Source organism: Nostoc sp. (assembly GCF_036917575.1).
Taxonomy (GTDB): domain Bacteria; phylum Cyanobacteriota; class Cyanobacteriia; order Cyanobacteriales; family Nostocaceae; genus Nostoc.
In genome coordinates this window covers 1-57,671 of sequence record NZ_JBALDC010000074.1, presented here as the reverse complement: position 1 = coordinate 57,671, position 57,671 = coordinate 1, and the positions used below count along the sequence as shown (strand labels likewise).

Here is a 57,671-nt window from a genome sequence, read left to right as displayed (position 1 = left end):
CTCATGGAACTGGAACTGCTCTAGGCGATCCCGTTGAAATTGCAGCCTTGACACAAGCTTTTTCCAGCAAAACTCCCAAAAAGGACTTTTGTGCCATTGGTTCTGTGAAAACCAACATTGGACATTTGGACGAAGCTGCTGGAGTTGCAGGTTTAATCAAAACCGTCTTAGCCCTGAAACATCAACAGATACCGCCTAGCTTGAATTTTGAAGAACCGAATCCTCAGATAGATTTTACTAACAGTCCTTTTTATGTCAACAACACACTGTCTGAGTGGAAAACTAACGGCACTCCTCGCCGTGCGGGTGTTAGTTCCTTTGGTTTTGGCGGCACAAATGCCCATGTAATTCTGGAAGAAGCACCGATAATTCAACCTTCTAGTCCTTCTCGACCTTGGCAGTTATTATTACTTTCAACCAAGACAAGTACAGCATTAGAAACTGCTACAGAAAATTTAGCTAATTATTTCCAGGAACACCCAGATTTAAATCTTGCTGATGTTGCTCATACTTTGCAAGTGGGTCGCTGGACTTTAAATCATCGCCGCATGCTAGTTTGTCAAGACCAAGAAGATGCTATAGAAGCACTGCAAAATCTTCAAAGAACTTTTACCCATTATCAAGAACCTTGTAATCGCCCGATTGTCTTTATGTTTCCTGGGGAAGGTACGCAGTATGTAAATATGGGTCGAGAATTATACGAGAGTGAACCCGTATTTAAACAGCAAGTTGATTCCTGCTGCGAATTGCTCAAACCTTACTTAGAAGTAGACTTGCGTACAGTCCTTTATCCCAGAGAAGAGAAAGCGTTAATAGCAACGCAAAAGTTGCAGCAAACAGCAATTACTCAACCAGCACTGTTTGTGATTGAATACGCTCTAGCCAAATTATGGATGGCGTGGGGCGTGTGCCCACAGATGATGATTGGTCACGGTCTCGGAGAGTATGTAGCTGCTACTGTAGCTGGAGTTTTTTCTTTGGAAGATGCTTTGGCAATAGTGGCAAATCGAGGAAAACTGATGCAGCAGTTACTTAGTGGTGCTATGCTCTCGGTTCAACTGCCAGAACAAGAAGTACAACAACTGCTAGAAAAGGAAATTTCTCTAGCTGCAAGCAATGCACCTTCGGAATGTGTAGTATCCGGTTCAAAAGCAGCAATAGACCAACTGCAACAAAAGTTACAACAACTAGGTATCAGCTGTCAGCGTTTGCATACGAACCACGCCTTTCATTCTCAAATGATGTCACCCATCATTGAGACTTTTACCCGGACGTTACAACTGATAAAACTCAATCCTCCAAAAATTCCGTTTGTGTCCAATGTCAGTGGCACTTGGATTACCGCAGCCGAAGCAGTAGATCCTAACTATTGGGCAAAGCATTTGAAGCAACCAGTACGCTTTAGTCAAGGGATAAGTGAATTACTCCTCCAGCCACGAATATTGTTGGAAGTTGGGCCGGGACGGACGCTAAGTAGTTTGGTTAAACAACATCAAACAGATGAAGCGATCGCTGCGGCGGGCTACGCCTACACACTCACTTCCATACGACATCCTCAAGAGCAACAATCAGATGTCGCGTTTTTACTTAACACCTTGGGTCAGCTGTGGTTAGTAGGAGTTAAAATTGATTGGTTAGGTTTTTACGCAAACCAAAAACGTCATCGCATACCTTTACCTACCTATCCTTTTGAGCGTAAGCGTTATTGGCTTAAAGTAAATCGAAATGCACCTTTAGTACTGAAGCCGCAAAAAACCTTAGACGACTTAGACAAAAAACCAGATATTGCTGACTGGTTCTACATTCCTCGCTGGAAACAATCTACACCATTTCAGCTTTTACAAAAGGAAAAATTAGTAGAACAAAAGTCACGTTGGTTAGTATTTGTCGATACTTATGGAGTAGGAGCTAAAATTGCTGAAAGACTCAAGCAACAAGGTCAAGATGTAATTGTCGTCAAAGTTGCAGATAAATTTGCCAAACTTAGCGACTGTACGTATGTAATGAATCCCCAACAAAGGGATGATTACGATCGCTTGCTGCAAGCACTCCAACAACAGAATTGGATTCCCCAAGCGATCGCTCATTTTTGGAGCGTTACTCCCGACAATATTTTATCCAATCAAGAGCTAAACGAACAAACGCAACATCAATTTTTTGAAGATTGCCAATATCTTGGCTTCTGGAGCCTGCTTTTTTTAGCACAAGCATTAGGAAAACAAGATATTAAGAATTCTCTCAATTTAATAGTCGTAACCAGTAACTTATATGATGTAACTGGTGAGGATAAATTATGCCCTTCTAAAGCAACCTTATTAGGACCATGTAAGGTAATCCCCAAAGAATATTCTCAAATAAATTGTTGTACTATCGATATCAAAATTCCTGATTCAGAAAACCTAATTGAACAAAAACTTTTAGACAATATCATTACAGAATTTAGATCGCAGCAAACCGACGATATAGTTGCTTACCGTGGATATCATCGTTGGACTCAATCCTTCGAGTCTGTGCGTTTGGAAGAAAGTATAACCGATAGAAGTAAGCTAAAAGAAAGAGGAGTTTATTTAATTACTGGTGGTCTAGGCGGCATTGGTTTAGTATTAGCAGAACATCTGGCTGGTACTGTACAGGCTAGATTAGTTTTAGTTGGAAGAAAGAGTATTCCTGAAAAAGATAATTGGCAAGAATGGTTGACGACCCACGATCAAGAAGATAAGGTTAGCCGTATAATTCGCCAAGTGCAACTGTTGGAAGAAATTGGTGCAGAGGTTTTGATATTCAGCGCCGATGTCACTAATTCCCAACAAATGCAGACTGTCATTGCTCAGTCAATAGAAAAATTTGGTCAGATTAATGGTGTTATCCATTCAGCTGGTATTGCTGGTGGTGGTCTTATTCAATTTAAAACGCAGGATATAGCACGTGAAGTACTAGCAGCAAAAATTAGAGGAACGATATTACTAGAGCAAGCTTTTCAGAATATTAATCTAGATTTCTTTGTACTTTGTTCATCCCAAAGCTCTATATTGGGTGAATTTGGACAGGTAGATTATTGCGCAGCTAATGCATTTCTTGATGTATATGCATATAATCAAACTTCTAAATCTGAACGATTAACAATATCAATTGACTGGGGCGCTTGGCAAGAAATAGGGATGTCAGTAGATACGGAAAGTATTTTACCAGGCAAAATCCAAGATGTACTTCAAAAACATCTAAAACAAGGAATAATGCCTCAAGAAGGCATTGATGCTTTTGAGCGCGTCTTGGGAAGTGCTTTACCTCATGTTATTGTTTCATCACAAAATTTCCAAGCTTTAATTGAGCGTAGTAATTCTTTAAACTATTTAGAAGAAGGATTAAAAATTTTGGAAGATAACTCAGCTTCAGCTAGTATCTCCAAAGCAAACCATCCTCGTCCCAATCTTGGCAATGATTATGTTGCTCCTTGTAATCAAATTGAAGCAAATATTGCTCGAATTTGGCAAGATATCCTTGGAATTAATTTAATAGGTATTCATGATAGCTTTTTTGATTTAGGAGGACAGTCTTTATTAGCAACTCAACTTCTATCTCGATTGCGTGAAGAGTTTAAAGTAGACCTGTCACTACAAAGTTTTTTTGAAGCACCTACTATTAGTGAGCAAGCATTGATTGTTGAACAGAGCCAAAATTCTGGAGAAAAGTATAACATCAATATAATTAAAAGAATAGAGCGAAATAATGAGCAAGAGGTATTGGCAAATCTCGATAAAATTTCTGACCAAGAAGTTGAATTAATGCTTAATAATATGTTGAAGTAAAAGAGGCTGACCAATGACCAATACTCCCGATAATATTAATGAGCTTTCACCAGAAAAAAAGCGTGAGATTTTGGCAAAACTACTTCAACAAAAGGTTAGTCAGATTCACACTTTTCCAATGTCCTTTGGTCAACAGCGACTTTGGTTTATAGACCAATTGCAACCTGGTAATTTCGCTAATCATATATGGGCAGCTTTGCGTCTTACTGGTTTACTTAATCAAGATGCATTATTACAAACTCTTAATGAAATTGTCCAACGCCATGAAATTTTACGAACAACTTTCGCAACGATAGAAGAAAAACCTGTTCAAGTAATTATTCCTAATTTAAAGTTGTGTTTACCTACAATCAGTCTGGAGGAATTATCTAAGGTTGAGCAAGAATCTGAAATTAAAAAGTTAGTTATACAAGAAATCCAGCAACCCTTCAATTTGAGCCAAGCTCCATTGCTACGAGCTACTTTGTTGCGAGTGAATGAGCTAGAACATATTCTGATATTCACAATGCATCATGTGATTTCCGATGGCTGGTCAATGGGAGTACTGATTAAAGAAGTCGCAGCACTTTATGAAGCTTTCTCAACAGGGAAACTGTATCCACTTTCGGAACTACCAATACAGTATGTAGACTTTGCAGCATGGCAACAGCAATTACTACAGGGAGATATACTGCAATCACAAATATCTTATTGGAAAAATCAGTTAGAGGACGCACCACAATTATTAGAATTACCCACTGACTACCCACGACCTGCTGTTGGAAGTTTTCGGGGTGCCACTTATTCATTTGAGTTATCCTATGATTTATCTGTAGCCTTAAATAAATTGAGTCAGCAGTGTGGAAGCACCTTATTTATGACTCTGCTGGCAGCTTTTCAAATACTTCTATGGCGTTATACAGGTAGTGAAGATATTATAATCGGTTCGCCTGTTGCTAATCGCAATCGCACAGAGTTAGAAGGATTAATTGGTTTTTTTGTTAATACAATTGTACTGCGAACCGATTTAGCAGACAATCCTAGCTTCGAGGAATTACTAAATCGTGTGCGGAAAGTAGCATTAGCAGCTTACGCCCATCAAGATTTACCTTTTGAGCAGCTAGTAGAAGAACTACAATTACAACGAAGTTTAAGCCACACACCACTTTTTCAAGTGATGTTTGTGCTTCAAAATTCACCAATGCCTGCATTAGAGTTATCTGGTTTGATTCTAAATCTTCTAGATATTGACAATGGCACAGCAAAGTTTGATTTGACTCTAGAGATAACAGAAAAAGCGCAAAAAATCTTTGCCAATCTGGAGTTTAATACAGATTTATTCAAGGAAAGCACTATCAAGCGGATGGCTGGACATTTCCAGACCTTGCTGGAAGAAATTACTGTAAATCCGAAGCTACAACTTTCAAAATTATCATTACTGACAGAACCAGAAAAACATCAATTACTCCTGGAATGGAATAATACAAAAGTTGAGTATCCTCAAGTTCAATGTATTCATCAATTGTTTGAAGCGCAAGTAGAATGCACGCCTGATGCAGTCGCTGTAGTATTTGAAGACCAACAGTTAACCTATTGGGAACTCAACACCAGAGCAAATCAACTAGCAAATTATTTGCGTTCATTAGGAGTAAAACCAGAAGTATTAGTGGGGATTTGTGTAGAGCGATCGCTTAATATGGTCATCGGACTGTTAGGTATCCTCAAAGCAGGTGGCGCATATGTACCGCTCGATCCTAGCTATCCTAAAGAACGATTAGCATTTATATTAGAAGACACCCAAGCGCCAGTATTGCTCACTCAAGCGTCGCTTGTGGAAGTAATGCCTCAACACAAAGCTCAAGTCGTTTGTTTAGATACTGATTGGCATTTGATAGCCCGACAAAGCCAGGAAAATTTCTTCTCCCAACTAACTACTGACAACCTAGCTTACGTCATATATACCTCTGGTTCCACAGGCACACCCAAAGGTGTAATGATAAAACACGCTAGCACAGTAGCAATGTTGGACTGGGCAAACAAAACCTTTGAGATTGAAGCCAGATATGGAGTTTTGGCATCAACCTCGATTTGCTTTGACCTTTCAGTATTTGAAGTATTTGTTCCTCTGTGTTGCGGTGGTAAGGTGATTCTAATTGAGAATGCACTCTATTTAGCAACTTTGCCAGCAGCCTTTGGTGTCACCTTAATTAACACAGTTCCGAGTGTGCTTTCACAGTTACTCACCAATGATTGCATTCCAACTTCGGTAAAAATTGTGAATGTTGCAGGTGAACCGCTTCATAATCAACTCGTACAAGAACTTTATAAGCAAGATAATATACAACAGGTATTTAACCTGTATGGACCTTCTGAAGATACAACTTATTCCACCTATGCTTGGATACACAAAGGTGCTAGCAATATCCCACCAATAGGTCGCCCGATTCACAACACGCAGACTTATTTGTTAGATAAAAATTTACAACTGGTTCCTGTAGGTGTACCAGGAATGTTGTATATTGGTGGTGCAGGTTTAGCCCGTGGTTATTTAAACAAAGCAGAATTAACTGCGGATAAATTTATTCCCAATCCTTATGCAAACTTGCCAGGGGAGCGGTTATATCAAACTGGGGATCAGGCACGCTATTTGCCGAATGGAGAGATAGAATACATTGGTCGCATTGATAACCAAGTAAAAATACGTGGTTTCCGCATTGAACTCGGAGAAATTGAAGCACTGATTAGCCAATACCCAACCGTGCGAGAAGTTGTAGTTAAGGTTCATTCTTCGCAAGTAGATTCTCAACAATTAGTCGCCTATCTAGTCCCCACAAAAGATCAAACGCTAACGATTTCTAAACTACGCAGTTTTTTAGAAATAAAGTTGCCAAACTACATGATCCCAGCAACTTTTGTCATCTTGGAGGCACTACCACTAACACCTAATGGCAAAGTTGACCGCAAAGCATTAAAAGCGCCTGATACAGCAAGTCCTGAAGATAAAAAATTAGTAGCACCTCGTAATTACGTCGAAACCAAGTTGACTGAAATTTGGGCAGATGTGTTAGGTGTAGAACAAGTAGGTATTTTCGATAACTTTTTTGAGTTAGGTGGGGATTCTATCCTTGCTATTGTAGTTATTACAAGAGCTAATAAGGCTAACCTACAACTAGCTGTTAAACAATTATTTCAACATCAGACAATTGCTGAGTTGGCATCTGTAGCAGTTACAAAAAAAGTAAATCAAGCTGAACAAGGACTTATTACAGGTTTAGCTTCTCTTACACCAATACAACACTGGTTTTTTGAACAGAATCTATTTGAACCCCACCACTGGAACCAAGCAGTCTTACTAGAAGTTAAACAAGTTCTTGACCTCGCTTTATTAGAAAAATGCATACAGCAACTGTTGTTACACCATGATGCTCTGCGCTTAAGATTTGAGCATACGAAGTCAGGTTGGCAGCAGGTTATAGCCAGTTCTGATATAGAAGTCCCCTTGACACACTTAGATTTCTCTGCCCTACCAGAAAGCGAACAAAAACCAGCCATCGAAGCAGCTGCTACCAAATTACAAGCTAGCCTTAATCTCTCAGCAGGTCCGTTGATGCAAGTTGCTTTGTTCGACTTAGGTCAACAACCAAGCCGTTTGCTGATAGTCATTCACCATTTAGCCATAGATGGCGTTTCTTGGCGGATTTTCTTAGAGGACTTAGAGGCTGTATATGAGCAGTTAAGTCAAGGCAAGAAAGTGCAACTGCCAGCAAAAACAACTTCATTTAAAGACTGGTCGAAATGCTTAGAAAAATATGCACAATCAGCTACCCTTCAACAAGAATGGGACTATTGGCTAAGAAAGGAATGGCAGCAAATTGCTCCTTTACCAGTCGATTTTTCTGACGGCGACAATACAGGAGCTTCAGTTGGAAACATCTCAATTTTTCTGACTGTGGAACAAACTCAAGCCTTGCTAAAAGAAGTACCAAAAGCTTATAATACACACATTAATGATGTCTTGCTCACGTCACTAGTACAAGCTTTTTCTCAATGGACTGGCAATAATTCTCTATTAGTAGCTTTGGAAGGTCATGGGCGAGAAGAAATTTTCAATGATGTAGATTTATCTCGCACAGTAGGTTGGTTTACATCTATTTTTCCAGTACTGTTAGATTTAGGAAAAATCTCTCATCCCATAGAAGCCTTGAAGTTGATAAAAGAGCAGTTGCGGGGCATTCCAAATAAAGGAATGGGCTATGGTGTTCTACGTTACTTGAATCAAGATATTGCGAAAGTTGAGTTATTGCGATCGCTTTCAAAAGCTGAGGTGGTTTTCAATTACTTAGGTCAGTTCGATCAAACATTTTTAGACTCATCAATATTTAAAATCTCTCAGGACTCGCAAGGAGCAACGCGCAGTTCGTTAAACCGTGAGACTTATATGCTAAGTATCGACGCTTTGGTAATTAATAACCAGTTGAGAGTAAATTTGACTTACAGCAAAAAAATACATCGACAAAGCACTATTGAACAATTAGCACAAAGGTTTGTAGAAGCATTGCAACTACTTGTTACTCATTGTCAATCTTCTGAAGAACGAGGATATACACCTTCTGACTTTCCAGAAACAGACTTGAGCCAACAAGACCTCGAACGGTTTTTAAGGAAAATCAAAACGGCATGAAAGAAGATATCCAAGACATATACCCACTATCTCCAATACAGCATGGTATTCTCTTTCACGGTTTACACGCTCCGGAAATGGGACTATACCATATACAACTTGTTCACACTTTTAGTGGCAATCTGAATTTTGCAGCTTTTGAATACGCTTGGCAGCAAGTAGCAACCCGGCACACAATCTTGCGTACCAGCTTCTATTGGGAAGAATTGGATAAACCATTACAAGTTGTGCATCAGCAAGTAAAGGTACCTGTAGAGTACCAAGATTGGCGGGGAGTGAAGCCATTAGAACAGCAAGAGCGTTTCAAGTCTTTTCTTGAGTGCGATCGCCTTCGACATTTTGATTTTTCCCAAGCACCTCTAATGCGTGTGGCTATAATCCAAATTCAAGAAGACACTTATTATCTTGTTTGGAGTAACAATCTGATCATTCTCGATGGTTGGTCATATCCATTGGTATTAAAGGATGTGATTGAAATTTATGAAGCGTATTGTCGTGGTCAAGATACACCCTTATTAATTGGCAGTTGCTTTAAAAACTATATCAAATGGTTAAAACAGCAAGATTCGGCCAAAGCAGAGAAGTTCTGGCGACAACAACTTAGTGGAGTAAAAGAGCCTACTTCTTTAATCAATCTATGCTCAAACAACTTGTCCAATATAGAAAAACGCTACGAGGATATAAAAATCACTCTATCAGAAGTAACTACAAGGAATCTAGATTCATTAGCCAAGCAGCATCGCCTGACTATGAGTACACTAGTTCAGGGAGCTTGGGCTATACTTCTGAGTCACTACAGTAGTAAAAATGATGTAGTTTATGGCTGTACTACTTCTGGTCGTCCAGTAGATTTAGAAGGTTCGGAGTCAATGGTCGGGGAGATGGTTAATACTTTGCCAGTACATGTCAAGATAGATATGGACGAGTATTTACTTCCTTGGCTTCAGCAATTGCAAACTCAATTGATAGATATTCGTGAGTATGAGTATTATCCATTGGTAAATATTCAAAAATGCAGCCAAGTGCTGGGTAATGTACCCTTATTTGAAAGCTTTGTGGTGTTTGAGAACCAAAAAACAGGTAAATTTTTGGAAGAATGGGGAAGTCTAAACATCTCTGAGAAAACTGACTATTATAAAACTAACTATCCTCTCAATATAGTTGGCTATCCTGGTTCAGAGTTGACCATTGGAATCAATTACGATTTCCAACTTTTTGATCCTGCAACTATTATTAATATTTTAGAACATATCAAGATATTACTTGAAGCCATAGTGATGAATCCGAAAATGCGTCTTCGGGAGTTATTACGGCTGACAGAGCAAAAACCCCATACGAAATTATTAATGTTAGAAAAAGAGATGTCGCTTGATTTTAATTTGGTTTAAAGCAGTATAAATCAGAATTTAAATAAGCTTTTTGTTTAGGTAACAGACCTAGATGCTGTAATTCACACTTATTGAAATCTACTGTAACTAGCTAGTGTAACCTTAAAATAATACTTAAATTTCAAGTTTTATATGTGCATATTGCTAAATAATTTTTCAATGTTATTAGGAGTAAAATATGAATCAAAATTCACAATATAACAACGACTTATTATCTCAAAAAATTTATTGGATAAATAAACTATCGGGAGAATTACCAGAAGCAAATCTGTTACTGGATTATGTAAGACCTTTATCTTCGGTTGGCAAAAATAAATCTCTTAACTTTAATTTATCAAAAGATTTATCTCAGGCAATTATTAAGCTAGCTAAAGGTTCTTACTTTTCAATGTACTTAATACTTGTATCTACATTAAAGATATTGCTACAAAAATATACCCGAAACAATGATGTTATTGTCGGTATACCAGTATATAAAGAAATTTTGACAAATGAGATAAATAACAAAGTTATTCCTTTATATACTCAAGTACAGCCCCAGCTTTCATTTAAAGATTTTCTTTTTCAAGTCAAGGATGCAATCATCGGTGCTTACAACAATCAAAGCTTTAATTTTGATGAATTAATTCAGCTATTAAATATACCGACAACTCCGAATCGTTGTCCAATTTTTGACATAGTAGTTTTATTAGAAAACATTCATAATCAAAATGAGTTTAATAACTTAAATAATGACATAACAATTTATTTTTCATTTAATGGTGAAAACATTAGTGCAAATATAGATTATAATGAGTATTTATTTCAAGATGAAAATATAAAATTGATGAGTCAATGTTATATAAATGTTCTAGAAGATTGTATTAATCAAGTTAATATTAAAATTTCAGATATTCTGTTTATTAAAGAAGATAATGAATATAAACTACTGAAAAACTTTAATAACAATACTCAAGAATATCAAGTTGATCAGACAATAAACAAATTGTTGGAAAAGCAAGTATTACAAACTCCTAACAATATAGCTGTAATTCATCAACAAACTAAGCTAACTTATCAACAACTCAACCAAAAAGCTAATCAGCTAGCAGAATTATTGCGGAAATTAGGAGTTGGCAAGGGAGAATTTGTAGGTATATTTAAAGACCGTGATATCAATTTTCTCATTGCTATCCTTGCTATTTATAAAGCAGGTGGAGCTTATGTACCTATTGATAGTACTTACCCACCAAACCGAATTAAGTATATGCTATCTAATAGCGAAGTCAGATTTTTATTCACAGATGATTCGTTATTAAATGTTTTATCAGACTTAGCAGAAGATTGTTCGCAATTATCATCTATTATTTGTTTAGATAGTTTGATTTCTGGTCAGACAACGCTTGGCGATCGCGCTGAAATAAAAATATATAATAAATTAGACTTTGAACAGTTGCCGAATGATAATATAGAACCGATTAATGATGCTGCTGACCCAGCTTATATGCTTTATACTTCCGGGTCTACAGGATTACCAAAAGGGGCAATTGTCAGACATGATGGTGCAATTAATCATATTTATGCCCAATTTGATGAGTTGCAGTTAACAGAAGAATTTTGTTTTCTCCAAAGCGCTCCTTCTTCGACAGATATTTCTGTCTGGCAGTTTTTGGCACCGCTTTTAATCGGTGGCAAGACAGTAATAGTAGATGTAGAAACTGTTGCGATTCCTGATAAACTATTTAAGACACTCAAATCAGAAAAAATTACAGTCGTTGAATTAGTCCCGGCATTATTTGGCGGCTTACTTGAATATACTTCAAAGCTAGGAATTCACCAAAGAGAATTACCCAATTTAAAATGGATGATGGTTGTAGGAGAACCAGTATCCGTAAGTTGGGTAAATAAGTGGCTAGAAATATATCCAGAAATCAAAATTGTTAACGCTTATGGTCCCACAGAGGCTGCTGATGATATTACTCAATTTATCGTTGACAAGCCTTTTGCTGAAAATCAGCGAACAGTGCCAATTGGTAAACCATTAGCCAATTTAAATCTCTACATTCTAGATGAGCAAATGCAACTATTACCAATTGGCGTTCCTGGAGAGATATGTGTATCGGGAATTGGTGTAGGTGCGGGGTATTGGAAAAATGAAGAAAAAACTAATTTAAGTTTTGTTCATAACCCATTTCCGGATGCAAGGAAAAAGTTACCAGCAAATCGCCAAGATTTAATTTATAAAACTGGAGATTTAGGAAGGTGGCTTCCTGATGGAAATATTGAATTTCTGGGACGTATTGACCATCAAGTAAAGATTCGTGGTTTCCGGGTTGAACTTGGAGAAATTGAGGCTTTTTTGGGTCAGCATCCAGGTGTTAGGGAAGTTGTAGTTGTAGTTAGAGAAGAGAATCCTGATGATAAACGCTTAGTTGCTTATGTTGTACCTAGCCCTGAGTTTCATCAGGATGATCGCAACAGTAGCGAACTAATCCAACAGTTACGCGATTTCTTAAAAGAAAAGCTACCAGGGTATATGATACCCTCTGCGATTGTATCTCTCGAAGCACTGCCTCTAAGCCCTAGTGGTAAAGTAGATCGTCGCGCATTACCCGTACCAAATTTTAAGAATGAATCTGAATTTGGCTTTATTGCACCCCGTACTCCCGCAGAGGAGATAGTTATTGACATCTGGAGTCAGATATTAAAGCAAGAACATGTAAGTATTCACGATAACTTCTTTGATTTAGGTGGACATTCTTTATTGGCGACTCAAGCTATTTCCAGGTTGCGTGAAGCATTTAAGATAGAGTTACCTTTACGTAGTTTGTTTGAAGCACCGACAGTAGCTCAATTGGTAGAATGTATTGAGAAAATGCTGACAGTACAAAAGCTACAGCTTATTTCAGCAGACGGAGTAGACAACGGTCGCGAGGAGATAGAATTATGAAAACTATTGAAGAGTTTTTGTCTTATCTTTGCAGTGTGGATGTCAAGCTCTGGATAGAAGAGAATCGCCTACGCTGTAGCGCTCCAAAAGATGTGCTAACCCCAGTTATCAAATTAGAATTAGCTGAACGCAAAGAAGATATCCTCGCTTTTATACGCAAAAATAATGTAGCTGTAAGTTCTAATAATCAGCCTATTTACCCAGTAAAACGGCAGGAAAATTTACCGTTATCATTTGCTCAACAAAGGCTGTGGTTTTTAGCTCAATTAGAACCAGATAGTTCCTTCTACAACATACCTGCTGCTGTTCGTCTCGAAGGACAATTGAATCTAGAAGCACTACAACAAAGCTTCAACGAAATCATCAGCCGCCATGAAGTACTGCGAACCAATTTCCAAACAACACAAGAGCAAGCAGTAGTAGTCATCTATGAACAAAAGCCTTTAACATTGTCAATAGTCGATATCAGCGAATTAGCTGCAAACCAACAACAAGTTGAAGTCAAACAACAAGCAGCACAAGCAGCACAAGTTGCCTTTGACATCAGCAGTGACCATCTGCTGAGAGTCAAACTCTTACGTCTTGACGAGCAAGAACATATTTTACTGTTGACAATGCACCACATCATCTCTGATGCTTGGTCAATAGATGTAATAGTGCGAGAGTTAGCAACACTTTATCAAGCTTTCTTGTCTGGACAACCTTTACCATTGCCGGAACTAGCAATACAGTATGTAGACTTCGCGGTATGGCAACGACAATGGCTGCAAGCACAAGTACTTGAAACTCAACTATCTTATTGGCTCAAGCATTTAGAGAACGCACCAAAAGTATTAGAATTACCTACAGACCACCCAAGACCAGCAATTCAAACATTCCGAGGTAGGACTTACTCATTTGAGCTATCACAAGAATTATCTGCATCTCTAAATAAATTAAGTCAGCAGCAGGGAAGTACTTTATTTATGACCCTATTAGCAGCTTTCCAAACACTTTTATGGCGTTATACAGGTATTGAAGATATTGTAGTTGGTTCGCCGATTGCTAACCGCAACCGAACAGAGATAGAAGGATTAATTGGATTTTTTGTCAATACTTTAGTATTGAGAACCAACTTAGCAGGAAATCCCAGCTTTGAGGAACTACTCAAACGAGTGCGGGAAGTAGCACTTGGAGCTTATGCACATCAGGATTTGCCTTTTGAGTTGTTAGTTGAGCAACTGCAACCAGAGCGTTCTTTAAGTCATACACCACTATTTCAAGTGATGTTTGTGCTTCAGAATGCACCAATGTCCGTTTTAGAGTTGCCTGGTTTAACTTTAAGTTCTGTAGAAAGCGAAAGCGATACCGCCAAGTTTGATTTAACCCTACAAATCGAACAAACACAGTCGGGGTTGGTTGGTTCTTTAGAATACAATAGTGATTTATTTGAAGAAAATACAATCTGCCGGATGGCGGCTCATTTGCAAACGTTGCTTCAAGCAATTGTGGCAAATCCACAGCAACGTTTGTCGCAGTTACCACTGTTGACACAAGCACAACGGCATCAATTGCTATACGAGTGGAATCATACAGAAGTTGAGTATCCTCAAAATCAATGCATCCATCAGTTGTTTGAGGCACAGGTAGAACGCACACCTGATGCAGTCGCAGTCGTATTTGAAGGCCAACAGTTAACCTATCGTCAGCTAAATACCAGAGCAAATCAGCTAGCGCACTACCTACAACACCTGGGAGTCAAACCAGAGGTATTAGTAGGAATTTGTCTAGAGCGATCGCTTGATATGGTCATCGGACTCTTAGCTATCCTCAAAGCAGGTGGTGCATACGTACCACTCGATCCCGCCTATCCTCATGAGCGATTAGCATTTATACTAGAAGATGCTGCTGTGTCAGTGTTGTTGACTACTGCGTTGCTTGTAGAGATAATACCGCAACATAAAGCTAAGGTCGTTTGTTTAGATGCTGATTGGCAGACAATTGCAGAACACAGTAAGCAAAATTTATTCTCTGAACTAATTACTGACAACCTAGCTTACGTCATATATACCTCTGGTTCAACAGGCAGGCCAAAAGGTGTAATGATTCAACACGCTAGCACAGTAGCAATGTTGGACTGGGCAAACAAAACCTTTGCGATTGAAGCTAGGTTGGGAGTTTTGGCATCAACCTCGATTTGCTTTGACCTTTCAGTATTTGAGGTATTTGTTCCTCTATGTTACGGTGGCAAGGTAATTTTAATCGAGAATGCATTATATTTACAAACTTCGCCAGCAGCTAAGAGTGTAACCTTAATTAATACTGTCCCAAGTGTAATTTCACAGTTATTAAGAAATGATGCCATTCCAGCTTCAGTACAGACTGTGAATGTGGCAGGAGAACCACTTCATAATAAACTTGTACAACAACTTTATCAGCAAAATAATATACAACAGGTATTTAACCTGTATGGACCTTCTGAAGATACAACTTATTCCACGTGTGCTTGGATACACAAAGGTGCTAGCAACACCCCACCGATTGGTCGCCCGATTCACAACACTGAGATTTATTTATTAGATCAGAATTTACAACTGGTTCCCGTAGGTGTACAAGGGATGTTGTATATTGGTGGTGAAGGTTTAGCCCGTGGTTATCTAAACGAAGCAAAACTCACCGCAGATAAATTTATTCCCAATCCTTACGCAAACCTACCAGGAAAACGGTTGTATAAAACTGGGGATCTGGCACGCTATTTGCCGAATGGAGAGATAGAATACATTGGTCGGATTGATAACCAAGTAAAAATCCGTGGTTTTCGTATTGAACTTGGAGAAATTGAAGCACTGATTAGCCAATACCCAGCAGTACGAGAAGTTGTAGTTGTAGTACGTGAAGATTCAGCAGATTCTAAAAATTTAGTCACCTATGTCGTTCCTCAAAAAGAGCAAACACTGGTCATTCCTGAACTACGTAGCTTCCTAGAGTCAAAGTTACCAAACTACATGGTACCAACAGCTTTTATCATATTAGAAGCACTCCCACTCACACCTAACGGTAAAGTTGACCGTAAAGCATTGCCTGTACCCGACATAACACAGGTAATATCATCGAATATAGTCCCTCCCTCAACACCAATTGAGAATTTATTAGCAGGTATTTGGTCAGAAATACTCAGTATAGACAAAGTAGGCATTAATAATAATTTCTTTGAATTAGGAGGTCATTCGTTAATCGCCACTCGCGTAATGTCCCAAATTCGGCAAGTATTTCAAGTAGAACTTCCTTTACGTTATTTATTTGAAAAACCAACAATAGTCGGGCTGGCAAAAGAAATTGAAAAAGCTACTAAAGTAAACTCAGCAGTCGAATCGACGAACATAGAACCAATTGAGCGATCGCAACAACTACCGCTATCATTTGCTCAACAAAGGCTGTGGTTTTTAGCTCAATTAGAACCAGATAGCTCCTTCTACAACATACCTGCTGCTGTTCGTCTTGAAGGACAATTGAATCTAGAAGCACTACAACAAAGCTTCAACGAAATCATCAGCCGCCATGAAGTACTGCGAACCAATTTCCAAACAACACAAGGGCAAGCAGTAGTAGTCATCTATGAACAAAAGCCTTTAACATTGTCAATAGTCGATATCAGCGAATTAACTGCAAACCAACAACAAGTTGAAGTCAAACAACAAGCAGCACAAGCAGCACAAGTTGCCTTTGACATCAGCAGTGACCATCTGCTGAGAGTCAAACTCTTACGTCTTGACGAGCAAGAACATATTTTACTGTTGACAATGCACCACATCATCTCTGATGCTTGGTCAATAGATGTAATAGTGCGAGAGTTAGCAACACTTTATCAAGCTTTCTTGTCTGGACAACCTTTACCATTGCCGGAACTAGCAATACAGTATGTAGACTTCGCGGTATGGCAACGACAATGGCTGCAAGCACAAGTACTTGAAACTCAACTATCTTATTGGCTCAAGCATTTAGAGAACGCACCAAAAGTATTAGAATTACCTACAGACCACCCAAGACCAGCAATTCAAACATTCCGAGGTAGGACTTACTCATTTGAGCTATCACAAGAATTATCTGCATCTCTAAATAAATTAAGTCAGCAGCAGGGAAGTACTTTATTTATGACCCTATTAGCAGCTTTCCAAACACTTTTATGGCGTTATACAGGTATTGAAGATATTGTAGTTGGTTCGCCGATTGCTAACCGCAACCGAACAGAGATAGAAGGATTAATTGGATTTTTTGTCAATACTTTAGTATTGAGAACCAACTTAGCAGGAAATCCCAGCTTTGAGGAACTACTCAAACGAGTGCGGGAAGTAGCACTTGGAGCTTATGCACATCAGGATTTGCCTTTTGAGTTGTTAGTTGAGCAACTGCAACCAGAGCGTTCTTTAAGTCATACACCACTATTTCAAGTGATGTTTGTGCTTCAGAATGCACCAATGTCCGTTTTAGAGTTGCCTGGTTTAACTTTAAGTTCTGTAGAAAGCGAAAGCGATACCGCCAAGTTTGATTTAACCCTACAAATCGAACAAACACAGTCGGGGTTGGTTGGTTCTTTAGAATACAATAGTGATTTATTTGAAGAAAATACAATCTGCCGGATGGCGGCTCATTTGCAAACGTTGCTTCAAGCAATTGTGGCAAATCCACAGCAACGTTTGTCGCAGTTACCACTGTTGACACAAGCACAACGGCATCAATTGCTATACGAGTGGAATCATACAGAAGTTGAGTATCCTCAAAATCAATGCATCCATCAGTTGTTTGAGGCGCAGGTAGAACGCACACCTGATGCAGTCGCAGTCGTATTTGAAGACCAACAGTTAACCTATCGTCAGCTAAATACCAGAGCAAATCAGCTAGCGCACTACCTACAACACCTGGGAGTCAAACCAGAGGTATTAGTAGGGATTTGTGTAGAGCGATCGCTTGATATGGTCGTCGGACTCTTAGCTATCCTCAAAGCAGGTGGTGCATACGTACCACTCGATCCCGCCTATCCTCATGAGCGATTAGCCTTTATACTAGAAGATGCTGCTGTGTCAGTACTATTAACACAGCAGCTGATAGAGAATTTGCCACAACATCAGACTAGAGTTGTTTGTCTAGATACAGACTGGGAAATTGTAGCTCAACAAAGCTCACAAAACCCAATTAGTGAGTATACAACTAATAACCTAGCTTATATTATCTACACCTCTGGCTCAACAGGTCAACCCAAGGGTGTATTAGTCAATCACAGCAACGTTGTTCGTTTATTAGCAGCAACTGAATCCTGGTATAACTTTAACCAACATGATGTTTGGACACTATTCCATTCTATAGCCTTTGATTTTTCCGTTTGGGAAATCTGGGGGGCATTGCTGTATGGTGGAAAATTAATAGTAGTACCATATTGGCTGACTCGTTCACCTCAAGAGTTTTATCAATTATTGTTAACACAGCAAGTGACTGTACTTAACCAGACACCTTCTGCTTTCCGTCAACTGATACAGGTAGAAGAATCGCTGGAAAATATTAACAACTTAAGCCTACGAAAGGTCATTTTTGGTGGAGAAGCATTGCAAATTGAGAGCTTAAGACCTTGGTTTGAGCGTCATGGCGACCAGTTTCCCCAGTTAGTCAATATGTACGGGATTACGGAAACAACTGTGCATGTTACATATCGTCTGCTAACAATGGCAGACTTAGAAGTAGCATCAGCAAGTATAATTGGTCGTCCAATTGATGACTTACAAGTTTATTTACTAGATAGAGATGGGCAGCCAGTACCCATCGGAGTAACAGGTGAAATGTATATTGGTGGTGCTGGTGTGGTCAGAGGTTATTTAAACCGACCAGAACTTACACCTGTGAGATTTATTCCTAATCCCTTTAGTAATAAACCCAATGCGCGTCTTTATAAATCCGGCGATTTAGCACGATATTTCCCAAATGGAGACATCGAATATTTAGGTCGTATTGACAACCAAGTTAAGGTACGTGGTTTCCGCATTGAACTTGGAGAAATTGAAGCACTCATCACTCAACACCCAGCAGTGCGAGAAACTGTAGTTGTAGTTCGTGAAGATTCAGCCGATTCTCAACAGTTGGTAGCTTATGTTGTCCCTCAAAAAGAGCAAACACTGATCATTCCTGAACTACGTAGCTTTTTAGAGTCAAAACTGCCAAACTACATGGTACCAAAAGCTTTTGTCACATTGGAGGTGCTACCACTCACACCCAACGGCAAAGTAGACAGAAAAGCTCTACCAGCACCAGATGGGGTAATCACTCGAAAACACGAATACGTAGCACCACATACAGCCATAGAACAAACCTTAACCAATATTTGGCAAGAACTGCTTCTTAAAGAAAAAGTCAGCATCCACGACAACTTCTTTGAAATCGGTGGTGATTCCATTCTTAGCATTCAAGTAGTTTCTCGTGCCAAAAACTTAGGAATACAAATCACTACCAAACAAATATTTCAAAATCAAACCATCGCCGAACTAGCTAGGGTTGCCAATACAACAGTTTGTGTAAGTGCTCAACAAGGTATAGTTACCGGAGTTGCACCACTAACGCCAATTCAACACTGGTTTTTTGCGCAAAATCTACAAGATTTTTACCATTTCAACCAATCAGTTTTATTACAACTACCCAAGAATATAAAAATTGAATTACTGGAAAAAGCTGTAGAAAAATTATTAGAACATCACGACGCTCTGCGTTTACGATTCAGATTGCAAGCGTCTGAGTCTAAACAAATAAACTCTGATAAAGATAATAATGTACCATTTTCTATAATAGATTTATCATCAACTCCCAAACTATTACAATCACAAGCTTTATCAAAAATCGCCACAGAATTTCAAGCCAGTTTAAACCTGTCAACAGGCCCGATAATAAAAGTGGTAATGTTTAACTTGGGTAGCGAAAGTGATGCACGTTTACTAATTATTATTCATCATTTAGCAGTAGATGGTGTAAGTTGGCGAATTTTATTATCAGATTTAGAAACAATTTATCAACAACTTGTCGGACAACAACCGATACAACTAAATGCCAAAACAACAGCATTCATTGATTGGGCAGAAAAACTAAGCAACTATGCACAATTAGAGATTATCAAACAAGAATTAGACTATTGGTTAAATCAATCCTGGTCTAAAATAACGCCACTACCATTAGATTCTGCTCGCGCTCTACAAGAAAATACAGTTGATAATGCTGCTTCTGTATCAGTGAAATTAAATGTAGAAGAAACCCGGATACTGTTGGGGTCAGTAAACGAAGCTTATAATACACAAATTAACGATATACTACTAAGTGCATTAATACTTTCATTGGCACGATGGACAGGTAATTCCACCGTAGTAATTAACTTAGAGGGACATGGTAGAGAAGAACTATTTGAAGATGTAGACTTATCGCGGACTGTAGGTTGGTTTACCAGTTTGTTTCCAGTATTATTGCAACTACCAGACTTAGACCAACCAGCATCTGTTATTAAATCAATTAAAGAACAATTACGAGCAATTCCCAATCGTGGCATTGGCTACGGTATTTTGCGTTACTTATGTAAAGATATTACTGTTAATCAACAACTACAAACAATTCCTACTCCAGAAATTAGTTTTAATTATTTAGGACAATTTGACCAAGTAGAATCTCAAAGTGATTGGAAATTTGCCCCTGAATCCACTGGAGCTAATCAGAGTTTCAAGCAAATTCGTGACCATTTATTAGATATTAATGCTTTGGTTATTGAAGGAGAATTACAAATTGATTGGACTTACGGTAGTAATGTTCATACTCAAGCCACAGTGGAGAATTTGGCACAGAGCTATATTCAAGCAATCAGGTTAATTATAGAACATTGTCAGTCAGAAAATGCTTTTGGATATACACCATCAGATTTTCCTGATGCACAATTAAATCAACTAGAACTTGATGAGTTATTAGAAATCTGGCACAAATAGTGTCAATTTGAAAAAATCCAAATTAAAAAGAAAGAGCGATGAGTAACGGACAAATAAAATCTCCAAGTAAAACTAAAAATATTGAATTAATTTATCCACTTTCTTCCATGCAGCAAGGGATACTGTTTCACAGTCTTTATGCTCCTGAAAGTGGGGTGTATTTTAATCAAACAACCTTAAGCTTTAAAGGTAATATTACTACTGCTGCTTTTGAATTAGCTTGGCAAAAAGTTGTAGATAGACACTCAATATTACGTACATCATTTGTTTGGAAAAATCGTTCAACTCCATTACAAATAGTACTAAAGCAGATTATTTTACCTTGGAATAATCTTGATTGGCGAGGATTATCTCCAACAGAGCAACAACAGCAATTATCAGAGTTATTACTAAAACAAAGAGAGCAAGGTTTTCAATTAAACCAAGCACCGTTGATAAGATGTACGTTAATTCAACTAAGTGAAGATATTTACAAATTTATCTTGAATAATCACCAAATCCTCATGGATGGATGGAGTTTACCCATTATTTTTAAAGAATTTTTAAGTTTCTATGAGGCAGAGGTGAGAGATGAAACTTGTTATTTGCCAATACCCCGTCCTTACCGTGATTATATTGCTTGGCTGAATTCTCAAGATCAGGAAGTTGCTATTGAGTATTGGCAACAAAATTTGCAAGGTTTTAGTGCCCCTACTTCTCTAGTAGTAGATAAGTTTCAGTATCAAAATAAACAGCAAGACTCTTACTATCATCAGGAACTTGAATTACGTTTGTCTGCTCATGTGAACCGCAAGTTACAAGATATAGCACAACATCATCATGTGACTTTATCGACTATAGTACAAGCTGCTTGGGCATTACTATTAAGTTGCTATAGTGGTGAAAAAGATGTAGTATTTGGTGTGACTGTTTCAGGTCGTCCTGGTAGTTTTTCTGGGGTGGAAAATATGGTGGGATTGTTCACCAACACTTTACCATTGCGTTTGGAAATATCCCCCCAGCAGCAACTAATACCTTGGCTCGAACAAATACAACAGTTAATGTTGGAATTGCAAGATTACTCTTACACTCCTCTTGTTGACATTCAAGCCAAGAGCGAACTCCTTGGGAGAAGACTTCTGTTTGAGAGTATTGTGGTGTTTGAAAATTATCCAGTTGATAATTCTTTGTTGGATGAAGGTAGTTCGCTACAGCTAAACGACATAGAGTCTTTTGACCGCAATAATTATCCACTAACTGTAGCTGTAGTGCCTGAAGATGAGTTGCAAGTTAAGATTATTTACGATAGTGTTCGTTTTGAAAAAGATACGATTGGGCGGCTGTTAGGGCATCTGCAAACCATTTTCTGTGCGATCGCAGAAAATCCCCAACAAGCTGTGGGTGAATTACCCTTGTTGAGTGAAGCAGAACGTCATCAATTTTTAAGGGAGTGGAATGATACCCAAACTGAGTATCCCAAGGAGCAATGCTTCCATCAGTTATTTGAAGCTCAAGCCGAGCAAACACCCGATGCTGTTGCAATAGTTTTCCAGGATGAACAATTAACTTATCGAGAACTGAATCAACGGGCTAATCAACTGGCACGTTATCTGCAAAAACTGGGAGTAAAACCAGAGGTATTGGTGGGACTTTGTGTAGAGCGATCGCCTGAAATGATTATAGGCGTATTGGGCATTCTCAAAGCGGGTGGCGCTTATCTCCCCCTAGATCCAACCTACCCCTCAGAGCGTTTGGCTTTTATATTGTCAGATTCTCAGATTAAACTTCTTCTGACAACCCAGAAACTAGTTCCAGAACTGCCTAAACACCAAACTCAAATTATCTGCCTAGATACAGATTGTGCAAAATTTGTACAAGAGGGTCAAGAAAACCCCAATAGTGATGTTACGATTAAAAACTTAGCTTACTTAATTTATACTTCCGGGTCTACAGGGACACCCAAAGGAGTTTTGGTTTCCCATGAAGGACTGGTAAATCTGACTCAAGACAAAATTAAGACCTGTAAAGTTCAACCAGATAGTCGTATTCTCCAGTTCTTTTCCTTGAGTTTTGATGCCTCGATTCCAGAATTAGTAATGGCTCTGGGTTCTGGTGCAGCACTGTATTTAGGAACTTTGGAAGATTTGCTACCAGGTAAGGCTCTAATGCAATTTCTACGCAAACAAGCTATTACCCATATTACGCTTCCACCTTCAGCACTAGCAGTTTTGCCTTCAACAGAATTACCAAATTTGCAAATGGTTCTGGTGGGAGGAGAAGCCCCTTCTGCCGAACAAATTGCCCAATGGTCAAAAGGGCGACTGTTCATCAATGCCTACGGCCCGACCGAAACTACAGTCAACGCGAGTATGGTGGAATGTGGCAACGGCGGTCAATTCTTACCTACCGTGCGTCCCGCCACCAATAAGCAGCTTTACATTCTAGACCAATATCTCCAACCTGTTCCCATCGGTGTGCCAGGAGAACTGCACATTGGTGGAGTTGGTCTGGCGCGGGGCTACCTCAACCACCCTCAAAAAACTGCCGAGACATTCATCCCTAATTCTTTTAGCGATGAACCAGGAAGCCGTCTTTATAAAACTGGGGATTTAGCTTGCTACCTGAGTGACGGTCAGATCAAGCTTCTTGGTCGCCTCGACCATCAAGTTAAAATTCGCGGCTTTCGGATTGAACCGGGAGAGATAGAAGCACTGTTAAACAAATACCCAGGAGTACAAGAGAGCGTAGTTATTGTCCGCGAAGACCAACCAACAGATAAACGGCTCGTCGCTTATGTCGTCCCTGATCCAGAAAATATCCTGATAATTAGCGATTTACGCCGCTTTATTGCAGAAAAATTACCCAAGTACATGATACCTGCGGTATTCGTGACGCTGGATGCCCTACCCCTAAATCCCAACGGTAAAGTAGACCGTTTTGCTCTGCCTGTACCAGATACGGCTCGACCGGAATTAGAATCAGCGTTTATCGCCCCTCGCACTTCTACAGAGCAAATTTTGGCTGAGATTTTTGCCAAAGTACTGGAGGTTGAGGGGGTGGGTGTTCATGACGATTTCTTCGAGTTGGGAGGACATTCTCTGCTAGCAACTCAACTGGTTGCTCAGTTGCTCAAAACCTTTGAGGTCGAGGTGACGGTTGTTGACTTATTTGAAGCGCCTACCGTAGCTAATTTAGCTGAACGTATTGAGAAGATGCAGACGTTGGAGAAGCTTTCGTCTCTTCCTTTGGAGATGGTTGAGGAAAGAGAGGAAATTGAAATATAAGGAGGTAGGGTTTCTCACTTTTTTAAGTTTTAATTCCTTACAAATTCATAAAATTCTGGCAAGTTCGGATTATTAAAATTTCTTTATGTCCCCCCGTCTTTCTGTCTCTGCGTCAGTTCTAATGATAAATCTTCAAGCAACATGATATTATGCTTTATCTCAAACCCAATGTGATTGTAGAGCCGTTATTTAATCAGTGGTATGCCTGGTCATACCTTATTTCTCCAGCAACAGCGGCTCGGTATATTACTGAATCGCATTTCAAAATTATGCAGTCGTTTGTCGATGCTCCCCAGGTTCATCAGTCAGCGTTAAAAAATCCAGCCATGATGGGGGGTCCTTTTATTAATTATGAGGTTGACCGAGTTCATGAAATTAAAGCTTTGTTGGAACAAACCAAAGAAGAACAAGCACATGTGGTACAACTTAGTCAAGCGATCGCACAACTAGATACGATGCTAACTGAGTCAGCCAAGGGGTATTCCTTAGAACCTCTTTATCAAAACGTTCCTGAAGCGTTAAAAGGATATGTAGAGTTAGTTTACGACTCAAATAACCATCCTTCTATTCGCTTTATTGAGGGACTTCTCTATCAAAGTCAGTATTACAATCCCGCCTCCCAAACTGTTGCTTTATATTTAGGTCATGAGGATGAACGCTCCTTTGTTCTCAGTACGCCTCGTTTAAAAGATGAGCGTTGTTTACATTTAAATCTTGCTTTCAAGGACTCCAGACTTGATCGCTTGTTTGAAATGAAAGATATTCCTCAGCCCTATGCCAAAATTAAAAATCTGTTGAAAATAGCCGAGGAAGATGAGGCATTATTTTCATCGTTCTTCACCGAAGAACCTCCTGCCAAAGAACCAAAGTATAGCGGTGATTCAGTCAGAATTCGCTACTTCGGTCATGCTTGTGTCTTAATTGAAACTGAAAATATCAGTATTTTATTTGACCCATTAATCAGTTATCAGCATCAAGATGGCATTCCCCGCTACACCTATGCCGATTTGCCAGAAACGATTGACTACGTGCTGATTACTCATAATCATCAAGACCACTGTATGTTTGAAACATTGTTGCAATTACGGCATAAAATCAAACATTTAGTTGTGCCGAAAAGCAACAGTGGGGTTTTACTCGACCCATCTTTAAAATTAATCTTAAAAAATATTGGCTTTGCAAATGTTATAGAAATTGATAACCTTGAGGCAATAGACATTGATCAAGGACAGATTGTTGCCTTGCCTTTTTTAGGCGAACATGGAGATTTAAATATTAACGCAAAAGCCGCTTATCTTGTTAAATTAAAAGGACAATCTATTCTTTGTTTAGCAGATTCTAATAATATTGAGCCGAAGCTTTATGAAACAATCCATAAATTATTTGGAGATATTGATGTAATTTTTATCGGAATGGAATGCGATGGAGCACCTTTTAGCTGGGCATACGGCTCCTTACTGACAAAACCAATCCCCAGAAAGATGGATGCAACCCGGAGGTTAGATGGTTCAAATGCCCAAAGAGCAATTGAACTTGTCAGTCAATTTAATCCGCAACAGGTTTATGTTTATGCAATGGGACAAGAACCTTGGCTGACGTATATAACCTCAATTAATTATACTGAAGAATCTCGTCCTATTATTGAGTCGAATAAGTTAGTAGAAGCGTGTATAAATCGCAATATTTTTAGTGAAAGACTATTGGGTAAAAAAGAAATTATCTTGGATGAGAATTCAAGACGAGTAGCTGCTGTCACATTCCCTACAAGTTATAGGGAACAGTTAAGTGAAAAGAAAGTGACTCAAACTGTTAATGAATTTTTAGCTAAACTTAGCCGTCTTGATATCAAGCTTTGGGTAGATGGAGAAAACCTACGTTGTAATGCTCCTAAAGGAGCGCTGACACCAACATTAAAAGCTCAACTTTCCGAGCGCAAAGCAGAAATTTTAGAGTTTCTTAGCAATGAATCTCATAATAGCAAAATTTTAGCGTCACTCAATACTGATGCTGTTCTAGACTCTTCCATTTACCCGGAATTACCGATTCCGGCTACTCTGGAACCCAGTTGTATCTTCTTAACTGGGGCAACGGGTTTTGTCGGAGCTTTTCTGCTATATGAACTCCTACAACAAACATCAAGCGATATTTATTGCTTAATTCGTGACAAGAGTACTGAATTAGCTCAGGATAAATTGCGAAACTGCCTTAAATCTTATTTGCTTTGGGACGAAGATTTTAGTAGCAGAATCATACCAGTTATTGGAGATTTATCACAGCCCCTTTTGGGACTTTCTGAGTCAAAATTTTATGAGTTTGCTGGTAAAATTGATGTTATCTATCATAATGGTGCGTGGGTTCATCACGCTTCTCCTTACTCTTTACTCAAAGCCACTAATGTCGTGGGAACTCAAGAAGTCTTGAGATTAGCGTGCAAAACGAAAGCGAAGCCCGTTCATTTCATTTCTTCTACCAGTGTTTTCTCAGAAGTTGGTGATTCTGGTGTGAAAGTAATTCGAGAACAGGATAATATTGATAATAGTCAAGTTCCATTCGGCGGCTACAGTCAAAGTAAATGGGTAGCAGAAAAGCTAGTGACTGCTGCACGCGATCGCGGACTTCCGGTTTGTATTTATAGACTCGGACGCATATCAGGACATAGCAAAACCGGTGTCTTTAATATCAATGACTATTTGTACAGACTGATTATCGGTTGCGTCCAACTTGGTAGCATTCCAGATGTTGCATTAATACAAGATATTATTCCTGTAGATTATGCCAGCATTGCTATTGTTCATCTATCGGAACAGCAAGCTTCTTGGGGTAAAGCTTTTCACTTAACTCATCCTCAACCAGTTTCCACCAACCTATTTTTTGAAAAATTGCGATCGCTTGGCTATCCAATTCAACAAATTTCTTATGAACAATGGCACACTCAACTGTTAAACGTTGCAGCTAATTCTCCAGAACACGCTTTGTATCCTTTAGTTTCTTTGCTTTCTGGTAAAAATAATAGTTCTGAAGCACCAGCCTCTGATGCAGCAGTTTTACAATTTGACTGTCAAAATACACTCGATGGTTTAAAAAATATATCTATTACTTGTCCGTCCATAGATGATCAATTGCTAAATGTCTACTTTTCATACCTCATTAATAATGGTTTTTTAGCACCACTACCCATTAAAGATTACAGTCAAACAAACCACTACAATAATGTTACATCGCAGCTAACAACAACATAGAGTTAAGTTTATTTTTAGCGATTTATCTATCATTTAGCTGATAATTATATCTCATAATACAAAATCTTCCTTTAGAAAGAGTGTCAAATAACCAAGATTTGCCCAAATTATAAATTTTCTACTTTCACATAACACCATGAATACAACTGACATATCTTCAGAAAGTCGCTATACAGATTACGATCCTTGGGCTTGGCTATACAATAAATCAGAAGCAAATTCAGCCTGTACAAGTTTACTACCAAATATAGAAAAACTACTTTTACCACACCTTACTAAAGGAGCTAAAATTTTTGATCTTTGCTGTGGTACAGGGCAATTATCGCAAAAGTTAATCGCGAAAGGTTATGAAATTGTTGGACTAGATGGCTCGATGAAAATGTTGCACTACGCTCGTCAAAATGCCCCAACTGCTGAGTTTATTCTAGGTGACGCACGTTCATTTGAACTTTCTTCTAATGTATTTGATGCTAGTATATGTACTGATTCTGCACTCAACCACATCATGAGTGTTGAAGAACTCAAAAGTGTTTTTAGTAATGTGTATACAGTCTTGAAAGAAAACGGTCTATTTTTATTTGATATGGGTTTAGAAAACCGATATGCCAATATATTGGTAAATGATGGTGAAATACAAGAAAATTATGCTTGGACTGTTGGTGAAACTTACAACCCAGAAGAAAAAGTCGGTACATTTATAATTACGATGTTCCAGCCAAACGACAATAAACCAAATAGAAAAATAAACTCAATTAGCTCACTAATAAGACGTTTTAAACGCCTAATTTACAATAATTATTTACGTTCCGCTAAACCATCAACTTTATTACAAATTTTAGAAAAAGACTGGCAATCTTCAGAGATGGTTTTTTCAGTCAAGCCTTATTCCAAAACAGAAATTCAGTCAGCTTTAGAAGAAGTAGGATTTACATCGGTTAGTATTTATAACTCCAATGGCAAATTAGCAGATTCTCAAGAAAATAAATATGCCTATTTTCTAGGACGTAAACCTTCTAATTTTCTCAATTCATCAGAAAAAGACTGAAAAATGTAAGTAATATAACGCTTAAAAATCATGATAACTACTAAACAAACTTCACCTCTTTCTACAGAGACAACAGTAAATTTGCAACAGAAACATTTGCAAGCATTAATCGAACATTATACTAAACAGACAAAAACTTCAAAACAAATGACCCAAACTTACCGTTCGGTTCTGGCAGATCCCAGAGTACCAGAATGGTTTAATGTTTCTGTTAAAGAGATGTGTTATCTAATTGTGGGTCAAAAAGCTCAAGGATCTAGAGTTTGGGATATTGATGGAAATGAATATATAGATATCATTATGGGGTTTGGTAGTAATCTTTTAGGTCATAATCCACCCTTTGTTAAAGAGGCAATTCAGGAGCAACTTGAAAAAGGATTTACCCTAGGCCCACAATCAGAATACGCTGGTGAAGTTGCAGAGTTAATTAGCGAACTCACAGGCATGGAAAGAGTAGCTTTTAGCAATACTGGTACTGAAGCTGTGATGACAGCAATTCGCTTGGCTCGTTCCCATACAAAACGCAATAAAATTGCCATATTTACTAATTCATATCACGGTCACGCAGATGGTGTTTTAGTTGAATCTCTCGGTCTAAAATCACCTAAGGCACTGGAAAATATAGGTGGTAAAATCTTAACTTCTCGTATTAATTCCCTACCCTTTCCAGCGTCTCACGGCATTCCTTACTCAATTACCAAAAATGCTTTAATGTTAGAGTATGGCAACCCTGAATCTCTTAATATTATTAAAGCTAATAAAGGTAAATTAGCAGCAGTTCTAGTAGAACCTGTCCAGACTGGTAAACCGGATCTACAACCTAAAGAATTTTTACATCAACTCAGACAATTAACTCAAAAATCAGGAATCGCCCTTATTTTCGATGAAATGGTAACAGGTTTCCGTCTTCATCAAGGAGGAGCGCAAGCTTGGTTTGGTGTTGAAGCAGATATCGCTGCTTATGGTAAGGTTGTCGGCGGGGGAATGCCGATTGGAATTATCGCTGGAAAAAAAGCTTACTTGGATCGTATTGATGGCGGTATGTGGAACTATGGAGATGCTTCTTCTCCGCAAGTAGAAGAAACTTTTTTTGCAGGCACTCACTGCAAGCACCCTCTAGCGATCGCAGCAAGTCGAGCAGTGCTTAAGTATTTAAAAAATCAGGGACCTAGTCTTCAAGAGCGATTGAACCAAAGAACATCTCAGTTTGTAGAAAGATTAAATATCTACTTTGAAGCCAATAAATTACCAATTCGGATGGCGAATTTTGGCTCTTTCTTCGGCCCTATATTTCCTGAAGATGCTGTCTCCTCAAAAAGTTTTATTATGGGTTTCGAGCTATTACGCTATCACCTTTTTGATAAAGGTATTTTGCTTAGAGGAGAAGGAGGAGGTTTCTTATCCACTGCTCATACCGATGAAGACATTAATTCCATCTTTAAAGCTATGAAAGACAGTATCACTGAACTACAAGAAAATGGTTTTTTTTAATGTCGAGTAACTTCAAAATAATGCTTTATCTATAAGCATATAAATTCTTACTGTACAAAAGTTCAGTTAGGTCAATAGGGCTGTTGATAAATTACGCCTAATGTGAATTATAAACGCCTTTTATCAATTGAGGGTTTTGATAATCTTCCAAAATTATATTTTTGGAACTATCAATTAAATTACAAAGTTTATAAGACTTGATTCACATTAAACGTAAATTATTTTTTAACTAAACGCCACTTTAAAATGACCCATAATTCTCTTCCTTCTCAACTTTATTTGCTTGCTCCTGGGAACTTACCAGTTGAGCAGCAACTTAGTGAATTAAATCAAGTTAAAATACGTCAAATACTCAAACATTTATTGCAAGCTTTAGATGAACCGTCTGATTCAGAAGCCCTTGACATTATTAATCAAGAATTAAACAATCTTGAGATCGGCAATATATCTCCTGCCTCAATATCTTCTACTGAAACGTCAATAGAACCTTGGGAAATTGAAGATTTTAACAGTTGTTTTAAAGCAACTTATGTAACAACAAAAGAATCAAGCGTCTGTCTTGTTTGGGGACTTCTAGTAGTTTATAAAACTTTACTTGTATTTAATGAAGATGGTAAAAAACTTGACTTTAATCGAGTCAAAGAGCTAAAAGAAGGACTTAAAAGCTATGTTTATCTGTTAGGAAGAGTTTTCAGTTTATCTTTGGAGGAAATCTAATGACTACAACAGAGACTCAAGCCAAACTAAAGCAACTTTGGGAGGGATTTCACTGGTTATTTTTTGTAGATGTCCAAGGGCTGATTATTTGTTTGCGACGCTTTGAGATGGAACTTGCAGCAAGTAATTTTCACCAAGCTGAAGTTGAGTTAAGAACGGCAACTAAATTAATGTTAGCGTCTGGAGCTGCAATGGAACTTGCTGGCAGCTGCTTCAGTAAAGAGGAGTATGAGAATCAAATTCTTCCAACGATGAAGCCTCCTCAAGTTCAATCAGAAAATTTTAGCGGATTAATGTCTTGGGATCATGCTTTGCTAATTAAAATTTTGAAAAGACTTAGTCCAGTTTTTCAGGATTTACCTGTTGAACTCCATATTCAACACAGCCAATTTGTAAATGCTTATGTTACATTATCAAATGCTCATACAGCAGTTTGCACTCGATTTGGCGGTGATGAAAAAGGAAGTTTACGTTGTAATAAAAGTACGGCAGTAAGTAAGTTAAAGATATTCGCTCAAAATCGTTTAAAGCTGATTAATTCAAATCGTAAAATCACTAATAGTTGATATATAGCAATCCTATTTTAGTTGTGAAAGTTGTTATATGAATGATTTTTAGTGATTATTCCATAGTTATTTACTCTTTTTAAATAATAATTTAGGATTGCTACAATTAAATTAAATTGAAGAGGACGTAGTAGATATGGAAACAGTTAATACTTACTAAAAATCGCATGAAAAAATTATTAATATTAAAAAACTTATCATTAATTTCTTTTATTGTTGTGGTCGTCATCACAACTTGGTTAGTTATTACAATCTCTACATCTAAAAATTATTCTGATTCTTATACATATACACCTCCGTCCGTAAACTCACCTGTACCAGCACTCATTTATCCTGAATCTATTTCATCAGCTAACCTTTCTGTTCGGAAGAATGTTGTTGACCTTACATCAAAGGAAAAAGCCGCTTTTGTCAAAGCGGTTAATACGCTACAAAATACAATTCCAGAAGGTAGCAAGCTTAGTATTTACGAACGATTTGTTTTAGAACACGTTCTGACAATGGGTTTTGATTTATCCAGTGGAGCTAAAGGTTTAGCTAAAGTTAACCCTGCCCATACCATGCCCGCATTTCTACCTTGGCATCGTCAATTTTTGCGAGAATTTGAACAAGCTTTACAAGCAATCGACCCTAGTGTAACTGTTCCTTACTGGGATTGGACAGACCCCAAAGCACTTGAGATTATTCTTCAAGACAACTTTTTAGGATCGCCAGGACAAGGAGTGACTATTGAAATTCCAGGTGCAGGAAAGTTCCAAGGAGGCTTAGTTTCCTCCAGTCCATTTGCTGAGTGGACATTGAATGAGAAAATTCATTTCGACCCCATTACTGAAAAGTCATTAGGACCGAAACTCAAGCGATTTACTAAATTACCACCTTGCGATAAATATCCTATATCTAAAGCGAAAGTAGAAAAACTTTTCGAGTTCGATAATTATGAAATTTTTAACGCTCTTTTAGAAGGAGCATCAAAGTTGGATGAGAAAAACAATTGGGTTGAAGGCTGGGAACTTCACGCTTATATCCATACACTTATTGGTGGTAGTCTTGTTGACAAGCTCGAACCAGGACGTGTACCTGAACAAACCCAAATTTTAGGGACAATGGACAGTATTCCCAGTTCTCCCTACGATCCAATATTTTGGTTAAATCATGCTAACACAGACCGCCTGTGGGCTGAATGGCAAGATCGAGGACACACCAGTAGCCGCTTTTATCCATCTAAGGGGATGCCATTTGGACACAACTTGCACGATCCAATGTGGCCTTGGGATAAGGGTTTGTCTACACCAGGAAATATTGGCCCCGAAGATATCACTTCTTTAGTGTCAAGTATCCAATCTAATGTAGTGGTCACGCCTATGGACGTTCTAGATTTCAGGAAACTGGGTTATACCTACGACACTACTCGTCTGGGTTCAAAAACCTAAAACGATTTAAATTATAATTAATCGCAGTTTATAATTTATCTAAAAATAGTTTCATAGTTTTTAATTTTTATCCCTCTTTTAATAAATATTAGTGTTGATAGTCAGAAATGTTAAATTCAGTAAAGCTGTTATTTTCAATTCCCTTATTTCTTCACACCTTAATACAGATAGTAAAAAATTTTGTTGTCAAATCCATAAATACATGCACTTTTCCTTGTCAACTAAATACAGTGGCTCAGTTAGATATTGCTCTACTAAAAAATGTTGGAATTAAAGGTGTCATTCTTGATTTAGACAATACAATTGTTTCTGAGGACGATCGCTACATATCTCCTGGTGCTGAAGCTTGGATAAAACAAGCAAAATTTCAGGATTTGAAATTTTTTATCCTCTCCAACGGTAAGCGTGAATGTCGAGCAAAAGCTTGGTCTAATCGTCTAGATATTCCAATTATCAATCCAGCAAGGAAACCGTTTCCTTTTGCATTTCATAAAGCTTTAAAATCTATGCAACTTGAACCTCAAAAAGTTGTTGTTATTGGTGATAGTCGTCATACAGACATATTAGGAGCATGGTTTGTGGGCTGTCCTAGCATCCAAGTTGCAACTCTTCCTCATCCCTTTCGGTGGTGGGAGAAGCTTTTTGGAAAAAGAGTACAAATTCCATATCCCTCTGGACACGAACTTTGGGATAATAATTTCTAATTGGGACTATAACTTGATTTTGTAGTTAAGTTATCAAGAACTTAAAAAATGAATTAAGTTTAGCAAAAAAATAGCAGATAAATTAAATATTATACTTGATTTATTTGTTAATAATGTGTTTTTAAACTCAATAGAACGACAAATTACCATAGAGTAGTCTACAAATTAAAATGCTTTATCCTCAAATTAGCCTAGTTTTTGTGAACTTAGCTTGAAAATTTATTAACCTATTTTCAGTTGAGACGAATACTTTTAAGCAGCCAAATGAGGAAATTATAAGTTATGGTTCGTCCCAAGTCAGCTCCAAAACAAGCTCGAATTCAAAAAGGAATTAGTAGTACAAAAATATTTTCCTTAACTGCTCTTAGACCCCGCCAGTGGACTAAGAACTTGGTTATTTTTGCCGCACCCTTGTTTGCTTTTAATTTAACTTGGCAATCAATTCTTGAGTGTTTACTAGCATTTGTTTTGTTCTGCTGTGCTTCTAGTAGCTTCTATCTGATCAATGACATAGCAGATGTCCAATCAGATCGTCAACATCCTATCAAATGCAAACGCCCGATCGCAGCTGGATTAGTTAGTATTCCGGCTGCAATTGCCATATCAATGGTTCTGCTAGGAACAGCGCTGAGTATCAGCTGGCTACAATCGCCTGCCTTGGGAATCACTCTCACTAGTTATGTATTTTTGCAAATTGCCTATAACTTGAAGCTGAAACACATCCCTATTTTGGACATCGTCGCGATCGCTACAGGATTTGTACTACGAGCCTATGCTGGTTTTGCAGCAACTGAGATAGCCTTATCTACATGGTTTGTATTATGCACAGCAATGTTGGCTTTGTTTTTAGGGATTGAGAAGCGTAAAGCAGAACTGAGGTTATTTGAAATACAGGGTGGAAAAACTCGTGCTGTTCTTAAATGTTACTCGCTACCTCTTTTGATCCGAATGGAAAGTACAGTTACTACTGGTGCATTTATGAGCTATGCCCTTTGGAGTGCTGGACCTATAGTACGCGGTGCAACAACACCTTGGATGATGCTGACAATTCCTTTTGTGTTGTATGGCATTTTTCGTTATCAGATGCTCAGCGATCCAAAGGATATTATTTCTGGAACAGAAAATGAGTTAGGACAAGGACAACATACGGAGCGACCAGAAGAAGTTTTATTGACAGATATACCAATTACACTAACTGTTATCAGTTGGGTAATCACAGTTTTCATGATTTTATTGCTTAAACATTATGGCCTGATCTAATAAAGAAACTCAATCAATTAAATTACATTTATTTAATAAATTTAAGCAAATTTAAGAAATTATTACCAGTGAGACTTGAAAAGATTATGGGTTTGAACTTCCAAAACACTGCTTCCGCACTCTGCTACTCAATTATTGAGCGGCGTTGTGAACCAACAAATTCAATATTAACTTTTCATGATAACGAAGTTGTACGTTTTGTTTTGCAACAACATGGCCGAATGTCTGACTTTCTGCAATTGCCCATCGTTGTTCTCACCTTGACTTTTGATATGTGGGGAATCGTTCAGGGAGGCGCTCTATTCCATCGATCGCCCCCTTCAGTTCGGTGGCTTCAAATCCAATCTTGGCGGCGCTCTCCCATTGGTTTTTGTCGAGACTTAATTCGTTTTTATGAAAGTTTAGTTCTATTTAGCTATTACACAAGTACAACGACCAATGTTGTCGCTGAGTAAACCGTATGCCTAAGTGTTTAAGTCACAAAGTTATTACCAATCCTCAGCAACACATTCAGTGTGAGATTGTAGTGGTGGGTTCTGGTCCTGGTGGATCAATTACGGCTTGCTTGTTAGCTGAGGCAGGATGTAATGTACTCTTAATTGAAGAAGGTTCTTACCTACCTCTTGAGTCCTGCACTCCTTTTTCCTTAGATGAAATGGTGCAGAAATATCGCAACGGCGGTCTTACTGTTGCGATGGGTTCGCCTAAGATACAGTACGCAGAGGGGCAATGTGTAGGAGGGGGGAGTGAGGTCAATAGCGGGCTTTACTACCGTACACCAGCAGATATTCTAGAAAAGTGGCGGCGGGAATTTGAAGTAGAAGCCTTGAATCAAGACGATCTAGTGCCGCACTTTGAAGTTTGTGAACAGGATGTTAATGTCTGCTATATGCCTGGGAAACCACCAGCAGCTTCCCTCAAGTTACATCAAGGGGCAATTTATCTGGGATGGAAATCAATAGAAGTACCTCGCTGGTTCCGTTATGAGGAACCTGTAAAACCGACAGATGTACCTCAGGGAACCAGGCAGTCCATGACGAAAACTTTCATCCCTCGGGCTTTGCAGGCTGGTTGCCAACTCCTTGCTAATACTAAAGTTCAGTCAATTCGCCAGGAGGGTAAAAAATGGCTTGTAAATGGGTATTACTCCCCCTCAAACTTGCCGTCTCGCTCTTTAGAGATTGAAGCAGAAACTGTTTTTATCGCATGTGGAGCAGTTCATACTCCTGCCTTGCTGCGCCGTAGTGGCATCACTCACAACATTGGTAATTCTTTGCAAATGCACCCCACTGTCAAGGTCATTGCTCAATTTCCAGATCAGTTAAGCTCGGCAGATATGGGAGTGCCAGTTCATCAAGTCAAAGAGTTTGCCCCAAAATTTAGCTTTGGCTGCTCGATTAGTTCTGTTCCCTACCTAGCATTGGGGATGAACGACCATCCCCAACACCTCCATGAGGTTAACCAACATTGGCAAGAGATGGCGATTTACTACGCAATGATTACAGGCTCAGGTTGCGGTACAGTCCGCTGTTTGCCTGGATTTCGCGATCCGTTAGTTCGCTATCGCATCACAGATGAAGATATGAAAAACCTGTTAGAAGGCTTACGGCAACTATGTTTACTATTGTTTGAGGCAGGTGCGATCGCGCTTTATCCTAGCATCACCAATGGATCTCGCTTAACTCATCAGATGGATCTAAAGCAGTTGCCTGATTCTTTGTCCCGAAAGCTGACCAACCTAATGACCATCCATCTGTTTTCTTCCTGCCCAATGGGTGAAAATAAAACCATTTGTGCGACTGATTCTTTTGGAAAGGTTCATGGATTTAAGAACCTCTATATCGCTGATGCTAGTTTGTTATGCACCGCACCGGGGGTGAATCCCCAAGGTTCAATTATGGCGATCGCTCGCCGGAATGTATTGAAGTTTCTTGGAAAGCTGTAGAGATATGGATTTTGGCACAAATTTAGTACTGGTGACTGGAGCGCTGGGTTGGTTAGGAATTAGCCTAATCAAAGCTTTAGTTAATGGACTGGCAGATTGTGAGGCTTTGAGTCAGCCCCAAATAAATCTCCAAATTCGCTGCCTGATTTTACCTGGTCAAGATGGTTCAATACTGGAAAAACTTTCAGAACGTCTTGAAATTGTCACTGGAGATTTGCGTAACACTCAAGATTGCGATCGCTTCTGTCAGGGGGCTGAGAAAGCTATTTTGTTCCATACAGCAGGCATGATTCATCCGCAACGGGTGACAGAGTTTTATCAAGTCAATGTAGATGGCACTAAAAATCTTCTAGATGCTGCAATTCGCTTTGGAGTTAAACGGGCTGTTATTGTCTCTTCTAATTCTCCCTGTGGCTGTAATCCTCATCTTGACCACTTATTTGATGAAGAGTCGCCTTACAATCCCTATATGAATTATGGTCGCTCTAAGATGCTGATGGAAGTAGCAGTGAAAGAGCGTCAAAAAGCTAGGCAAATTGAAACTGTTCTGATTCGCGCACCGTGGTTCTATGGGCCAAATCAACCACCTCGACAAACACTTTTCTTTCAAATGATCCGAGATGGGAAAGCTCCAATTGTAGGTAATGGAAAGAATCTTCGCTCAATGGCCTATATAGATAATCTCTGTCAGGGATTAATTCTTGCAGCGATTGTTGAGCGGGCAACCGGTCAGATTTATTGGATTGCTGATAAACACCCTTACTCAATGAATGAAATCATTGATACGGTTGAGTATTTATTAGAGTCAGAGTTTAACCAAAAATGCGTACATAAACGATTAAAATTACCAAACTTCATGAGTGAAATTGCTTTAATACTTGATGCATTAGTCCAAAAAATTGGATTTTATCATCAGAAGGTTCATGTTCTTTCCGAAATGAATAAAACGATAGCTTGCTCTACGTTGAAAGCGCAACGAGAGCTTGGTTATACTCCACAGGTGGCTTTAAAAGAAGGGATGTGTCGGAGTTTAAAGTGGGTATTTAAGCAACAAGGAGGTATCCAAACTTAATGGTTTCTCATATTGTTGTCACTGAGGGATTAGCTTATGTTGTGGAACTAGGAAGAAGGAAATGTTGTTTGTCTGACTACTTTGAAGCCGTTTTAGACAGACTCCTGAAGACTGTTCCTACTAATGAATCAGTTTTTATATCACCTGGAAATTATTTTGGTTGTGAGTTTTGTGAGGAAGAGTATGCTGTTCAGTATTTGTTGAGTCAGCGACCGAATTTAAATGTATTTATTCCATCTAATATCCGCGATTGCGCTTATCTAGACACATTTGATAATGCAAGACTTTTACGCATTTGGTTAGAAAAACAGGGGCTTTGGCCTCTAAAAGAAGTGACTTTGTACTGCAATGCCCCACATTTATTTCGCAGCTGGTTGCTGTTTCGACTTTGTGGTTTTAACGTACAGCAGGTGATTGGCTGCCGTCCTGAGAAAATTTCTAGAATAATTATTACGCGCTTGTGGTTTTATGACTATTTTGTAATTCAGATTTTCTACGAACTATTAGGAACTTTCTATGATTTGATGAGGTGGTTTCTATGGATGTCATTGAGTAGATAGAAATTTTCTATTAATTCAGTCAATTATTTGAGAAAATTGACACTGTTGTTAAATCAATTGGATTGTATTTTTCAGGAGTTATGGATGATTTATCAATTACAGTCTCAAAGCAATATACAAATAGTCGAAGATATCTTTAATATTCTTCCATCTAAAAACTTTGGAATAACTTTATGGATTGTTTCATCAGTTTTAACACTTCTTTATTTAATTTATATGCTAAGTAAAGAAGAAAATAAAATTGGTAAATTATTATCTTTATTAATTCCAAGTCTCATTTATATCGGGACTTTTATTAATACTTTTGGAATTCTCGATGAAGTAACAGTAAACTTAGAACATCCTTACAACCTCTATCACTTCGGAAAATTTTCTATGTCACCAGACATGATGATAGATGGAACTGTAGAAGTTTTATATTATCTTCTGCATACACCTTTTGCAAAATCACAATCTAGTTTAATACTTGGAAACTTTTTAATTTCATTAATTGTTGGATGGTTACATATTTTCGTGCTTTGGCAATTACAATTAACTAAATCTTTTTTGAATAACCTGATTTTACTGTCTTGCTTTTCTTTAAGTTTTCCAATAATTTCAATATTTGCCAGTGGCTTTGGAAATAGTTTATTATCACTTTTATTCTTAATTTCAATCTATTTGTGTTTAAAGAATAAGTTAACATTTTCGCTTTTAGTTTCAGGTTTATTGCCGCTTATTCGTCCAGATGGAATTCTCTGGTCTTTCGCTAACATTGCAACTATTACTTTAAGAAGAAAAACAAAACCGGGATTGTATTCTAAAATTTATTATATTTTAATAAGTCTACTTCCTTTTATTTCTATATTTATATATTTATTATTATTTAAGAAATTCTATGGTCATTTAATTCCAACACCAATTTTGTTTAAATCATTTAAACTTTCAATGCTGCCAATGTTTGACCCATATCTGTTTTTAAACAATATATTATATTGGCTGCTAGAACCTGTAAATAGTTTTGCATTTGTAGTTTTAGTATTACTTATATATTTAAAAATTAAGAAGCCTAGCTGGCTCGAACAAAATGAGATAATTAAGATTTTAATGACATATACAGTGTTTACTAGTTTAATCTTTGTATTCTATAACTTTACAAAATCTACAATCAATGACATGACTGGGGATATTTATTCAAGATATTGGCTGAGTTTTGAAGTAACATTAGTTCTTCTGTTATTGGTAACAATTTCCAGGTCAAAATTATTAATATATGTAGAGGAACACTACTTAACGAGCATTACGAACATTCACTTCTTACCTATCTCCCTGATGTTTTTTCTTTTTATAACATCTGTCCAGCTAGGAATACAGCGAATAAACGATCACAGCACAGATTTTTTTAATAGAACTTACAATGTGTTTGCTGGAGCACTTACAGAAAAAATATTACCTAACAATTTCTCAATTTCAACTTCTGAAATGAATACCTTTGGTTTAATGATCGACAGACCTGTTCTTGACTTATGGGGTTATACAAATCGAGATATAGCTAAATCTAAAGTTTGTAATGGCGGTAAAATAAAAAATAATGAGTACTTGTTTTTAGAAAAACGTCCTAATATTTATTGGGCCTATTGGTTTCCCTCAGAGGAAGAGGCGAGACAAGAACACTCAGCAAAATATGGCTTTGATACTCTTGAAGAAAATTTTGCAACTACGGATGAGCCTAGTAAGGAATGGAACCAACTTGGCGACATGAATGAGGTTATCAAAAACTATGATTTTTTTATAATACAAACTAATGGAAAAAAATTGTCATACCTCGTGCGTAAAGATAGTAGTGATTTACTAATCAACCATCTCAAAAACAAATTTAAATTCCAGCTGATCAAATCTAGAGAAATTGATGTAAAGTATTTTGGTTCTTTATATAACTCGCAAAAGAAAATTCAATATAACTGTTCCTAGAGGGCCTTTTCAATGACTAAGCATCTTGTAACTGGTGGCTCTGGTTTTTTAGGCAACTTAATTGCTAGACGCCTTTACGAACGTGGCGAATCAGTAAAAATTCTGGATATTTGGGAAGATCCAACTCGTCCCAAAGAAATTGAGTTTATTCACTGTGATATCCGCGATCGCAATCGTGTCGCAGCAGCTATGCGTGATGTTGATGTTGTGCATCACAATGTGGCTCTCGTTCCCTTAACAAAGTCAGGTAGTAAATTTTGGGAAGTTAATGTTGAAGGTAGTCGGATTGCGGCTGAAGAAGCCGTAAAAGCTGGAGTACAGAGTTTCATTCACATGAGTTCCAGTGCCATCTTTGGCGTGCCTAAAACTTGCCCAATTACTAATCAAACCCCAACCAACCCAATAGAAATTTATGGTAAGGGAAAGCTGGCTGGCGAATTAGCTGTACGTAAGATTTGTGAAAGAGCCAATCTTCCATTGATTGTGATTCGTCCGCGTACAATTCTTGGCGAAGGAAGACTCGGCATTTTTCAGATTTTATTTGAATGGATTCAGGAGGGCAGAAATGTCTACGTTATTGGCAGTGGTAATGTTCAATTCCAATTTGTCCATGCTCTCGACCTGATGGATGCTTATATGTTGGCCTTAGACCGAGGGAAACCTGGAATTTACAATGTCGGCACAAATCGCTACAGTACACTCCGCCAAGGTTTAGAGAATCTGATTGAATATGCAGGCACCGACTCAAAAGTTAAAAGTTTGCCAGCGTGGCTAACAATTAGTACCCTCAGAGTCCTGGATTGGCTTGGTCTGAGTCCTTTGGCTCCCTGGCATTATCTAACTTATCATAAAGCATTCCACTTTGATGTAAGTCCTTTACTGGAGTTGGGGTGGAAACCTAAATACTCTAACGATGAAATGTTCCGCGAAAGCTATGACTGGTTTAGGCAAAATTATAACCAGCTTGCAGCAGAGAAAGCAGGTTCAGCTCATCGTCGTCCAGTAAAAGAAAAGCTATTGTGGCTTGTCAAGCAATTTTCCTAATTAAATTTGATTGATATGAACTTTACTTTGAGTGCATGGGGTTTAGTCTTCGCTGCTGGCATTAATACCTGTATTGGAAATTTGCTCCTCAAGCGATCTCGCCTTGAAGCCCCAAATCCCGGCTTACTGTCATTACTCTTTTCTCCTTGGTTGATTGCTGGGTTAGTGTTCTATGGTATCAACGTCGTGCTATTCGCCAAAGCATTAGATAAATTGCCAGTTTCAGCAGCCTATCCTGTCTTAGCTGGAATGGGATTTACTTTGATTACCATTACTGGAAATTATTTCTTTGGGGAACGTCTTGGCCTTAACCAATACATTGGACTAGGGGTAATTCTAGCTGGAATCATTATCATGTCGCGCTCCTGATAGAAAAAAACATATCAAAAGTAACTTGATGCCTTTGATTACTTGGGAGTTGTGTTTAGCCTGTAATAAAGTTCGCTGATAATCCTCTGATTTAACAGAAGTCAAACGATAGATATAGATAATTTAATTCCAGAACAAGCCGCTTAAGCTATGGATGTAATTTGATAATAGAAGTAGCACAAAAATTAAATATTATTACTTCTTTATTTGTTAAAAATACATTTATAAACATAAATAAAAGTTTTTCAAATAGTAGTCTAAAAATTTAATTTTTTATCTTAAAAGTACTCGTTTTTTTTGAATGGATCTGTAAAATGTATTCAACTTATTTTCGACTTAGACCAATATTTTTAATCGCTCAAAGATATTTTCCTAGATTGTTAGTTTTAGGATTGATGAGTCTGTTTTTTTAACTGGGATAATCGGAATAAATTTTGGAAACCACTGGGAGGAAATCATTCACTATGATACTGTCAAGTATTCCTTAAAGTCAGTAGTTCTTCTTCCATGTATTGATGATCCAGAACTTGCTGATTATGGAAAAGCTTTTTATAACTACCCTCGTGAAGTAAATTATAACTACTATGTTACCTGGGACGGTCGAGATAGAATTTTACTAGTTCCTATGAAAGATACAGATAGAATGGGCTTAACAAATGTTCTAAATATATATTAGAAACAGATTAAAAATTATAGTTATTTTAAAATCCGCCTCAGAAAAAGCTCGAATTAAAAAATAAATGAGTCATTTATAGATTGGTGAGACAATAAGCAATTTACATTGAAATAATAAAAGATTAGGATTTAAGGATGATTTACTCAAACAGATCAATCAATTTATGGCAAAGTGATGTAGCTATATTATGTTACTTATCATTAACAAAATTATTAATACATTTTCTGACAAATGGACAATATGGTTACTTTTTTGATGAATTTTACTTTATCGATGATGGCGAACATCTCGATTGGGGCTTTGCCGAGTATCCACCTTTAGTTAGTGTTCTCGCTGATATCAGCCGTTGGCTATTGGGAGATTCACTTTTCGCGATTCGCTTCTTTCCTGCTGTAGCTGGAAGCTTGACTGTTTTGTTTACAGGACTAATGGTACGCGAACTTGGTGGTGGTCGATTTGCTCAGTGTCTAGCAGCATTCTGTGTAATCGTGTCACCAATGTATTTGTGGCATCATACCGTGCTAACAATGAATGCATTTGAGCCACTAATTTGGTTGCTGTGTACTTATATTACGATTCTCATCGTTAAGCATAACTCTCCTAAACTTTGGTTACTAGTTGGTTTAATGGTAGGTATTGGATGGCTCAACAAATATTCAATTATTTTCTTTTGCTTTGGTTTATTTGTTGGCTTATTAATTACTCCTAACCGACAGCTTTTACTTAATCGATGGATTTGGATAGCTGGTTTAATTGCATTCACAATTGCCTTACCAAATCTGATTTGGCAAGCTATACATGGTTGGCCTTTTATTGAGATACAAAAAGCAGATCAAGCAGATTATCAGGTTGATTTCTGGATATCTACTATTAATTTCACTTTACAACAGATTTTTCAGATGCATCCCTTGACCTTTCCAATTGCTTTGGCAGGATTTTACCATTATTTCAGAGACACAGAAGGTAGATTATATCGTTTTATAGGATGGTTATGTATTGTTGTTTTTGGACTATTGATAATTCTTAAATCAAGAGAAATTTATTATTTAGCTCCTATCTATCCATTGCTTTGGGCACCTGGGGCAATCAAAGTTGAGAAGTTGATCTACTACAATCGCAGGCGTTTAAAATCTATTATTTTAGCTGTTCTAATTACTGGTGGTATTATAACAATGCCTGCCTCACTTCCTGTCCTCCCCTTAGAAACCTTCATTAGCTACTCACGCTTCTCACGCTATTTATTGCCGATTTGGGAATATCCTTTCATGCTGGAGCCAAAAGAGGTTACGGCACCATTCAGGTGGATGCTTGGTTGGGAGGAAACTGTGGCTACAGTGGCTAAAGTTTACCATAGCCTTTTGCCGAGCGAGCAAGCCAAGTGTGCTATTTTAGCTTGGTTCTATGGTGATGCTGGTGCAATTGATGTTTTAGGTAGAACCTATGATTTGCCAAAATCAATCAGTGGCGCTCTAAATTATTATTTCTGGGGTCCAAGAAAATATTCTGGTAAGATTGTGATTAGTGTTGGAGGTGATTTAAATTACTTAAAACAGCTATTTAATCAAGTTGAGCAAGTAGCTATGATCACCAATGAGAAAGTTGGAAAAAGTAGTAATACACCGATTTATCTGTGTAGACAAATCAAAATTCCTCTAGAGCAAAATTGGTCAAGTTTTAGAAATTCTGGGTGAAGTAACTGTAATTTTTCAACCTTGGGCGATCGCATAATTATTTTTCCATGAAATAGCCCTGATATTTTACAAGAATATGTAAAAAACATGAAATTTAATTAGTAATTTAACGCTATTTCATTCTTTATAAATAATATCTGTAGCAAAGTATAGTAAATATGCAAACTCAACATTCTCATGAACTTCTCACAACAGACTGCCGTTTTTGCTCTTTAATTTCCAAAGCCAACAAAGAAGATCCAATTGGGACAGCAGAAACTTGCGATAATTGGTTGATTATGGAAATTCCACAACCTTGGTCATCTGAAATTTTTCAGGAAAATCCAACTGTCAAATCATTGATTGGTTTGTTCCAAGAGCTAGTTTTTCAGCATGGCATTAAGTTAAAACCATTGTTAATTGCTCCAGATCGCGAGTATTCTTTTCCCGGCTTTACCCGTGTGTTGTATTACTACCGCCCTGCAAAGCTGTTTTCTCAGTTTGAGAAACAGGAGTTTGTTGTTCCAGAAAGCAAAGCTGCTGCTTTGGTGAGAGCAATATTCAAGCAATTAATGCAACAACCCAATGATTTATCCGAATTTCAGCAATATCAACAACAAACGAGTCATATTCGTGAACTTATGGTTTGTACTCATGCTCAAGTAGACCTTGCTTGTGGCAGATTTGGCACTCCTATATATCGGCGATTACGTAAGGAATATGCTCCTGCTTCTAATGGAAAGTTAAGAGTATGGCAAACAACTCACTTTGGTGGTCATCAGTTTGCTCCTACCTTAGTTGACTTACCCCAAGGATGCTTATGGGGACACTTAGAGCCAGATGTATTGGATTTACTGGTGCAGCGAAATGGTTCAGTTACTGGTTTGCGTCAATACTACCGAGGATGGACAGGTTTAAGCAAATTTGAGCAAATTGCCGAACGCGAAATTTGGATACAGTCTGGCTGGAGTTGGTTTGATTACTTGAAAGCAGGCAAAGTACTTGCAATGGAAGAAGTAGCTGGAGGACAGGAGGCTGACTGGGTAGAAGTTAGGATTGATTATGCTGCGATCAATGGTAGTACAACAGGTGCCTATGAAGCCAGAATTGAAGTTTGTGGTGAAGTTATGAGTGCATTGAACTCAGCAAAAGAAATGGAATTAGAAGCAGTGAAGCAGTATCGTATTAGCCATTTGGTTAAGGTTGAGTAAACAAATGACTTCTGAAAAACAATCTCAAATCACGAATGAAATACTCAAAGGCAATCTTGTTAAACTGATGTTCAAGTTATCAGTTCCTAGTATTTTAGGGATAATGATAATTAGTTTAAACAATTTTATTGATGCTTTATTTGCAGGAAGATTCATTGGTGAAACTGCTTTAGCTGGTATTTCGCTTGCACTACCAATTACAAGTATAGTAGAAGGTTTTGCCAGCTTGATTGGGGTAGGTTCTGCTTCTATTCTCAGTCGAGCTATTGGGTCTGGAGATATGAAAATTCAATCCAAATTATTTAGCAATCTCATAACTATGAGTGTTGTAATTTCATTGTTTGTTACAATCATTGGTTATAAATTTGGTGACAATTTCATCGTGTTCATGGGAGGAAGTGGTCAAGTAGCTTTAGAAGGAACTAAATATTTTAAGACTTATATTCTAGGTTCTATTTTCTTAATTTTAGGAACAGCTTGTGGCGATATCATAAGTTCAGAGGGACAAATTAGATTAACCACAATATCCATGTGTACTTATGTAGCTGTTAACATATCATTAAATTATATATTTATTACTATATATCATTGGGGAAGCTCTGGGATTGCTTTTGCCGGAGTTATAGCAATGGTTGTTTTTAGTATGATGAACTTAGCTTATTTGATTATAGGTAAAACCTTAATTCGAGTTAATCTGAAAAAATTGGCGATCGCAATAGATTTACTACCAGAAATATTGTCAGTAGGAATCTCAGCACTATTTTATCCAGTTATGCTATTGGTTCAAGAATTTGTAGTTTTTAATTCAATTTCTTACTACGGAACAAATAATGATATTGCTTTCTTTGGAGCAACAGTAAAAGTTATTTCATTGGTATTTATTCCTATTATTGGTTTCGCACAAGCATTACAACCTATAATTGGTATTAATTATGGTGCAAAAAACTATGGGAGAATTAAAAAAGCCTACTCAACTTTTGCAATTATTGGGACTATTTTATTACTATTGATTTGGCTACCTTTACAACTATCGCCAAAGACGTTTTTAGGTCTAATTCTACCAAGTGTTAATTTTACAGAAAATGATGTATTGAATTTTAGAATTATCATTATGTCAACACCCATATTGCCTTTAGCGTTTTTTGGTAATACTCTTTTTCAATCTATAGGTAAAGGTAAAACTGTCTTAGTAGTTCTTTTGTTGAGAGGTATTATTTTAAATATACCTATGGTTTTATTGTTGTCAAGATTATATGGAATAAAAGGTATATATTATGGAATGGTTTTTGCCGATGTCATATTTATGTTTATTGTATTTATTTTAACGTTTTTAGAATTTAATAATTTAAGCAAACTTAAAGTTTAATAACTAATAAGTAAGTCGTGAATAAAAGTTATAAGTATATAAAAATAGTTAGGCAGGAAAATTAAAGTTAAATCTTACACATTACGTACTGTAATTTACTTTTTTCCTCTTGTTTGGACTCTATCAATGACGGCATGAGGCTTGCGTCTAACTCATCCTCAAAAGTTTTCGACGTTGCCATTCCAATTCAATCAAGTTCATTTCCAATCAATATTTAGGTAGAAATGAAGATGTACAAACCCATGTCTTACCTCTTTGACCATGATTGCTGTACTTCTTTACACCGATGAATTGGACCGTTGTCTGGCAGGATTACAATGTGATTATTGCAAATTTTATTAAAAAACTTATAATTAGACTTAATTGATTTTCCGTTGCCCAGTAGGAATTGGAACCATGCCACTAGACATAGCACGGACGATCAAAAAGACAGAATATGATGCGCTCTGGGAAGAAGCCGATGAGTGCGGTGAAAACCCTTGGCAGTGGAATGATTTTGAGCGACGACAGACTATCCCGAAACGGTTAGGGGAAGGAGAGATTCGGATTATTGATCTGTATCCGGGATTAAGCATTCAAATTGCTACGTATCAATTTTGGCGACCCCTGCTTCTGGATTATCATTGCATCGGGGAAGGAGTGCTGTTATCCAATTTCTATTTAGCGGGCGATCGCCGCATCATCAACCCAGGCATTCAATTTGAAGAAGATCGAGCAGAAACTACAGGTGAAACCTGCCTTTGCTACATTTCCGAGGCGCGATCAATTGAGTATTTCCCAGCCGAACAAACCCTCAAAAGCTTGGCAATTCAGACGGATTTAGAGCGGTTAAGGTTGTTTGGGATGACCTGGGACAATGCTCCACCTTTACTACGATTGTTGATTGAGGGAAAGTCGGCAAAAAGCTTTCATCAAACTCTCAATAGAAGCACATCCGCCATGCAACAGGCACTCCAGCAGATTCTCAACTGTCCCTATGAAGGGTCGTTCAAGCGCATGTATCTGGAAAGTAAGGTGCTAGAACTACTGGTGTTGCAGTTTCATCAACTGCTAAAGAAGCAGAAACCATCCTCTTCAACTCTGACCTTTCGCTCAATAGATGTTGAAAGACTGCATCTAGCAAAAGCGATTCTTCAGCGAGAACTTGAACATCCTCCCTCGTTGCTTGACTTGGCAAGACTTGTAGGGCTAAATGATTTCAAGCTCAAGCAAGGTTTTCGACACCTCTTTGGTACCACAGTGTTTGGCTATTTGCAGACCTGTCGGATGGAACGAGCTAGGCAGCTTTTGAACGGCGATCGCGAGTTAAGTATCGCAGAGGTTGCCCATCACGTAGGATATGCCAGTCCGAGTCAGTTTTGCCATGCTTTTAAGCGGTATATAGGCATGACACCGAGCAATTATCGTCGTTAGTTTCGAGCTTGATGATACAGATGATTCAACCTCCGGCGATCGCCGTCACCAAAGTTTGCTTTGCCCGGAGGGTTTCCCTCCGACGCTCCAGGACTCGCTAACGCTGTGCGTTAAAAGCGCCCCACTTCGCTAACACTATTGCAACTCTTTCTGAGTAAAAAGTAAAATTAATTGCACTCAGCACTACTGAACCTTGGGAAAGAAACTACAGGGGGTCTGATGCTATGCAAACACATATCAAACGGCTTGATCCAAAAATAAATCCCGATCGGACAGAAAAAAATCCGTTTGCGGCAACAATATCTCCCTCAAATCCTGTATTCTTAGTTTTATTGAGAAGCTTTCTTGATTAGCTGGAAGCTAAATCAATTTAGAATTGAGGTTTGAGGAAATGTGTAGTCACGATTCACAAATAGCTTGTTGATTTTCTGCATTATTTTCATCGTATTGCTAGGTGTGTGGAGTAGCCAATGAAACCAAAACAGTTATCGAAAATTTTCTTACTAACGAGTTCTATTTGGTTGTGGGGTACAATCAGCGCCACTGCAACTGAAGCACCCCCAAAAATGCAGACTAAATCTATTGCATCGGTACTACGTAAGTCCCAGCCAATTAGAGAGATTTCGAGACTTAGTCAGATAGAAATTCCTAGTACTAGTAGTTCGCCAAGTGAACTTGGCGGGGTAAAGGGTAAGGGGGAAGGGGGAAAGGTTTTAAATCCCTTACCCTTTTCCCTTTCCCCTTTCCCCAGCCCTCACCCAGCATCTTTGGGTTGGCAGACTACTAGCGCCAGATTGCTAGTACAGTCGCCAGCACCAAGCAATACTCCTGACCAAACAGGTGAAGTTGTACCAATAACCTCCGTCAAAGCTAATCCCACTGCACTAGGTGTGGAGATAATTTTACAGACAACCCAAGGGACTCGACTGCAAGTCACAAATCGCAGTGCTGGCAGCAATTTTATTGCCGATATATCTGGTGGACAATTGCGTTTACCATCGGGCGAGGCTTTCACATTCCGTTCGGACAAACCGATTGCGGAAATTACCCAAATAACAGTTACGAATATTGATGCAAATACTGTGCGAGTAACAGTCATCGGTGAGAAGGTTTTGCCCACAGTTGAGTTATTTGATGATAATGTCGGGCTAGTTTTTGGCGTAGCATCACAGGCAACGGCGACACAGCCACCGCAACAACCCCAAACCCCTGCTAGTGAGACACCCCAAGAAAAACCAGCAGCACAGCAAGATCAGCCGATTGAGTTGGTGGTGACGGGTGAGCAGGATGGCTATAGTGCGCCAAATGCGACAACAGCCACAAAAACCGACACCCCTCTACGGGATATTCCCCAATCGATTCAAGTTGTACCCCGAGAGGTGCTCGAAGATCGTAATGTGAGAACTTTAAACCAGTCAGTGGAAACGGTCAGTGGCGTTTCAAATACTACAGACTCGAGCGGTGCGACTGGCGGAGCCAGATCCATTAGAGGATTTGCTGCGGAAACAAATTTACGCAACGGCCTTTCAGAGGGCAGCTTTACTTTAGACAATCTCTTGGAACCAGTTGGAACCATTGAGCAAGTGGAAGTCCTCAAAGGACCCGCCTCAGTTCTGTTTGGTTCTCTAGAGCCTGGTGGAATTGTCAACATTGTCACTAAACAACCCTTGAGTGAACCCTATTACAAGCTCGAATTTGAGGTAGGAAGTTATGGCTTTTATCAGCCCCTGATTGATTTCTCAGGTCCCTTGACTGCCGATAAAACTGTGCTTTACCGCTTGATTGCCAGTTATCAGGGTGCAAACGGTTATCAAGATTTTGTCAACACTCAACTGACCACCTTTGCACCCTCAATCACAGTCAACTTGGGCGATCGCACAAGCCTGAATCTTTACTATGAATACACTCGCTTCTTTGGAGATCCTCCTAGAAGTGTTGTTGCGCTCTTGAGTGATGGTAGCTTGATACCTCAGAGCTTCTATATGGGTTATCCTAGTTTTGACTTGACCGATATCACGACGCAAAAATTTGGCTACACACTAAAGCATGAATTTAGCAACAACTGGCAGATTCGTAATAGTACATCTGTAATTCTTAATCGTAGAAACCAAAATTCATCTGGTCCTAGCCAAATAGTGGACGATCGCTTCCTCACAGGCTATGGAGCTAGTGAGGGTGACATTAAACTTGAAAACTATTTTGGACAAATCGATGTGCTGGGGAAATTTAATACCGGATCGATTTCTCACCAGCTTTTAATGGGCTTTGATATAAACCGCTTTTTCCAGAATGAAGTATACCTTTTCTCTAGTATTAGTAATTTGCCCGATCTCGATATCCTCAACCCAAATTACGACATTCCCTCAAGACCCGAATTTGATTCAAGAGGTGAGGGTACAACCAGAACTCAATCATACGGGGTCTACCTTCAGGATCAGATCGCGTTTAGTGATAACCTGAAACTCCTGATTGGTGGTCGCTATGATTGGTTATCCGATGAATTTGAAGCACCAGATTTTGATCAGACGGTACAAAATAATGGTGCCTTCAGCCCCCGGATTGGCTTAGTGTATCAGCCCAGCAAAACGATTTCTGTTTATACCAGCTACAGTAGCTCTTTTAGGCTGTCTAGAGGATTTAACTTGGATCAAAGAGCGTTTGAGCCGAGCCGGGGAACCCAATATGAAGTCGGTGTCAAAACAGATTTTCTAGACGGAAAGCTTTCGACAACGTTAGCTGCCTATCAGCTTACTAAGACAAATGTGCTAACCCCCGATCCCGATCCCGAACGAGCTAGGCAAGGTTTCTCCATTCAGACTGGGGAGCAGCAAAGTCGAGGGATTGAGTTGGATATTGCGGGTGAAATTTTGCCAGGGCTGAAGGTAATCGGTTCCTATACCTATACCGATGCAAAAGTAACCGCAGATAATGTCATTCCTGTAGGCAATCTATTAAACGGTATACCCGAAAATCAAGTCAGCCTTTGGACAACCTATGAGATTCAAGAGGGTGATTTTAAAGGGTTTGGAGGTGGTTTGGGGCTGTTTTATGTAGGTGAGCGGCAAGGCGATTTAGAGAACTCGTTTACACTCCGAGATTACTTGCGGACTGATGCGGCGCTTTTCTACAAAAGAAATGGTTTTAAGGCAGCGATTAATGTCCGTAATTTATTTAATACAGACTATGCAGAATCATCTTACAACATAGTTAATGTTCAAAGAGGTAATCCGTTAACAATCACGGGTTCCATCAGTTGGGAGTTTTAGAGGAAGTGAGAGAGTCAAGGGGTAAAGAGGCGGTGATGAGAAAGCAGATTGAGTAAGGTTGTGGCACAAAGATGAGTCTACTTCAGACCATGCATGTTGTTTAGGCGATTTGGCGAACTTGTTTACACTCCGAGATTACTTGCGGACTGAAGCGGCGCTTTTCTACAAAAGAAATGGTTTTAAGGCAGCGATTAATGTCCGTAATTTATTTGATACGGACTACGTAGACTTATCTTACAACATAGTTAATGTTCAAAGAGCTAATCCATTTACAATCATAGGTTCCATCAGTTGGGAATTTTAACTAGCTATACCATTGGTCATTGATTGAGCAATAGTCTGTAACACCGTTTGATTTGTAGATCGCTAGAAAACTCAGTAATGAAACCTCAACAACCACGTTTAATAAAGCCATTGCTTTTAATGGCTTTTTCCTTCCTCTTAATAATTACAGCTTGCCACAGTCCAGTAACCCAAGCAACTAAGACCTCAACACGATATTTAGCACCTAAGTCTGATTGTCAAGTGATTCAACACGCATTAGATGAAATCTGTATTCCAGTTAACCCCCAACGCATTATCGCATTAGATATTCCCTGGACACTAGATCCTTTACTGGCTCTCGGTATCAAACCCGTAGGTACAGCAATTTATGGAGATGAATCGGTCGGTTTCAGTGGATTGTCGCCCGATGAAGTAGCAGGAATCGAGCTAGTTGGTCTAACAGCGAGTCCTTCTCTAGAAAAAATCCTCGCGCTTAAACCAGATTTAATGCTGTCACTCGATGTTCATGACGACAAAAATTACGCGCAACTATCAGCTATTGCGCCTACTGTGCTCAGAGAATATGACAAAATAAAAACTTCTTTCCAAGAAAACTTTCGAGCAATTGCTCAATTAGTTGATCAAGAAGAAAAGGCAGAAAAAATTCTCGCCCAATATCAAAAACGAGTGGAAGCATTACGAAAAAGCCTGGGCAAACCGCTACAAGGAACAAAAACTTCCGTCATTCAATCTGATGGTTCTAATTTTTGGATATCGCCGAAATATACAAATTACTTTCAAATTTTGAATGATATCGGTGTACCTTTAAAACCGATTTTTATCAAGCAAAATGAGTCAGTACCGTTTAGCATTGAAGTTATAGATAAGTTTGACGCTGATATTTTATTTATTGTTAGTCATACTGACAAACCAGCTTCCCATTTTTTGCAAAATCCCCTTATCGCTTCACTGGCAGCAGTCAAAAACAATCGGGCTTATGTTGTTGAGCAAGCTATATGGTACGCACCATATGGCCCTCTGGGTATGAATAGGTTGCTGGATGACATTTCTAAACATTTGTTAGAAGCGATACAGACTTTTTAACTTATTAAGAAAAACATAATTAATTTCATAATTATTTAACAAATCAAGAGAATTTGGAAAAAACTATGTAATTAATTTTGTTTAACTACTTACTAATTTGTAATATGTAATGCCCTGCGGGTTTACTGTTGGGGGCAGTCCTTCCTGTAGAGTAGGCATCTCGTTAAAGAAGCTAAAAATGAGAGCGATCGCACACATCTTCAGCTAATTTTTCTACACGCCAAATTAAGTAAGTCTGCACATAAATTGATCGCTATGTGATTGCAAGCATCAAAAAATCCCGATCGGGCAAAAAAAAATCCGTTTGCGGCAACAACATGTCCTTCAAATCCTGTATTCTTAGTTTTATTGATTAGCTGGAAGCTAAATCGATTTGAAATTAAATCCGTTGAACGCTTTTAGACTCACTGGACTTTTGAGTATAAATAGATTGCTAAATGATATTTATAAATATCTGTTATAAGCTATACATTTTAACTTATTGAGATAGATATAACTAATTTTATAGCAATTTAACAATATAGAACTTCTGCACATACCTCACTGATATACCCTAAAGTTATGCATCAACATACTATCTTCGTCTGTAAATCCTGCCACCGCTCCTCCGAAGAACGACCCAAACACCAACCTGCTGATGGCAGTATTTTACTGGACAAAATAAAGACTTTATGTGATGAAAAATTGACCTCTGATAAACTTGAAATTAAGCCAGTTGAATGCTTGTGGGCTTGCAGTCAAGGCTGTGTTGTATCTGTATCAAGCCAAGACAAACCCACTTATCTTTTCATTAATCTTCCTCCAGAAGAAAGCCCAACAGCGTTACTAGAATTTATGCAATTGTATATCAAGAGTCGTAAAGGCAATGTAGTTTGGAAAAAAATTCCTGAACTTTTGCAATCTGCTATTTTTGCACAAATTCCACCTGTAATAATTGATAAAAATAAGGAAGCATGTAAAAACAAATTGCGTAACTTTGAGGAATGAAGATGTAACTAAAATAATTATTTTTAAACTATGCAAACTTCTGGGAGTAACTATATCTCCATTCTGCTGGCATATCTCAAACCCCTGTGGCAGAAGTCGCTTTTGCTACTAGTTCTGTTGCTAATTGGCATTGGCTTGCGGTTGCTCAATCCTCAGCTTTTAGCAACGTTTATCGACACAGCGATTGCCGGGGCAACATTTTCTCGACTACTGCAATTAGCATTGCTTTTTTTGGGAATTGCCTTAGCGACTGGGCTAATTTCTTTATTAGAAACTTATCTAGCAGCAGATATTGGCTTACGGGCAACAAATCGACTGCGGGCGAATCTAGCACTACACTGCTTAGAACTCGATATGTCTTTTCATAACAACCAAACACCAGGTGTTTTGATCGAACGCATAGATGGCGATGTTAGTCAATTGGATAACTTTTTCTCTCGCTTCGCCATCGAATTTGTGGGAAACGGTGTTTTTGCAGTCGGTGTTTTTATTGCCCTGTTTTACATTGACTGGCGGGTAGGGTCTTCTGCGATCGCTTTCGTTGTCATTCTATCGTTTACTTTTAACCGATTCAGTAATATAGTTGTTCCTTACTTCCAAGAGGAACGTTCCTCCAGTGCAGCTTTGTTTGGTTTTTTGGCAGAGCGACTCTCTGGTACAGAGGATGTGCGTTCTTCTGGTGCGTCAGCCTATGTCATGCATCGATTCTACGAACGCTCACGGGATTTGTTTCCCAAGTTAATTAAGGCACAGAGCTTGAGTTTGGGAGTATTTAGCGCCTGGAGCATTCTGTTTGCGATCGGAAAAATGGTGATTTTAGGTATCGGTATTGTGCTTTTTTTCAATGGCGCATTTTCTATCGGCACAGTTTATCTCATCTATCGCTACATCGAGTTATTGGAAGAACCAATTCAAGAAGTTGGTCGCCAGGTTGAAGACCTACAACAAGCTTTAGCTGCCTTAATTCGAGTTCGAGAATTACTCACAACTCAAAGTCGTCTTCCAGATACTGGTCAAACAACTCTTGAGCATCAGGCATTAAGCGTGAGTTTTGAGAATGTTGATTTTCGTTATGCTACTCCTGAAGGAGACTCGAAGGCAACACAACCGGATTTGGTATTGGGCGATGTCTCATTTTCTTTGTTGCCTGGTAACATTCTCGGTCTTCTTGGTCGCACAGGCAGTGGCAAGACCACGCTCACCCGCTTGATTGTACGACTTTATGACCCCACACAAGGAACAATTCGTTTGAGCAAAGTTAACTTACGCGATATACCTTTGGCTGCACTGCCAGAACACGTAGGCATGGTAACGCAAGAGATTCAACTTTTCCACGCCAGTGTTCGTGATAATCTCACTTTGTTTGAGTCATCTATCCCTGATACAGACATCGAGGAAGTGATTCAGGAAGTTGGTTTATGGGATTGGTATAAATCTCTTCCTAGCGGTTTAGACACTCTACTAGCTCCTGGTGGTAGCGGGTTATCAGCAGGACAAGCGCAGTTATTGGCATTTGTGCGGGTCTTTCTCAAAAATCCCGGTTTGGTAATCCTCGACGAAGCCTCATCCCGCCTCGACCCAGCTACAGAGCAATTGTTAGAAAAAGCTATCGATCGCCTGCTAGTTGGGCGAACTGCGATCATTATTGCTCATCATTTGGCAACGGTAAAGCGAGCCGATCAGATTATGATTTTAGAAGACGGTCGTTGTATCGAGTACGGTCAGCGTCAGGAATTAGCTACTAACCCTGACTCCCACTTTGCCCAATTACTACAAGTTGGGCTAGAGGAGGCCTTGGCATGAAAGCAAAATCTTTGTCTTCTATCCCAACTTGGCAGTACTTATTGGAGTTAATTCGCTACAAACCTCTGCTCTACTTCACCAATGGATTATTAGCCAGTGGTGTATTTTACTTCTTTCTCTTAGTACCCGGACTGATTATTCGCCAAGTTTTCGACACGATTACAGTCAAAGCAACCACAGGGTTCAACGTCTGGACATTGCTGGCTTTGTTGGTAGGGAGTGTTGTGGCACAGCAAACCTTCATGCTGATTGGTGCCACAGCAGATGGTGTGTTTCGGATCCATGTTGCGACTCTGCTACGTAAGCATTTACTCGCCCGAATCTGGGAGCGACCAGGCGCACAAGCATTACCTGCCTCATCTGGAGAAGCGATCGCTCGGTTTCGTGATGATATCACGGCGATCCTCGATTTTTTAACCTTCTCTTTCGACCCAATTGCTCAAGGGTTAGCAGTTTTAATCGGCTTGGCGATACTGGTGCGAGTTAACCCCTGGTTAGCACTGGTTGTGTTTATGCCTTTGGTGATAACGCTGGCAGTCGTCAATATTGCCAGTAAGCGTATCCGTAATAATCGACAAGCCAATCAAGAAGCCATTGGAGCAGTTACGGGGTTATTAGGCGAGATTTTTACAGCAGTACAAGCAATTAAGGTTGCTGGCACCCAGAAGCGTGTTATTCAATACCTTGAGAAGGTGAATGAGGTTCGCCGCCAAGCGGCCCTCAAAGATTTATTACTCCAACAGTTACTGTATTCATTTTTGACAAATATGGCAAATCTGGGCACAGCTATCTTGCTGCTGGCGGTGGCTCAGATGATGCAGACTAAAACAGGAACAACTTTAACAATCGGTGATTTTGGTTTATTTATTTCATATTTGGGGGAATTCGCGGCGATCGCTAGCTTTTTTGGTGAGTCTTTAACGCGTTACTATCAAACTGAGGTTTCCCTGCTGCGACTGACCGAACTCATTCCTGGCGTGCCACCTCTAAGTTTAGTCAAACACGAAAAAGTTTATCTTTGGGGTAACTTACCTCAGTTGCCCTACACTCCCAAGACTGCCCAACACCGCTTGGAAACGCTGAGGATCAAGAACTTAAGCTATCACTACCCCAGTACTGAGTGCGGTATTGCAGAGGTCAGTCTGACTTTAAAAAGGGGTACTCTGACGGTAATCACCGGACGCATTGGTTCGGGTAAGAGTACTTTATTGCGCGTGCTTTTAGGGCTTTTACCCAAACAAGCAGGAGAAATTTTCTGGAACAACCACCAAATCGAAGACCCCGCCGCTTTTTTTGTCCCACCACGTAGTGCTTATACTGCCCAAGTACCGCAACTTTTTAGCGAAACGTTACGCAACAACATTTTGATGGGACTACCGGAGGATGCAGTCGATCTGGAAACTGCTATTTATTTAGCGGTGATGGAAAAAGATATTGCCAACTTAGAAAATGGCTTAGACACCTTAGTAGGGCCAAGGGGAACTAAACTTTCTGGTGGTCAGATTCAGCGTTCAGCTGCGGCACGGATGTTTGTCCGCGAGTCTGAGCTATTGATTTTTGATGATTTATCTAGCGCTTTAGATGTGGAAACAGAACGCACCCTGTGGCAGCGCCTCTTAGAAACGGAAAATTTTACCTGTTTAGCTGTCTCTCATCGTCAAATCGCCTTACATCAAGCTGACCAAATTATTGTCCTCAAAGATGGTCGAGTTGAAGCGATGGGCAAGTTGCAGGAGTTGCTAGCAACCTGCGAAGAAATGCAGCGCCTCTGGTCTGAAGATATCGGACAAATTGGAGCGTGACATCTTTTGTCACCTTTAACGGCGACTATGAACACTTAGTAATTCAGACAGTGAGATTACTGCGATCGCTCATTGCTATTCTTGTAGTAGCAGCCTTAGCAGTTTTTTGTAATTTACAACCTGCGTCTATCCCGCACATTTTTCTATAAAGTTGAGTATTTCTTTCTCCTCATACTGCTAACTAATAAGGCGTAACATCATCAGAGAGCGATCTGTAACTGGTACAGTTTGAGAGTCTGAAACTAGATCATATTACCAGTAGAACCGAGATCACACTTCAATGAGTTTATCTCGGCTAAACTGAATACTTATACTTCAATCTAACAAATACCTACATAGAAATATAAATTATGACAATGAGTAGAGCAGATCGCAGAGATTCTAATCATGACAACAATGTTAATAATCCTCGCTCACGGCAGAGAGAGCCACCTTCTCCTCGTGAACTTCAACAGCTATTGATGACTGTTCGTGCCCAACGCGATGAAGCACAACAACGTGCGAAAGAAAATGAGGAAGCTGCATCTCAACTGGTTGATGTTCAGCAAGAAATTCAAACTTACCAAATTGAGGCTAATGAGCTAAAAGAGCGAGTCGCTCAAAATTATCGCTTCTATATTGATGAGCAAGAGAATCATCAAAAGACGCTCTACTTTTACAACGAAGAGAAAGCAAAAATATCCCAGCTAGTT

The 57,671-nt window shown here is 38.7% G+C and carries 31 protein-coding genes and 1 pseudogene (1 of these 32 running past the window's edge); all 32 read left to right on the top strand.

All coding sequences use genetic code 11. The features are described from left to right. Positions 1-3,806, top strand: partial view of a type I polyketide synthase gene (locus V7K79_RS22435; RefSeq protein ID WP_335050550.1) — the 3' portion only. 946 nt of this gene lie to the left of the window's left edge; 3,806 of the gene's 4,752 nt are visible here — the last part of the coding sequence; the start codon falls outside the window, past its left edge; the stop codon is at positions 3,804-3,806. A gap of 13 nt (positions 3,807-3,819) precedes the next feature. Next, positions 3,820-8,466: an amino acid adenylation domain-containing protein gene (locus V7K79_RS22430; protein ID WP_335050548.1), complete on the top strand. Its 4,647-nt coding sequence runs from the start codon at positions 3,820-3,822 to the stop codon at positions 8,464-8,466. Continuing rightward, positions 8,463-9,854, top strand: a complete 1,392-nt coding sequence (locus V7K79_RS22425; protein ID WP_335050546.1) for a condensation domain-containing protein — start codon at positions 8,463-8,465, stop codon at positions 9,852-9,854. Before V7K79_RS22430 ends, V7K79_RS22425 begins: the two co-directional genes overlap by 4 nt. A gap of 178 nt (positions 9,855-10,032) precedes the next feature. Continuing rightward, positions 10,033-12,783 (top strand): non-ribosomal peptide synthetase, encoded by a 2,751-nt coding sequence (locus tag V7K79_RS22420; protein ID WP_335050545.1) that lies wholly within the window; start codon positions 10,033-10,035, stop codon positions 12,781-12,783. Continuing rightward, positions 12,780-20,762: an amino acid adenylation domain-containing protein gene (locus tag V7K79_RS22415; RefSeq protein ID WP_335050544.1), complete on the top strand. Its 7,983-nt coding sequence runs from the start codon at positions 12,780-12,782 to the stop codon at positions 20,760-20,762. Before V7K79_RS22420 ends, V7K79_RS22415 begins: the two co-directional genes overlap by 4 nt. 38 nt (positions 20,763-20,800) lie before the next feature. Continuing rightward, entirely contained in the window at positions 20,801-24,025 is a 3,225-nt protein-coding gene (locus tag V7K79_RS22410; RefSeq protein WP_335050542.1) for a non-ribosomal peptide synthetase, read from the top strand. A gap of 149 nt (positions 24,026-24,174) precedes the next feature. Next, entirely contained in the window at positions 24,175-27,264 is a 3,090-nt protein-coding gene (locus tag V7K79_RS22405; protein ID WP_335050540.1) for a thioester reductase domain-containing protein, read from the top strand. Between the two features lie 136 nt (positions 27,265-27,400). Then, complete coding sequence (locus V7K79_RS22400; protein ID WP_335050538.1) at positions 27,401-28,309, top strand: class I SAM-dependent DNA methyltransferase; 909 nt, start codon at positions 27,401-27,403, stop codon at positions 28,307-28,309. Positions 28,310-28,339: 30 nt separating this feature from the next. Then, complete coding sequence (locus V7K79_RS22395) at positions 28,340-29,800, top strand: aspartate aminotransferase family protein (protein ID WP_335050537.1); 1,461 nt, start codon at positions 28,340-28,342, stop codon at positions 29,798-29,800. 246 nt (positions 29,801-30,046) lie between these two features. After that, positions 30,047-30,517: a hypothetical protein gene (locus tag V7K79_RS22390; protein WP_335050535.1), complete on the top strand. Its 471-nt coding sequence runs from the start codon at positions 30,047-30,049 to the stop codon at positions 30,515-30,517. Further along, positions 30,517-31,083, top strand: a complete 567-nt coding sequence (locus V7K79_RS22385; protein WP_335050533.1) for a siderophore biosynthesis protein — start codon at positions 30,517-30,519, stop codon at positions 31,081-31,083. Before V7K79_RS22390 ends, V7K79_RS22385 begins: the two co-directional genes overlap by 1 nt. 167 nt (positions 31,084-31,250) lie before the next feature. Then, a complete protein-coding gene (locus tag V7K79_RS22380) occupies positions 31,251-32,513 on the top strand; it encodes a tyrosinase family protein (RefSeq protein ID WP_335050530.1) in 1,263 nt (420 codons plus the stop codon). 107 nt (positions 32,514-32,620) lie between these two features. Continuing rightward, positions 32,621-33,217, top strand: a complete 597-nt coding sequence (locus tag V7K79_RS22375) for a YqeG family HAD IIIA-type phosphatase (protein WP_335050528.1) — start codon at positions 32,621-32,623, stop codon at positions 33,215-33,217. A 282-nt stretch (positions 33,218-33,499) separates the two neighbouring features. Next, positions 33,500-34,477 (top strand): decaprenyl-phosphate phosphoribosyltransferase, encoded by a 978-nt coding sequence (locus V7K79_RS22370; protein WP_335050526.1) that lies wholly within the window; start codon positions 33,500-33,502, stop codon positions 34,475-34,477. A 68-nt stretch (positions 34,478-34,545) separates the two neighbouring features. Next, on the top strand, positions 34,546-34,932 hold the full coding sequence (locus V7K79_RS22365; protein ID WP_335050524.1) for a hypothetical protein: 387 nt from the start codon (positions 34,546-34,548) through the stop codon (positions 34,930-34,932). Positions 34,933-34,937: 5 nt separating this feature from the next. Beyond that, complete coding sequence (locus tag V7K79_RS22360) at positions 34,938-36,422, top strand: GMC family oxidoreductase (protein WP_335050522.1); 1,485 nt, start codon at positions 34,938-34,940, stop codon at positions 36,420-36,422. 4 nt (positions 36,423-36,426) lie between these two features. Next, positions 36,427-37,494 carry an NAD-dependent epimerase/dehydratase family protein gene (locus V7K79_RS22355; RefSeq protein ID WP_335050520.1) on the top strand — a complete coding sequence of 356 codons (1,068 nt, stop codon included), beginning with the start codon at positions 36,427-36,429 and terminating at the stop codon, positions 37,492-37,494. Next, positions 37,494-38,054, top strand: a complete 561-nt coding sequence (locus V7K79_RS22350) for a hypothetical protein (protein WP_335050518.1) — start codon at positions 37,494-37,496, stop codon at positions 38,052-38,054. Before V7K79_RS22355 ends, V7K79_RS22350 begins: the two co-directional genes overlap by 1 nt. An 84-nt stretch (positions 38,055-38,138) precedes the next feature. Further along, positions 38,139-40,004 (top strand): hypothetical protein, encoded by a 1,866-nt coding sequence (locus V7K79_RS22345; RefSeq protein WP_335050516.1) that lies wholly within the window; start codon positions 38,139-38,141, stop codon positions 40,002-40,004. A 12-nt stretch (positions 40,005-40,016) separates the two neighbouring features. Further along, positions 40,017-41,048: an NAD-dependent epimerase/dehydratase family protein gene (locus V7K79_RS22340; RefSeq protein WP_335050515.1), complete on the top strand. Its 1,032-nt coding sequence runs from the start codon at positions 40,017-40,019 to the stop codon at positions 41,046-41,048. A 15-nt stretch (positions 41,049-41,063) separates the two neighbouring features. Then, positions 41,064-41,417, top strand: a complete 354-nt coding sequence (locus V7K79_RS22335; RefSeq protein WP_335050513.1) for a DMT family transporter — start codon at positions 41,064-41,066, stop codon at positions 41,415-41,417. 810 nt (positions 41,418-42,227) lie between these two features. Further along, positions 42,228-43,784 (top strand): glycosyltransferase family 39 protein, encoded by a 1,557-nt coding sequence (locus V7K79_RS22330; RefSeq protein ID WP_335050511.1) that lies wholly within the window; start codon positions 42,228-42,230, stop codon positions 43,782-43,784. A 158-nt stretch (positions 43,785-43,942) separates the two neighbouring features. Beyond that, on the top strand, positions 43,943-44,974 hold the full coding sequence (locus V7K79_RS22325) for a sucrase ferredoxin (protein WP_335050509.1): 1,032 nt from the start codon (positions 43,943-43,945) through the stop codon (positions 44,972-44,974). A 4-nt stretch (positions 44,975-44,978) separates the two neighbouring features. Then, a complete protein-coding gene (locus V7K79_RS22320) occupies positions 44,979-46,340 on the top strand; it encodes an MATE family efflux transporter (protein ID WP_335050507.1) in 1,362 nt (453 codons plus the stop codon). Positions 46,341-46,736: 396 nt separating this feature from the next. Beyond that, complete coding sequence (locus V7K79_RS22315) at positions 46,737-47,753, top strand: AraC family transcriptional regulator (RefSeq protein WP_335050505.1); 1,017 nt, start codon at positions 46,737-46,739, stop codon at positions 47,751-47,753. Between the two features lie 470 nt (positions 47,754-48,223). Beyond that, positions 48,224-51,019, top strand: a complete 2,796-nt coding sequence (locus V7K79_RS22310) for a TonB-dependent siderophore receptor (RefSeq protein ID WP_335050503.1) — start codon at positions 48,224-48,226, stop codon at positions 51,017-51,019. Between the two features lie 381 nt (positions 51,020-51,400). After that, positions 51,401-52,387, top strand: coding sequence for an iron-siderophore ABC transporter substrate-binding protein (locus tag V7K79_RS22305; RefSeq protein ID WP_335050501.1), 987 nt, complete (start codon positions 51,401-51,403; stop codon positions 52,385-52,387). 561 nt (positions 52,388-52,948) lie between these two features. Further along, positions 52,949-53,374 (top strand): DUF1636 family protein, encoded by a 426-nt coding sequence (locus V7K79_RS22300; protein ID WP_335050499.1) that lies wholly within the window; start codon positions 52,949-52,951, stop codon positions 53,372-53,374. A 30-nt stretch (positions 53,375-53,404) separates the two neighbouring features. Continuing rightward, complete coding sequence (locus V7K79_RS22295; RefSeq protein WP_335050497.1) at positions 53,405-55,177, top strand: ABC transporter ATP-binding protein; 1,773 nt, start codon at positions 53,405-53,407, stop codon at positions 55,175-55,177. Further along, complete coding sequence (locus V7K79_RS22290; RefSeq protein ID WP_335050495.1) at positions 55,174-56,979, top strand: ABC transporter ATP-binding protein; 1,806 nt, start codon at positions 55,174-55,176, stop codon at positions 56,977-56,979. Before V7K79_RS22295 ends, V7K79_RS22290 begins: the two co-directional genes overlap by 4 nt. Further along, entirely contained in the window at positions 56,976-57,128 is a 153-nt protein-coding gene (locus V7K79_RS22285; RefSeq protein ID WP_335050493.1) for a hypothetical protein, read from the top strand. Before V7K79_RS22290 ends, V7K79_RS22285 begins: the two co-directional genes overlap by 4 nt. A 201-nt stretch (positions 57,129-57,329) precedes the next feature. Beyond that, a pseudogene (locus tag V7K79_RS22280) lies at positions 57,330-57,671 on the top strand (hypothetical protein); the annotation flags it as partial.

Coding starts and splice junctions, on each gene's coding strand:
- V7K79_RS22430 (WP_335050548.1), top strand. CDS start 3,820: ATGACCAATACTCCCGATAATATTAATGAGCTTTCACCAGAAAAAAAG.
- V7K79_RS22425 (WP_335050546.1), top strand. CDS start 8,463: ATGAAAGAAGATATCCAAGACATATACCCACTATCTCCAATACAGCAT.
- V7K79_RS22420 (WP_335050545.1), top strand. CDS start 10,033: ATGAATCAAAATTCACAATATAACAACGACTTATTATCTCAAAAAATT.
- V7K79_RS22415 (WP_335050544.1), top strand. CDS start 12,780: ATGAAAACTATTGAAGAGTTTTTGTCTTATCTTTGCAGTGTGGATGTC.
- V7K79_RS22410 (WP_335050542.1), top strand. CDS start 20,801: ATGAGTAACGGACAAATAAAATCTCCAAGTAAAACTAAAAATATTGAA.
- V7K79_RS22405 (WP_335050540.1), top strand. CDS start 24,175: ATGCTTTATCTCAAACCCAATGTGATTGTAGAGCCGTTATTTAATCAG.
- V7K79_RS22400 (WP_335050538.1), top strand. CDS start 27,401: ATGAATACAACTGACATATCTTCAGAAAGTCGCTATACAGATTACGAT.
- V7K79_RS22395 (WP_335050537.1), top strand. CDS start 28,340: ATGATAACTACTAAACAAACTTCACCTCTTTCTACAGAGACAACAGTA.
- V7K79_RS22390 (WP_335050535.1), top strand. CDS start 30,047: ATGACCCATAATTCTCTTCCTTCTCAACTTTATTTGCTTGCTCCTGGG.
- V7K79_RS22385 (WP_335050533.1), top strand. CDS start 30,517: ATGACTACAACAGAGACTCAAGCCAAACTAAAGCAACTTTGGGAGGGA.
- V7K79_RS22380 (WP_335050530.1), top strand. CDS start 31,251: ATGAAAAAATTATTAATATTAAAAAACTTATCATTAATTTCTTTTATT.
- V7K79_RS22375 (WP_335050528.1), top strand. CDS start 32,621: ATGTTAAATTCAGTAAAGCTGTTATTTTCAATTCCCTTATTTCTTCAC.
- V7K79_RS22370 (WP_335050526.1), top strand. CDS start 33,500: ATGGTTCGTCCCAAGTCAGCTCCAAAACAAGCTCGAATTCAAAAAGGA.
- V7K79_RS22360 (WP_335050522.1), top strand. CDS start 34,938: ATGCCTAAGTGTTTAAGTCACAAAGTTATTACCAATCCTCAGCAACAC.
- V7K79_RS22355 (WP_335050520.1), top strand. CDS start 36,427: ATGGATTTTGGCACAAATTTAGTACTGGTGACTGGAGCGCTGGGTTGG.
- V7K79_RS22350 (WP_335050518.1), top strand. CDS start 37,494: ATGGTTTCTCATATTGTTGTCACTGAGGGATTAGCTTATGTTGTGGAA.
- V7K79_RS22345 (WP_335050516.1), top strand. CDS start 38,139: ATGATTTATCAATTACAGTCTCAAAGCAATATACAAATAGTCGAAGAT.
- V7K79_RS22340 (WP_335050515.1), top strand. CDS start 40,017: ATGACTAAGCATCTTGTAACTGGTGGCTCTGGTTTTTTAGGCAACTTA.
- V7K79_RS22335 (WP_335050513.1), top strand. CDS start 41,064: ATGAACTTTACTTTGAGTGCATGGGGTTTAGTCTTCGCTGCTGGCATT.
- V7K79_RS22330 (WP_335050511.1), top strand. CDS start 42,228: ATGATTTACTCAAACAGATCAATCAATTTATGGCAAAGTGATGTAGCT.
- V7K79_RS22325 (WP_335050509.1), top strand. CDS start 43,943: ATGCAAACTCAACATTCTCATGAACTTCTCACAACAGACTGCCGTTTT.
- V7K79_RS22320 (WP_335050507.1), top strand. CDS start 44,979: ATGACTTCTGAAAAACAATCTCAAATCACGAATGAAATACTCAAAGGC.
- V7K79_RS22315 (WP_335050505.1), top strand. CDS start 46,737: ATGCCACTAGACATAGCACGGACGATCAAAAAGACAGAATATGATGCG.
- V7K79_RS22310 (WP_335050503.1), top strand. CDS start 48,224: ATGAAACCAAAACAGTTATCGAAAATTTTCTTACTAACGAGTTCTATT.
- V7K79_RS22305 (WP_335050501.1), top strand. CDS start 51,401: ATGAAACCTCAACAACCACGTTTAATAAAGCCATTGCTTTTAATGGCT.
- V7K79_RS22300 (WP_335050499.1), top strand. CDS start 52,949: ATGCATCAACATACTATCTTCGTCTGTAAATCCTGCCACCGCTCCTCC.
- V7K79_RS22295 (WP_335050497.1), top strand. CDS start 53,405: ATGCAAACTTCTGGGAGTAACTATATCTCCATTCTGCTGGCATATCTC.
- V7K79_RS22290 (WP_335050495.1), top strand. CDS start 55,174: ATGAAAGCAAAATCTTTGTCTTCTATCCCAACTTGGCAGTACTTATTG.